Origin of the sequence: Undibacterium sp., assembly GCF_030683615.1 — a bacterium.
Classification (GTDB): domain Bacteria; phylum Pseudomonadota; class Gammaproteobacteria; order Burkholderiales; family Burkholderiaceae_D; genus Undibacterium; species Undibacterium umbellatum.
In genome coordinates this window covers 1-57,671 of the sequence record NZ_JAUXQE010000040.1, presented here as the reverse complement: position 1 = coordinate 57,671, position 57,671 = coordinate 1, and the positions used below count along the sequence as shown (strand labels likewise).

Sequence of the window (57,671 nt, the reverse complement as noted above, 5' to 3'; positions counted from 1 at the left end):
TTTGCCGCCTGGGTGGTTTATGGGCAGCAATCGCAATACAAGGTGCAAGAAAGAGGCTTGATATTTTCCGTTGTCGGCGGGTTATTCTTCGTCTACTTCTTGTACTTGCTTCAGAAATTCTCCATTTTTGATGCAAAAAGTGCTGGAGCATTCTTTGATAGGACCAAGGTGATAGATACCAGTTTTGCGGTCGTGGTTGCTGTGTGTCTGGCTGGGTTGGCAAGAACTTCTACGAGGAATTGGCTCAGGAGATTTCTTGAGCAAAAGCTACTCACAGGCATGGGAAAATTTTCTTATTCGCTTTACCTTGTTCATATCCCTATTTTTGCAACAGTCCACCACTACATCGAAGAAATGCATTTGCCTACAAATTTGCAGCACCTGCATTTCATTTTGCTCAGCGTCGCGGGAACTATCTTGTCGCTCGGGTTTGCGTGGGGATTTGCCAGAATTTTTGAAACTCGTTTATGGTTGAGGCCTATGTTGTGGTCGTCAGCATTGCGAGGAAAAAGTCTGACGCAAGGCTGAACTGGGGGGGCGATCAGTGCAGGACAATCGCACGTATGTCGAGCGTCAAAGAACCGATAATTAACTCCGGGTCATGTCTGCGAATATGCGGGGCTATTTGCATCTACACAGCTTATGGAGCTCAGCAGATCATGTGCATTCATGCGTGTGTGAACGGGTTGGGTTTAATGGGGTAGGTTGAAGCTAGAGTATCTGAAACGATGTCTTTAACTATTGCGATGAGCGTACAAACTTTAATGCGCTGTCTACATTGTCCGGACAATATTCATTCGAGCGAGGATGATTTCGTAGCCATTCGATGAAATGAACAAGGCAGGTGATCTGCTTTTGATTGCGGCTTGGAAGCCGCACTTTTGCATCATCTTGAAATTTCGGATCTGGTCTGAGACGGTAAATCATGGACTCGGTCTCAAGCGCGTTGTATTCAGCTTCCGGCTCGCCGGGCAAGAATGCGCAGAAACGACGGACAATGGTGTAGCTGGTCGGCGAAGCTTGCAGGGGATTCAAGGCAACAGCACATGGAGGCATGATTTTTTTGTGAGGCATGGGAATATAACCTCTACGCAAGGCAATCACAACATACGTGCAAATATGCTGCGCTATGCGCAGGCATGAGTTGGCGAGATCGTCGGGTAGGCTCTCAAAACCTATAGCCTCGAGAGCCTTGTGCGCAGATGTTTAAGCTTGGTATAGCTTGGATAATGCCTTATTTCGGCGTCTTGTTGTCAAACCACTTCAGGATGATTTGCGTGCGCTGAATCGATAAATCCCGGATTACCGGCATATGCAAGGCATCATCCATTGGTTTTGCGAGCACCGTGCGGATAGGCTCGGCATATTGAACCACCGTCGCATAGTCGTCCAGCTTGAAACGGCCCATGATAGGGTACAGCTTGGCATACTGCGGCAAAATGAACTGAATGCAATTATCCCAGGTCGGGTTTTCAGGGAAGGTCTGCTGGCTAAACAGCAGGATACTAATCAAATCGTCCGGATGCTGGGTATAGCTTTTTGCGATAGTCTGATCGGCAAAATTGTAGCGCACAAAGTAAATTTGCCCATCGACGTTTTGGCTGGCACGCGGAAAGCCAGGGTCAGTGCCGACGATTTTCAATTCGACCATGCCTTGCGCATCGGTCATCAAAGGCACAGCGCTGAAAGACAAGGCACTTTGCGGTATCGCGATGTTTTTCAATCCAGAAGTGCCGCCAGTACCCATGGTATTGCTAGTGTATTTCACGGAATCTTCCGGCGACATCAGCGTTGCCTGGAGGCCGATATTGGCCGCAGGTTGCCCAAACTTGGTGGCATATAAGCGAACCAGCGCCGTTTCGCCGTTAGCTCCCGACGTAATACCGGGGTTCATCCTGAAAACAAACTGATCGGCCCGCAAATTATAGCCATTGATATTTTCTGCCAGCCAGATAATTTGAAAAAATGTATTTTTTCCCACTAGACCCAAGGGCATCGTCAGTACCCCCTGTTCCGCCTGCTGCACAGTCAAGCCAGGTGGCAGTAAGGCAGGATTGACTTTCACCGTCAGAATGCCACCGCTCACTGTCATCAACTCTGCCATCTGGGTCGGGTCGTTTGGCAAAGCGGCGATAGCAACAGCATTGTTCAAACTAATGCCCGTCTCCTGACTTTGATCAAAATAGACCAAAAACAGATCGCCCAACGCATACAAGGCAACCCCGAAACCCTGCGCTGGGTCGTTATAACCGGGCTTATCGGTGGCGAGCGTGTTGCCCAGATTAACGGTGATCAATACTTCCTTGCTATCCTTGCTATCGCTCAGCACCTGCGTGCAGAACGGGGCAAAATTACATTGGGTATTGCTATTGGGCAGCGCAATCGGCGCCATCATGCGTGATGGCGTATAAAACACAGGGGTCGCCGTAGCCTGCGGCCCTATCGTGCCAGTTAACAAGCCGGTTGGAAACGTAGTATTGATGTTCGGCGGTGGCACTGGCGACGGTGGCGGTGCCAGGGTCGTTGCCAGGATAGTGGCGCGATAGGTATCGGCGTCGGCTTGCCCTAACAAAATAGTGAGCCGATTATTGACATACGATTCAGTCGGAACCTGGCCCAGCTTGGCAGGTAAGCCATTACTACCGAGGTTCATGAAATATCGGGTCATGGGCAGTAATTTGTCAACGATATTGGCGGGTACGCCTTTTTTCACCAATGCCTGCATGGTATCCGTATTGAACAAATAGATCACTGGCGCATTGTTATGCGCATTCACCACAAAATTGACGCTCAATTGTTGTGGTGATTGTTGCTGGAGCAGACTGAGAAATTTAGACTGTGGTTTTGCCGCAGTCGTCCAGCTCAAATTGGTCAAGCTTGATTGATATACTCCGCAACCACTGCCTGAGCTTCGTGGGCCGTTGATGGCCTGCGCCCAGACCGCGTTATACGAGCCAGCGACATAATCACCGCGGACAAAATCGCTGATCGATGCCGGGTTGGCGCTAATGCCAGCCACTTGCAAGCTCAGTCCCCATATTTCGCTGGTATTTTGCTGATCCGGGTCGAGGTCAACCAGCTTCGGTGCTGCCATCGCATACACGGCATTGACTGGTTGCCCAATCACTGGATCAACAGCGGGGTCGGTAGTTTCATCGCCGGGACCATAGACTACCTTGGTGACAAGACAGCTTTGAAAATCAAAAATTCCGGTGCCGTTCGGATTCCAGTAAAGCTGCAACTTTGCGATGTCATCATTCGCATCGGTATAGTTGTCCGGTGTGTTGTTCACCGTGCTTGGGTCAGCCAAAAAGCCACCGCTAAAGTGCAGTCTTGGATAGGTCAAATAGCTCATGTCAATTCCTCTATTTTTTGAAAACGGTTTTTATTTTTTAGGGCCACCGTTGGCGGCGCATATTGCGTTGCTTGGTAGCACGCCCGTGCTGCAACCTTTGGTTTTCAGATTCAGTAAATTGAAGATGTGAGAAAGCCCGGCTGGCGGCAACTGGACTTTGATTGCCTCACTCAGTGACTGGCCTTTACTCTTGCCATCCTGATTATGGCAACTGAAGCAATTGTAGGGATTTTGAATATTGGAGACACCATTTTGCACATAGGTTTCCATGCTATTGTTCGCGCCCGACAAGGACCCGACCTGCACCTGCATCGAGGGCGGCAAGGTCCCCCTGGCTGTCCATACATTGCCGACCAGTGAATAATTGGCCCACAATTTATTCGCGTCACCTGCAGGCAATGCCGCCAGCATTTTTTGCACTGATATATCCAATGCCTGCAAATTGGCGGAGCTTGGCTGTATGACAAACTTTTGGGTATCCGGGTCGCAAATATAGCCAGGCGGCGGAGTGGAGCTACAATTCAAATTGTTGGGCATGGTACCAATGGTCGGGTCGCCCCAAGGGTGCATGGTGCAAACCTGGGTGGCCTTACCTTCGGCATAATGATTGGGGGTGCAGTTGCCGCCAGTGCAGTTGGGATTATAAAAAGTCCAGTTTCCGCCCAGAGGGGGTTTGGCATCGGTCGTGGAACAATACGGAGCGTTATTACGGTGCTCAAAGGTACCCCAGATAAACTCTGGCTGGGTCGGTGTCTTGCTCACGATATGCATGCCCACCAGACCCAGATCCACATTTTCCATGCAGTTCTTGTCGGGTGACTTAACTGAACCCTTCGTGCTATAAAAGGTCTTGCCTGCCACTTCATCGGGCGTCAAAATTTTCCATGCGGTTTTCAATTGCATTGCGCCGGTGGGGAACTCCAGATTCGGGTACAAGCCTGGAATATCCACTACCTTGTAACCAGGCGGATCAACCAGATCTGGCGCAAGAGTCAAACTGCACTGCGCCTGGTACAAACCGCAACCGGTGATGAAGTCATAGCTCGGTTTATTCACCGATACGCCGTAAAAAACCCGGTTCAGCGATTTGTCGATCAATGGTTGCCCAACTCCCGCCTGCAAGGTCAGATTGGAAAAAACATAGTTCTGTTTTAAGCTCTGTTTTAAGGTGGATGGTCCTTTGCAATACGTCGGTTTGGGTACTTTTCCCCATGCGGTCGGAGTCTTGCCCGGATCAACAAAAATGCCATAACTAGGCATAAAGGTTTCAAATTGCAAAACCTTACTGCCTGTTGCTACCGGCTGCACCAAATACAGCATGGCCTGCCACATATACTGCTGGAAACTGCAATTATCAGTATTCTGCACGTCGCCCGGCAAGGACGGGTTGCTGACCCACGTGGAACTGGCATTGCAGCTTAAGGTACTGGTACTTGAAGCCGGGCTCTGTTGTGCCAGAGCGATTGAGGGAAGTGCAGTGATGATGCTGATGGCAGCAATTGCAATGACAGCAGCCGAGCTTATCGAGCTTATTAAGAAACGGCGCTGAGGGATGATTTTTTTCATAAACATTCCATTCTTTGTGATAAGGAAGCTTGTTGGCATTTCTGACGGAAGACATCCTCCCGCATAACCATTTGCGCAAATGCCGTATGTCCAAAAAAGGGCTTAGCGGCTTTGATGAAAAAATACGTCAAAAAAAAGTCGAAAAGAGCATCAAAAAAGTATCAAAAAAACATCTATAGACTGCATGTCCAATCTGATCTGAGGCGGTGCAATATGGCCTCAACCAACGGTCAAACTGCTACTTTTTGATAATTCAGGAAAAAAATAAATAATGTGGTACGCCATCACCAGCGTTGATGCAGATCGGGGCTTTGATAATGCCAATACCGTTCACAGGTTCACTGACATAGGACTGCGCCATCGAGTGGGCTGTAACAGTCCACTCGCCGCCGAGGGTGACCATGCTTTCAGATGGCCAACACTACTGGAATGGCAGATCGTACTTTGCGCACTATCGAGAAAAACAACTGTGCCGCCGCCGACAGTATTAACAATATCTGCTTCAATGACCAGGGAAGTGCTGGGCGCGCTTTGGACAACGCCGGGTAAGCTAGTATTGGACATGACTTCTCAAGTTTAATCGTGCGTCAGATAGGGCGCGCCTACGTTTAATTTCAATTTTCTTGAAGCAATTGCTGGAGCCTGAGGGATGGGAGGCTCCACTAATACCAAGATACAAATCCCACCAATACGATATTTGGCTGGACTCAATGACAAAGCTCAGGGATGTATAAGCTATGATGTAAAATACACCATTATTTATATTTAATCAATTAATAAATTGATATTTTAAAAAGCAAATTTTAAGCTGCGGGTTGCATGCTCTATTAAGCGTAGGGGGCTGGCGTGGCGGTGAATCGCCTGCATGGACGATGCCAAGCCGAGTGCCTGTCTATTTGATGATGACGCGGTCTGTTATGTCTAGATTAAGGCGGATATCAATGGAGTTGTGATTGTTGAAGTTCACAATAAACCGTCTTTGGCGCAAATATCCGTTAAGGAAAATTCTTGTCTCAGTATTCTTAGCCAAAAACCTCACTTTGCAAGGTCGACGGCAAAACAATCCTGAATGTGGTTCCGCTACCTATGACGCTTTCCACCTCTATCTTCCCATTCAATACCCCGCACACGATATTGTGTGCGATGTACAGGCCCAGGCCAGAGCTGCCTGCGCCTAGTTTGCTGGTGAAAAAAGGGTCGAAGATGCGGGGCAGGTTGTGACGTGGTATGCCTGTGCCGTCGTCTGTGATGCTGACTTCTGTGCTGCTGTCTGCCTTTGTCTCTGCCGTCGAATGCATGTGCCATGCAGTTCCTTAGCAGGCTTTGCGCGGCCGGCCTGGCATAGCAGGGCGGGTAGGCTGGTTATGTGCATGTGGTCGGCAATGTCGCACGTCAGTTGTATGGATTGTTGCCTCATGGGCGTGCTGAATGTCTGGCTGATTTCTGTGATCAGTTCTGCGACCGAAAACTCTTGCATGTCAGCGGTGGTGTGGTCAATGGCGATTTGTTTGAAGCTGCTGACCAGGTCGGCAGCGCGTTGCAGGATCAGGCTGGCTTCCCTGGCGTCGGCCATGTATTTTTCCAGGGTGCTGCGCTTCAGGCCTTTGGCATAGGTGGTGGAAAAGTCGCTGGTGCGTTCTGCCAGCCAATACACCCCTTGCGACTGCGATTCTATCAATAGAATGAGATGAGACAGTATGTCTGCCAGTGCTGCACCTTTGGCGATCATTTCCAGCGACTGATTTTGTCCCTTGTGCAGAGTTTCTGCCAGTTGAATTTTGTTGCCATCATTGCTGTTGACGATGGCAGTCGAGGTGCCCTCAAAAGGCTTTTTGAGTGTTTGCATGCATGCTGCCATAGTCTGGTTCATACATCCATTCCTGGTTAGGTGGTTTGGATCGCGATACTTTACTCTAAGCTGATTGTGTACTTATTGCAAATTTTTGGTGTCGGGGCAGGCTTTGTCAGCGATTTTTGCTGGATTGAAAAAGGGTGGCTTCCCTTGCGAGGCACATCCAGTAAAAAATGAGTAAAATGAAATCTATTACTGCGAAGTTTGAATGTCGCTTAGCAAGGAGAGCTGCCATGAGTATTGAACTAGATCACACGATAGTTCCTTCGCATGACAAGCTGGCTTCGGCAAAGCAGTTGGCTGATTTACTGAGCGTGCCCTGGGCGCCACCGGCTTTGGGGCCATTTGCGCCGGTGTTCGTGAATGAGGGCTTGACGCTGGATTTTATCCAGACTGATGAAGATTTCCCTGTCTATCACTTTTGCTTTCGGGTCAACCAGCAGCAGTTTGATGAAATACTGGGGCGTATCAGGGCTGCCGACATCCCTTATCGCAGTTCTGTGCGCGGGCCCATGGATATGCAAATCAATACCGATTATGGCGGGAATATGATTTACTGGAATGAGCCTGAAGGCCACCAGTGGGAAATGTTGACGGTGAGTTATGCGCGGCAGTCGGCTTAAGGTTTGATGGTTAATTTAATTGCAATGTAATCGTAGGTTAATTTTATTGTAGCTAAGCTTGCCCAGATTTTTCCGTGCAAACTTCCTGAATGCGTGGTAATCTCGCGCCCTTGCAGTCATATGCAGAATGTTGTTGGAGGGCTTGTGGTTGGCTTTCCGGGTTTGGTGCAGATTTTGGGGTGTGCGCAGTTAATGCGCGTTATTCACCCCATTGCAGACAGAATTATTGAGAAAAGCCACGTTTCAGCGTGGCTTTTTTATTGGTTATTGACGATATTTTTTGATCGTCTGCTAATTTCTGGACTACAATCCAGTGTCTACTAATTTTAGGGATTGTGCGCTGCTAAGTTCTTTGCGCGCTCCATGCAGTCCCGGCCGCCCGCATGAAGGGCGTTGCTACCAGGTTGGTGGCAACAAATTTAATACAATACTGGTGTGAGTAATGGCAAAGATGGTAACTGGTGTATCAGTTGCCTTGCTGCATGACATCAACTAAATAAAATAAACCCGTGTACTTTAATATTGCATGAATACTGCTGAGGCAAAGCGAGTCCTCGAAACAGCCTTGTTATGCGCGCCAGAGCCGCTAACAGTCAATACCATGAAAAAGCTGTTCCAGGATGCGGATGATCAAGGTGATGTGGTCGGCGCGGATACCATCAAACTGATGCTTGAAGGCTTGCGCCAGGACTGGTCTGACAAGGGCATAGAGCTGGTTGCTTTGTCGACAGGCTGGCGTTTTCAAAGCAAGCCAGAAATGCGCGCCTATATAGATAGGTTGAACCCGGAAAAACCACCAAAGTATTCAAGAGCAACGCTGGAGACCCTGGCGATTATTGCTTATCGTCAACCAGTAACACGCGGCGACATAGAAGAAATTCGTGGTGTGACCGTGGCGTCGCAGATGATCAAGACCCTGGAAGACCGTGGCTGGATAGAGAGTATAGGCCACCGGGATGTGCCGGGACGGCCATCATTGTTTGCTACGACCAAGCATTTTTTGGATGACCTGGGTTTGTCTTCGCTGGACCAGTTGCCGCCTCTGCAGCAGGTGAAGCGGGATGCCGAGGAAGAACTGGTTCCTGAACTGGCGGCGCTGGGGGGTGGCATGTTTGCTGCTGTTGAAGCAGAGGCATTGGCAGTGGAGCCTGTCGCCTATGGCGAGCCTGCTCCTGATGCTGAAATGCTGGTGGTTGCTGATGCGGAGCCAGCGATGCAAGATGTTCAGCAACTGCAGCAGCAACAGATAGAGGCTGTGCAAGATATGGAAGTTGAGTCTGAGCAAGGGTTGCAAGAGGAAGTCAGCGTTGCAATTGATGCTGCGACGAACGTGGAAGAGACTGCAGAAGTCGACACAGAAGTGCAGGCTGAAATTGCAAGCGACGAAAAAAATGTAGAAGTATCAGAAAAGATAACAAGAGAAGTAACTGAAGAAATAAGTGAAGAAGTAACTGAAGAAATAAGTGAGGTTGGGGGAGATTCTCAACCTGTCACGCAATTGAGTGATCAGGTAGCCGATACTGCGGCACCGGATAGTGTACCGGGCGCTGCAGCGAGTCAGTTGCCTCCAATAGAACTGAAGAATGAATCCAATGAATCCTGAAGATGTGAATGCTGACCAAGCTGATGGTGCGGGCGCAAATGACAATGGCCCTGCTGGTGGTGATGACGCAAAACCGGTAAAGCGCGCTGCGCGTGCCCCGCGTACTGGTGTAAGCCGATCCAAGCCTAAGCAAGAGAATGCAGAGCAATCAGCAGGGGCTACAGAAGCAGCAACGGCAACTGTAGCAGTGACAGCATTAGCCGTTGATGCTGAAGAAGCGCCAGTTAAAAAAGCACGTGCCCCGCGCGCGCCGCGTACTCCTAAAGAACCTGGGGCAGCGCCACGCGCCAGCCGTAGCAAGGCTAAGATTGCAGATGTTGTTGCGGATCAAGTAGTTGTTGTGCCGGAAACTCCTGTAGTTGTCGAGCCTGTGGTGCGCACTGAGCAAGTTGCTGAGCGCAGCGAACGCGCACCTCGCACAGAACGCCCGCCCCGCACAGAACGTGCGCCAAGGGTGGAGCGGACAGAGCGGGGCGAAAAAGCTGAACGCCCAGTCCGCGCTGACCGTGGTGAGCGTACTGATCGCGCAGAGCGCCCGGATCGTGGTGAGCGCACCGAACGTACTGAGCGTGGTGACCGCAATGAGCGTGGCCCACGTCAAAATGCTGGTCAGCCAGGTGCCAACAAATCCAATCGTCCGCAGCAACAAACTCGCGGTGGTCGTCCAGGTGCTGGCAATAATGCCGATGATGTGTTTTCCTTCGTCACTTCCGAGGCGTTTGACTCGGGTAGTGCGGAGGATGCCAAGGGCAAAGGCCGTGGCAAGCCAGTGCGTCGTGATCTGACTGCGGATGATGACGCGCCTAAATTGCATAAGGTATTGGCTGAAGCTGGCCTAGGTTCGCGCCGCGACATGGAAGAGCTGATTGTTGCTGGCCGAGTCTCCGTGAATGGCGAGCCAGCCCATATTGGCCAAAGAATTCTGCCGACTGACCAGGTGCGTATCAATGGCAAGCCCATTATGCGCAAAGTCAGTAAAAAACCACCACGCGTACTGATTTATCATAAGCCGGCTGGTGAAATCGTCAGTACCAATGATCCTGAAGGTCGTGCATCCGTATTTGAAAGCTTGCCAACCATGAAGGTTGGTAAATGGCTGGCGGTTGGCCGTCTCGATTACAACACCGAAGGTTTGTTGCTGTTCACCACATCCGGTGACCTGGCAAATCGCCTGATGCATCCTCGTTATGGCATCGAACGTGAATACGCCGTGCGTACCCTGGGTGAATTGGAAGAGGGTATGCGTCAGCGCCTGCTGGCTGGTGTTGAGCTGGAAGATGGCTTGGCGCAATTCTCCAAAATCACTGATGGTGGTGGTGAGGGTGTTAATAAGTGGTATCGCGTCATCATTGGCGAAGGTCGTAACCGTGAAGTGCGTCGCATGTTCGAAGCGGTCGGTTTGACAGTTTCACGTCTGATACGTACCCGTTATGGTGCCATGACCCTGCCTGCCAACCTCAAGCGCGGTCGCTGGGAAGAGTTGGAAGAGGATGCAGTCCGCGCCTTGTTGAAGCTGAGTGGTCTGGAAAAAGCCGGTGGCGATAAGCCTGCTGCGCCAGCCAAAGGCGGCAAGCCATTTGGCAATAAGGCGCCCGGCTTTGGTACTGGTCCAATTAGCCAGAGGCAAGTTGGCTTCCCTATGTCAAGTGGCCGTGCTGAGCGTGCTGAATATGGTGCGGGTCGTGGTGGCAATGCCAACGGCAACAATGCGTATGGCAACAAAACTGGTGGCAATTCAGGTAATGCGCGTAATGGTGCTGGCAATAATGCCAACAACGCTAACGGCAAAAAGCGCAGCCGTCAGCCAGATCCGCTGCAAACGGCACTGGGTTTTCCTGATGCTGGACAGCGTCGTGGCCCTACGTCCCGTGGTAGTGGTCAGGCCATAGGGCAGGGAATTGCAGCGCGCAGGCGCTCACGTGGTGCGTAATGTTTTTCGGTTGTTTTAAGCGTTTTGCAGTAGCGGGACGTGTTGAAATTACCTCGTTTTCCATTGCGACGAGGTAATTTATCGTTTATAATCTTGTAGTTAGCAGATTTTTCCTTTATTTGAATTTAAATCAGGGCGCTACAAAAAAAGATGGGCAGTTGCCCATTTTTTTTTGGTTTTAGCGATTGATATCGTGTTGAGAGAGTTGCGGCGCAGCGCTCAATAGCCCGAATCGCCAGGCCTGTAGCGGGTTTCGCCCGGTTTGCAAATTGTCAGTGTGTTTTTCGGAGAATAAGTTTGGCTTTGTTGGATTTGATAGAAAAGACCGTCAACGGTACCGGATATGATCTGGTGGACTTTGAACAGGCCGAGCGCGGCCTGTTCCGGGTTTATATTGATTATTTGCCGGAAGATTTAGAGCGCGGCAATATCACGGTGGAAGACTGCGAAAAAGTCAGTCACCAGTTATCGCATGTGCTGACGGTTGAAAACGTCAATTACAGCCGCCTTGAGACTTCTTCTCCTGGTCTCGACAGGCCACTCAAAAAAATCGCTGACTATGTGCGTTTTGCTGGTGAGAAAGCCAATGTGAAATTGCGCATGCCCATGCCGGGTACGCCAAATCGCAAAACTTTCGAAGGCATCTTGCACGAACCTGAAGGTGAAAATCTGAAGCTGGAATTTGAAGTAAAAGATGGGTCGGCCATGCTGGAGTTTACGCTCGCCGATGTGGATAAGGCACGCCTCGTGCCGCAAGTGGATTTTAGGAGTCGCAAAGCATGAGTCGTGATTTGTTGTTATTGGTGGATGTGCTGGCGCGCGAAAAGAACGTCGATGAAGAGGTTGTTTTCGGATCGCTGGAACATGCTTTGGCGCAAGCGACAAAAAAACGTTTTCCCGGTGAAGTCGATATTCGCGTAGAAATCGATCGCGACACTGGTGAATTCAGGTCTTTCCGCCGCTGGCACGTGGTGCCGGATGAAGCAGGTCTGCAATTGCCAGATCAGGAAATTCTGCATTTTGAAGCGGTAGAAGACGACCCTGAAATTCAGGTCGATGATTACATCGAAGAAGAAATTGAATCGGTCGATTTTGGCCGTCGTTTTGCGCAAGACACCAAGCAAGTTGTCTTGCAACGTATCCGTGATGCAGAGCGCGAACAAATTCTGGCTGACTTCCTGGAGCGTGGTGATTCCCTGGTAACAGGTACCATCAAGCGTATGGAACGTGGAGAAGCCGTGGTTGAGTCCGGCAAGATTGAAGCGCGTCTGCCACGTGACCAGATGATCCCTAAAGAGAATCTGCGTGTTGGTGACCGTGTCCGTGCCTACATTTTGCGCATAGACCGGAATGCCCGTGGCCCGCAAGTCATCTTGTCGCGTACTGCGCCAGAATTCATCATGAAGCTGTTCGAGCTGGAAGTGCCAGAAATCGAACAAGGTTCCCTGATCATCAAATCTGCTGCGCGTGACCCTGGTGTGCGTGCAAAGATCGCTGTGTTTACTGCGGACAAACGTATTGATCCTATCGGCACTTGTGTTGGTATGCGTGGTTCACGCGTACAGGCTGTAACTGGCGAGCTGGGTGGTGAGCGTGTTGATATCGTGCTGTGGTCTGAAGATCCGGCGCAATTTGTTATCGGCGCGCTGGCACCAGCCAATGTTTCATCCATCATGGTGGATGAAGAAAAACACGGCATGGACGTGGTTGTTGATGAAGAAAACCTGGCAATTGCTATCGGCCGCAGTGGACAAAACGTCCGCCTGGCAGCTGAATTGACAGGCTGGCAAATCAATATCATGACTGCTGAAGAGTCTGCGAATAAAGCCGAGCAAGAAACTGCCGGCATCCGCAGTCTGTTCATGGAAAAACTCGACGTTGACCAGGAAGTCGCTGACATCCTGGTGGACGAAGGTTTCTCCAGTTTGGAAGAAATCGCTTACGTACCTATCAGCGAAATGCTGGAAATCGAAGCCTTTGATGAAGATACCGTCAATGAGTTGCGTAACCGCGCTCGTGACGCTTTGTTGACAGAAGCAATTGCTTCTGAAGAAGGCCTCGAAGGTATGGAAGATGAATTAGTCAATCTCGAAGGTATGACCCGCGTGACGGCAGGTAAGCTGGGTTTGGCTGGTATCAAGACCCTGGCGGCTTTCGCTGGATTGGCTTATGACGAATTTGGTGCGATTTTGGCATTGCCTGCCGACCGTACCCGTCAATTAATTAAAGATGCATTTGAAGATGTGACCGATGATGAGATGAAACTCATCGACGCTAAATATGATGATCAGGCCAAGGCGCTGTTAGCCAAAGCCTGGAAACTCGTAGAAGCTAAGTAATTCACGGGTTTCAATCTCATAACGCGCACATAGAAAAAGAGGACTGAATGGCGAGTAACAATGTAGCCCAATTTGCCACCGAGCTAACGATGTCAGCAGATTTGCTGCTCACGCAATTGCGTGCAGCGGGCGTCAGTAAGAGCTCAACGTCAGATTCGCTGACGAAGGAAGACAAAGATAAGTTGTTGGAACATCTGCGTCGTTCCCACGGCGTTTCTGCGGACACCGAAAAGAAAAAAATAACCTTGACTCGTAAGGAAACAACCGAGATCAAGCAAGCCGATGCGACTGGGAAGTCTCGTACCATTCAGGTTGAAGTTCGTAAAAAACGTACTTTCGTCAAGCGTGATGATGCTCCTGCTGATGAAGCGCAGGCTCCAGCACCGGTAGTGGACGCAGCAGAACAGGCGCGCCTTGATGAAGAAGCGCGCCATGAAGCAGAGCTGATCGCACGTCAGGAGGCTGAGTTGCTCGAGAAGCAAGAACGTTTGGCCAAGCTGGAAGCGGAGAAAGAAGCTCAGGCAAAAGCCATGCGCGAAGCTGAATTGGCAGAAGCTGCTAAAGCTGAAGCTGAAAAAAGCAAGGCTGAGCAAGCTGCTGCTGCCGCCAAGGCACTCAATGCCAGCGCTAACGCCAGGCCTTCAGATGTCAAGCCCGCAGAGGTGAAGCCTGTGCAAGCTGCTCAAGCCGCTGCTGACGAAGACAAAAAACGTATTGATGCAGAAGAGGCGAAGAAAAAAGCGGTAGCCGACGCAAAAGAAGCGACCGATCGTGCTGCTGCTACTGAAAAAGCCAGAAAAGCTGTGGCTGATGAAGTTGCGCAAATCAAAGAAATGATGAACGCGGCACGTCGCCCAGCCAAAGCGCCCGAGCCTGCTCCTGTAGTAGCGCCAAAGGTTGCCGAAGGTACTTTGCACAAGCCTGCTGATAAAAAAGTGGCTGAGAAAAAGCCTGGAGCACCAGTAGAGAAAAAAGACGAGAAAAAACCAGCCGTTGGCGACAAGAAGGCAATTAAATCTGCCAATGTGTCCTCGACCTGGCAAGAAGACGCGGCCAAGAAGCGTGGCGGCGGTCTGAAAACACGTGGTGATACTTCAGGTGGCCGTGATGGCTGGAAGGGCGGCCCTAAAGGTCGTCGCAATAGTCATCATGATGACCGCGAAAGCAATTTCCAGGTGCCAGTTGAAGCCATCGTCAAAGATGTGTTTGTACCTGAAACCCTGACTGTAGCTGAGCTGGCGCACAAAATGGCGGTCAAGGCATCAGAAGTCATCAAGCATTTGATGAAGCTGGGTCAGATGTGCACCATCAACCAGGTACTTGATCAGGAAACAGCAATGATCCTGGTTGAAGAGATGGGTCATAAAGCCTTTGCTGCAAAACTGGATGATCCTGAAGCCATGCTGACGGACACGACAGAGCATGGTGAATATGAGTCCTTCCCGCGCGCACCTGTGGTTACTGTCATGGGTCACGTTGATCACGGTAAAACATCCTTGCTGGATTACATCCGTCGTGCCAAAGTCGCTTCTGGTGAAGCTGGTGGCATTACGCAGCATATCGGTGCTTATCACGTTGAAACACCACGTGGCATGATCACCTTCCTTGATACACCAGGCCATGAAGCGTTTACCGCGATGCGTGCCCGTGGTGCCAAGGCGACGGATATTGTTATTCTGGTGGTGGCAGCGGATGACGGCGTCATGCCGCAAACCAAAGAAGCGATTGCTCATGCGAAAGCAGCTGGTGTGCCTCTGGTAGTTGCTATCAATAAAATTGATAAGCCAGGTGCCAATGCAGACCGCGTGACACAAGAGTTGATCGCTGAAAGCGTTGTGCCTGAGGAATACGGTGGTGATTCACCATTCGTACAGGTATCTGCAAAGACTGGTTTGGGTATAGATGCCTTGCTTGAACACGTCTTGTTGCAAGCTGAAGTGCTGGAACTGAAAGCACCGAAAGATGCACCTGCCAAAGGTCTGGTTGTGGAAGCGCGCCTGGATAAAGGCCGCGGCACTGTTGCCACTATCCTGGTGCAGTCCGGTACCTTGAAACGTGGTGACGTGGTATTGGCTGGTTCAGCTTATGGCCGTGTCCGTGCGATGCTCGATGAAAATGGCGCGAATATCTCCGAGGCTGGCCCATCCATCCCCGTAGAAATCCAAGGTTTGACAGAAGTACCGTCCGCCGGTGAAGAAGTCATGGTCATGGCTGATGAACGCAAAGCGCGTGAAATCGCCTTGTTCCGTCAAGGTAAATTCCGTGACGTCAAACTGGCGAAACAGCAAGCTGCCAAGTTGGAAAACATGTTCGAAAACATGGGCGAAGGCGAAGTCAAAAACTTGCCTATCATCGTCAAGACCGACGTGCAAGGTTCGCAAGAAGCGCTGGTGCAATCTCTGGTCAAATTGTCGACAAACGAAGTGCGTGTACAAGTCGTACATGCAGCAGTTGGCGGTATTTCCGAGTCCGACGTCAACTTGGCTGTCGCTTCCAAAGCGGTCATCATCGGATTCAACACCCGTGCTGATGCGTCTGCCCGTAAATTGGCAGAGTCTAACGGCGTTGATATCCGCTACTACAACATCATTTACGATGCGGTAGATGAAGTCAAAGCAGCTTTGTCCGGCATGTTAGCTCCAGAGAAGCGCGAACAGATCATTGGTATGGTCGAGATTCGCCAGGTCTTCGTGGTCAGCAAAGTTGGCGCGATTGCCGGCTGTCTGGTTACCGACGGCGTGGTCAGACGTACATCCTCTGTCCGTTTGCTGCGCAACAACGTGGTTACTTGGACAGGCGAGCTGGATTCGCTCAAGCGTTACAAAGACGATGCCAAAGAAGTCAAGGCCGGTCTGGAATGCGGTCTTTCACTGAAAGGCTACAACGAGATTCAGGTTGGCGATCAGCTTGAAATATTTGAAGTACAAGAGATAGCACGTACTCTGTAACTCAAGATAACCCCGGACTAGTTCCGGGGTTGTGGTTTATGGAGATGTAAGAAAATTATGGCAAAACATAGCAAAAATATCCCTGGTCGTGGCCTGCGTGTAGCAGACCAGATTCAACGTGACCTGGCAGAAATCATCTGGTCTGAATTAAAAGACCCGCGTGTAGGCATGATCACTTTGACTGAAGTACAGTTGACCCCTGATTACGCCCATGCAAAAGTGTATTTCACCACCTTGGTGGATGACCCAGTCGCCGTCAAAAACACTATAGAAGCTTTAGTCAAAGCATCTGGCTTCCTGCGCAATCAACTGGGGCTGCGTTTGCATATCCATACCTTGCCGCAACTGCATTTCGTACATGATACTTCCACTATGCGTGGCATCGCCATGTCGAGACTGATAGATGAAGCCAATGCCACCCGCGCCAAAGACGACGGCGAAGAGTAAATCTTGAACGATACATTGCGCAGCCTGGCAACAGGCTGCTGACAACATGACGACTCCGCAGATTAAACGAAAGCGTGTGCCTGTGCACGGCGTATTGCTATTGGATAAGCCCGTGGGTTTTTCCAGTAATGATGCCCTGATCAAGGCCAAGCGTTTTCTGAATGCCGCCAAAGCCGGGCATACCGGTACGCTCGATCCATTCGCCACTGGCCTGCTGCCTCTGTGCTTTGGTGAAGCCACCAAGTTTTCCCAGGATTTGCTGGAAGCTGACAAGACCTATACCACGGTCGTACACCTCGGTATTACAACGACGACGGGTGACACCGAAGGTGAAGTGCTGGAAGAAAAACCAGTTGATGTCAGTCTGGTGCAAATCCAGCATGCTTTAAGGCAATTTACTGGCCCGATACAGCAAGTGCCACCCATGTATTCTGCGCTAAAGCGTGATGGCAAGCCTCTGTATGAATATGCGCGTGCGGGTATCACACTGGAACGTGAAGCACGCAGCGTCATCATTCATGAGCTGGAATTGCTGGCGTATGAAGCGCCTTTTTTGAGTCTGAAAGTCAAATGCAGCAAGGGTACGTATGTGCGCGTGCTGGGTGAGGATATAGGCGCAATGTTGGGTTGTGGTGCGCATTTGAAAGAATTGCGCCGCATCGGCGTAGGTCATCTGGTTTTGGAGAAATCCATTACCCTGGAGTATCTCGAAAGTCTGCCAGAGCCAGATCGACTAGCATTGCTGGACCCCGTTGATGCTTTATTGTCCAGTTTTGGCCCCGTATACCTGACCGATGAACTGTCACGCCGCTTCCTGCATGGTCAGCGTCTGCCATTAAATAAAGAAGATTTAGCCATTGAAACTGGGCGAGTTCGCGTCTATCGTGAATCAGACGGGCAGTTGCTGGGTTCGGCCCAGTTGCAGGAATACGGCATACTTGCGCCCGAGCGCCTGATTGCCACTGAACATTAATTGTGTCATCGCGCGGTAGCAACTCCTTGAAATAATAGGAGTTTTTCTACTTTTGCGCTGCAACATGTTATAATCGCAGGTTATCCGATTTACCTCATAGATTTACCCAATAAGAACGCTATCATGTCTACTTCAAAACGCGCTATTCGTAACATCGCCATTATCGCTCACGTCGATCACGGCAAAACCACTCTGGTTGACCAGTTATTGCGTCAGTCCGGTACTTTCCGCGACAACCAGCAGGTTGATGCCCGTGTTATGGATTCGAATGATATCGAAAAAGAGCGCGGCATCACTATTTTGTCCAAAAACTGTGCTGTTGAATACAAGGGCACACATATCAACATCGTCGATACCCCAGGCCATGCTGATTTTGGCGGTGAAGTAGAACGTGTCTTGTCCATGGTGGACAGCGTTTTGTTGCTGGTAGATGCACAAGAAGGCCCTATGCCACAAACGCGTTTCGTTACGCGTAAAGCGTTGGCTTTGGGTTTGAAGCCTATCGTTGTCGTCAACAAGATCGACCGTGAAAACGCTGATCCACAAAAAGCTGTTAACGCAACTTTTGAACTGTTCGACAAACTCGGCGCAACTGACGAGCAACTCGATTTCCCAATCGTCTACGCATCCGGCTTCAAAGGCTATGCAGGTCTTGAAGATACAGTACGTGATGGCAATATGGAGCCATTGTTTGACGCTATCCTGGAACACGTTCCTGCGCGTGAAGATGATCCTGATGGTCCTTTGCAATTGCAAATCACTTCCCTGGAGTACTCTTCCTACGTTGGTAAAATCGGCGTTGGCCGTATCCTGCGTGGCCGCGTCAAGGCATTGCAAGATGTTGTCTGGATGAATGGTCCTGAAGACAAGCCAACCAAGGCACGTATCAATCAGGTATTGACATTCAAAGGCCTGGACCGCGTTCTGGTTGATGAAGCATTGGCTGGTGACATCGTCCTGATCAACGGTATTGAAGAAATCGGTATCGGCTCTACTATCTGCGCACCAGACACGCCTGATGGCTTGCCTATGCTGAAAATTGATGAGCCTACACTGACCATGAATTTCATGGTTAACAGCTCACCATTAGCTGGCCGCGAAGGTAAATTCGTGACGACACGTCAAATCCGTGACCGTCTGGAACGTGAATTGAAATCCAACATGGCTTTGCGCGTAGTGCAGGCTGAAGGTGATGATTCTACGTACGAAGTTTCTGGTCGTGGTGAGTTGCATCTGACTATCCTGATCGAAAACATGCGCCGTGAAGGCTTTGAACTGGCAGTGTCACGTCCACGCGTGGTCTTCAAAATGGTTGGCGACGTACGTCATGAGCCATATGAAAACCTGACAGTTGACGTAGAAGAAGTCAACCAGGGTGGTGTCATGGAAGAGCTGGGTCGTCGTCGTGGCGATCTGCAAAACATGGAACCGGACGGCAAAGGTCGTGTACGTCTGGAATACCGTATTCCTGCACGTGGCCTGATCGGCTTCCAGGGTGAATTCATGACATTGACACGCGGTACAGGTTTGATGAGCCACGTGTTTGATGAATATGCACCGGTTGATAATTCCAAAGGTGAACTCGGTGGCCGTCGTAATGGCGTACTGATCTCGCAAGATGACGGCGCAGCAGTTGCCTACGCTATCTGGAAATTGCAAGACCGTGGCCGCATGTTCGTCAGCCACAATGACCCAGTGTATGAAGGCATGATCATCGGTATCCATTCCCGTGACAATGACCTGGTTGTGAACCCGATCAAGGGCAAGCAATTGACCAACGTTCGCTCTTCCGGTACGGATGAAGCGGTACGCCTGGTGCCACCTATCCAGTTGAGCCTGGAATACGCGGTTGAGTTTATTGACGATGATGAATTGGTCGAAGTAACACCGAAGAGCATTCGTCTGCGCAAGCGCTACCTGAAAGAGCATGAACGTAAAAAAGCATCACGCGACTAAGGTGATCTGTTCTGACTAATGCGGTAGCTAGTATTTAGTACTGCCGCATGAAGATCAACCCGTTTTGCTCTAGCCAGTTTGGCCAGGGTCAAACGGGTTTTTTTATTTGGATCCATATGCAAAATAAAATGTCTCACCGCAAAGCGGTGATACTGATGATTTGTGCTGCTACTTTGTGGAGTATTGCGGGCGTCTTTACCCGTCACCTCGAAGTTGCGCGTGATTTTGAAGTTACTTTCTGGCGCAGTTTTTTTGCTGCTGTTTTTATTGCGGGCGTCATGGCCAGGCAATACAAATGGGCTTTCATCCCGCGCCTTAAATTGCTCGGCAAGATAGGCTTTTTGTCTGGCTGCATGTGGGCCACCATGTATAGCTGCTTCATGATCGCACTGACCATGACGACAGTCGCCAATACATCCATCATGGAGAGTCTGTCGCCTTTGTTCACGGCATTGTTGGCCTGGCTCGTCTTGCACCAGCGTATACCGGCGCGCACCTGGTGGGCGATTGCAGCGGCCTGCATAGGCATGGGCTGGATGTTTGTTGGTAGCATTTCTGAAGTAGATGAGCGCGGTTTGATTGGTATGTTGATCGCCTTTGGTATACCACTGGCGGCATCGACAAATGTTATTATTCTCAAAAAAGGTGGTCATGCAGTCGATCTGGTTCCCGCAGTGTTTTTGGGTGGAGCCATCTCTGCGCTGATGATGCTGCCATTTGCCTGGCCTTTTCAAGCCTCGCTGCATGATATTGGCATACTGGCGATACTCGGTTTCTTTCAATTGGGTTTGCCCTGCATGCTCATGGTGAGGGCATCGAATAGCCTGACCGCGCCTGAGATTGCCTTGCTGTCTCTGCTTGAAGTTTTGCTTGCGCCGATCTGGGCATGGCTGGGTGCAGGGGAAGTGCCAGCTACTGCCAGTATCTATGGGGGCATCGTGGTACTGGTTGCGCTGGTGTTCAATGAGTTGACCGCCATGCGTGGCAAGGATGCATGATTACGCCAAATTGATGCAGATCAACTAATGGCTGGGTAAATTTTGTCTGAAAGCCTGGATGGCACTAAAATCGCGAACATTTTTCTTTTCGGATTTTCTTGTCATGTTCAAAGCCCCAGAACTTCTCTTGCCAGCCGGTTCGCTGGAAAAAATGCATGCCGCTTTCGACTTTGGTGCCGACGCGGTGTATGCAGGCCAGCCACGCTATAGCCTGCGCGCACGCAACAATGAATTCTCTACCCTTGATGTATTGCAGCATGGCATAGACGGTGCCCATGCGCGCGGCAAATTGTTCTTCGTCGCCAGCAATATTTTTCCTCACAACAGCAAGCTCAAAACCTATCTGCGCGACATGGAGCCGGTCATCAATATGAAGCCGGATGCCCTTATCATGGCAGACCCCGGTCTGATCATGATGGTGCGTGAAAAGTGGCCGGAAGTGCCCGTGCATCTGTCCGTACAAGCCAATGCCGTGAATTGGGCAGACGTGAAGTTCTGGAAAAAGATGGGCTTGACCCGCGTCATCCTGTCGCGAGAATTATCGCTCGATGAAATAGAGGAAATTCGCCAGCAATGCCCGGATATGGAGCTGGAAGTTTTTGTTCATGGAGCCTTGTGCATCGCCTATTCTGGTCGTTGCCTCTTATCCGGTTACTTCAATCATCGCGATCCCAATCAGGGGACCTGCACGAATTCCTGTCGCTGGGATTATAAGGTCGAGAATGCTACCGAAAATGAAACCGGTGACCTGGCGCGCATTCCGGTTGAGAGTATCCAGTTCAATTATCAGCAGGCGCTGGAAGAGGCTAATCAATCTTTTTCGGCGATGGGCGACATGCCGCGCCATCCACTTGCTGATCGTCCCTATCTGATAGAAGAGAGTGGCAAGCCTGGTCAGTTCATGCCTATACTTGAAGATGAGCATGGCACCTACATCATGAACTCCAAAGATTTGCGCGCTGTTGAGCATGTTGAGCGTCTGGCGAAAATCGGTATTGATTCCTTAAAGGTCGAAGGCCGTACCAAGTCCTTGTATTATGTTGCTCGCACCGCCCAAACTTATAGACGCGCAATTGATGACGCGGTGGCTGGTCGCCCATTCGATACCGATTTGCTGGGGCAATTGAATGGCCTCGCCAATCGTGGTTATACCGATGGTTTTTATCAGCGCCACCATACGCAAGAACATCAAAATTATATGGAAGGCGTATCAAAGGCGCACCGCAGCCAGTATGTGGGGCAGGTCTTGCAGGTGGTTGATGGCTGGGCTGAAGTCGAAGTAAAAAACCGCTTTGCCGTTGGTGATGAGATAGAAATTATTTCACCGAATGGCAATGAAATGATCAAGCTGGCTGAGATGCGTAATGCCGACAATCAACCTCTGAACATCATAGGCGGGGCAGGGCACAAGGTGCGTATCCCGCTGGATGCCAGACATGAAAAAGCCCTGATTGCGAGGATGTTGTAATCAGAGGGTTGACGCTTCCTTCCTGGCGTGTATCCTTGAATCAAAAGGTATATCAACGTTCGGCAGGGGGGGCATGACTATGAAAATGCGTCTACAGAATTTCTTATTGACCTGCTCTTTGGTCATGATGTCGGCTATTGCATTAGCAGCAGAGCCTTTACCCATATTCGATGCCCATATGCATTACAACATCGAAGCACGCAACACCTGGTCGCCGCAGCGTGTTATTGCCTTGTGGCGTAAGCTTGGTATACGCGCGGTATTGGCGACCAGTCGCCCTAATGATGGTACGCTGGATCTGATTGCGCAAAATGCACCGGACATCAAGATCGTCCCTTTCCTGCGTCCCTACAGAGTACAGCCTGACAGGCATGACTGGTTTGCCAATTCAGAGATAGAGCGCTTCGTTGAAAATGAACTGCAGCGCGGCATCTATCGCGGCATAGGGGAATTTCATATCTTTGGCAAGGATGCTGATGCACCCTATATGGCGAAAATTGCCAGGCTTGCCAAGGCACGTGATTTATGGCTGCATGCACATTCCGATGAAGATGCAATAGAACGTATTTTGCATCACGCACCCGGCGTCAAGCTGATCTGGGCACATACCGGCATGAGCACCTCGCTCGATAAAGTCGAGGCCATGTTTGTGCAATACCCTAATCTGGTCGGTGAATTATCTTTTCGCTCCGATCTTGAGCAAAACGGTAGCCTGAATCCTCAATGGAAGCGCCTGTTTTTGCGCTACCCTGACAGGTTCGTGCTAGGCACCGATACCTGGGTTACTTCGCGTTGGGATGATGTGCCGCAGTTGATAGGCTTTTATCGCCGCATGCTAAGTGAGTTGCCAGCAGATATTGCAGAGCGCATTGCGTATAAGAATGGACTGACCATGTTTGGTCTGCAATAATCCAGGCTCTTTCACCCGCTCCGCGATGGCATGGATTTTTTTGATCAAATTGCAGAAGTCTTTTCTTTGGTGCGTAGTAGTCAGCAACTGCAATGGCTGGGCGTAGCCATTATCTATGGCACCATGAGCATCATCACCCTGGTCATGTATGGTCTGGATAAGGCGGCAGCACGCAAACGTGAGTCAAGAATTTCAGAGCGTAGCTTATTATTGTGTGGGCTTGCGTGTGGCTGGCCGGGTGGTATGCTGGCACAAAGATTATTTCGCCATAAAACCGTCAAACCCTCTTTCCGGATGGCATTTGCCGGCACAGTCATTTTCAATTGTCTTGTCCTTATCATGCTTTTCTTGTAACTCCCAATTTCGTTGAACTTACTGACGTCATATTATTAAAGTATTAATATTTATATTTATTTTTGTTCCATGAAGACAGTCAAGACTATTCTTGTAATAGATCCGTATTTTTGAGGAAGCTAAGCATGAAAATAGAATCTCAAAAAACCTATGTTGCGCTGGCCGCCGATGGCATGGCGACCGTGTTGGCAGGTGGGCCTGCGTTTTGGAGCTTGCCGGAATCGGAAATTGATGCTTTTGGCAAGCACTGGCTGATCAGCGAATTCAGTTGTGACGCAGACTGGCCCAACTGGGAAATGCATCCACATGCAGATGAATTCGTCTATTTGCTATCTGGGCTGGCTGACTTCCACATAGAGCTTGACGATGTAGTCCAGAATATCCAAGTTAAGGCAGGGGAGGCCGTGCTCGTGCCCAAAGGGCGATGGCACACAGCGAAAGTGTTTGCGCCCTGCCGTATGTTGTTCATGACACGGGGCGAAGGCACGCAGCACAAATTGGTGATCAAGGAGTAATTTCCTGGACATTCACTTATTTGCAGTGTGCAGGATTGTGTTACCTGCTGTCGTGGATTTGACGACTCATGCGTCATTCAAAGGCGATTTCCCAATGGCAAGGTACAATACGGTATTGAAAATTGCCGTGTTGTTTTATTGTGAATACAAAAGCGCTACCACCACGCCGCATCTCTGTGGCCCCGATGCTCGATTGGACAGACAGGCATTGCCGCCAGTTCCATCGTCATATCACTCGCCACTCCTGGCTATACACCGAAATGGTGACGACTGGCTCACTCTTGCATGGAGATGTGCAGCGCCATCTGGAATTTAATCCTGGTGAGCATCCCGTTGCCCTGCAACTGGGTGGTAGTGAACTGGCTGATCTGGCGCATGCGGCCAAGCTGGGCGAGCAATGGGGTTATGATGAAATCAACCTGAATTGTGGTTGTCCGTCTGAACGTGTGCAAAAAGGTGCATTCGGTGCTTGCCTGATGGCAGAGCCTCAACTGGTTGCTGATAGCGTCAAGGCGATGAAGGATGTGGTCTCCATTGATGTCACTGTCAAGCACCGTATAGGTATCAATGAAGTGGATTCTTATGAATTCATGCGTGACTTTGTCGGCACTGTCGCTGACGCAGGCTGCAAGACCTTCATCGTGCATGCGCGCAATGCCATCCTTAAAGGCTTGTCGCCCCGTGAGAACCGAGAAATACCGCCACTCAAATACGATTATGCCTATCGCCTGAAGGGAGAATTTCCAGAATTGGAAATCATCCTCAATGGCGGTATCAAAACCCTGGAAGACATGGATGCACATTTGTTGCATGTCGATGGTGTCATGATAGGGCGTGAGGCTTATCACAACCCGTATTTCATGGCCAGTTTTGATGAGCGCTATTATGGCGATGCAAGTCCAGTCAAGACCAGGGAAGAAATTCTCGAGCACATGATTCCCTATATTCACAGGCAGCTGGAATTGTATGGCAATGGTGGTAAAGGCCTGCGTTTGAATACCGTCGTACGCCATATGCTGGGACTGATGATGGGCCTGGTTGGTGCGCGTGTGTTTCGCCAGATACTGTCAGACAGCAAGAAACTCGCATCTGGTCAGCCTGAACTGTTACTGGAAGCTGCCAGGGCCATGCAAAGCGTTACTGCATTTGACAGGAGTAAGGAAGAGCAAATGATCGTGGCGGCCTAGCCAAATAAAAGCCTGGGTTACGCAGCCAGGTCTTAAACTCAATACATGAGCTAATTTGTAAGTGAAAAGCGAGTATTCGTAAGAATTTGTAATACATAGTGGTGTGGTGTCCGTGCAGGAATATATTGCTGATGTTTCATTGCACGCTCCTTCAACTCACTACCTCAAGTGAGATTTCGCCTACGCCTTTAAAGCGTAGGCTTTTTTATGTCTGCTTATATTTGGCAAGAGGGGAGGGGCTTTTAATGCTCGCAAATGCCCTTGAGTAGGCTTTTCCCAAGAATGCTATTGCCTTCAAGCCAAATTTCTCGTATAATGCGTAGCTCTCTTGCACTGCAATACGCAGGAAAAATGCAGTGGTGGCCGTAGCTCAGTTGGTAGAGTCCAGGATTGTGATTCCTGTTGTCGTGGGTTCGAACCCCATCGGTCACCCCAGAAATTCAAACAAAAAGCCCGCTTCTAGCGGGCTTTTTGTTTGCGCTCATATTTGCTTTGTATCTTGTTCATGCTCCCAGTTTGTCAAAACAATAATAAATGTTGTTAAAAAGGTTATTTGTCGTAGGTATTATGCTATTTTTCTTGCTAATACTTGCAGAGCGGAGGGGCTTATGAGTGTGATACTTGAGCAGATCGCCAGAGCAGAGCAAAAGGCCAGTGACTTTGATCTGGATGCAGATATCCTATATAGATGTGACAAGACTCCCGCCCAATTATCGACAGTCAAGCAGCAGGTAGAGCGCAAACAATTTCTGCGTGAAAGTATGGGGGATGCTGGAAAGGTCGATGCTTTTTTTGAGCGTATCTTGCTAGTTAATGAATTGCAGGATGTTAATTATCTGGCGCGCGGTGTGGTCGCTGCCAGATCGGTGGCCAGAATCGCGATTCACGGCCTTGGTGGAAGTCAAATCGGTTGGGGTACAGGTTTTCTGATCGGTCCCGGTGTCTCGCTGACCAATCATCATGTGTTGCCAGATGCGCCAAGTTGCAAGAGCTCCAAAGCGCATTTCAATTATGAGTTGAATGAAGCTGGTGAGCAAACTGGCCCTCAGATATTCAAGTCGCATTCCCACCGATTATTTCAAACCAGTGTAGACCTGGACTTCACTGTGGTCGCGGTGGATGAAAAAGCCAGTAACGCTGAGGTGCATTTATCGTCTTACGCCTATCTTCCCTTGATTGAGGCGACAGGCAAGATGAGTGATGGTGAATGGCTGACCATTATCCAGGACCCTAATGGTGGTCTCAAACAGTTGTGTGTGCGAGAAAACAAGTTGATCAAACGTACCGAGAATGAACTCTTGTACAGCACAGACATCTTGGGATGATCTTCAGGCTCCCCTGTTTTCAACAATGACTGGTATGTCGTTGCACTCCACCATAGCGGTATTCCCTTGAAACTTAATGACAAGGTGCAGACCATAGATGGCCGTGATTTTGATCCTAGCCGCGATGCCGAGGACCGCATTAAATGGGTGGCAAATGAGGGTATACGCGTGTCGCGCGTCATCAATCGTAGTGGAAAGCAAATTTGTCGACATTGTGAGGTTAAATTTGTCGACAAATTATGATTGGAAAGAAAATTTTTCTGGAAATTCTCAGCGTATTTCCCAATTTTTCGCAATGGCGTCATCCAAAACTACAAACGATGATTTGTCCGTAACCGAGTAATCGCGACTCGTGCCATGAGGCTCAACAGAGGTCTATTAGCAATCAATGACGGGCATGATGCATATAACTCCCGACAGTTGCTGCTGCGATAAGGAGCATCCAGAAATTGTGCGTTAAGAAATTAGTCGCTTGAAAAAGGCGACCTCTAATAGTTAACAATTGCGCGAGTGTTGACCAAACTGTTATTTATTCATCGTATGCAGTCATTTGCGCATAATCCAGTCGCCGCCAATGTATCTGGGCCTTGTTATTAATCTTGTAGTCGATCTTTTGTTCGCCTTGGTGATGCTGTAGACCGTTCATTAGTAAATCAAACCGCTCAGGATGGCTGTGAAGTCCGCCTTCGCGTCCAATATTGGTACTGCGACTGACTAATGGAGCCAGTACAAAAAGCTTATCCTGGAGATTCATCACTTCGGACAGACTCAAAGTCCAGTCATATTGATGCGGATAACGGTGTTCATCATTCCACCATGCGGGCTCAATGAAATTCTTCCACTGAAAAGCGTTGATGACCATGCCCCATGGCGAGAAGAACTGGCTGATACCCAGGTCCGCAACTGGCTCGGTGCGAATGCTCGTAACAAACAAATTGAGCAGCATGATACGCACATCAAACAATTGATCTGTCTCTATGGTTTGCTGGTACCACAAAGCCAGCTCAGCAACGTCAGGCGACAACACAATATCATCTTCGAGATAAATATTGACCTGGCTACCCAGGTCAAATGCATACTGCATGGTGTAAAAGGGGTTGCCTCTGATACCAAGCTGCTGAGGGTTGCTTAAAATTGTGCGAGGCATGAAGTCTATAGCCTCGCACAGTTGCGCACATTCTGGACAACCCGGCTCCAGTCCAATGAACAAATGCCATTGTTCGATACCACGTACTTGCCGCAAATGTTCCAGTGTTTGACGTAAGTAATGCGGCCGGTCGGTCACTGTCAAGGTAACCGTCCATTGAGCCGCTTGATCAGCCATGCACCTTCATGTTTAAACGCGGAACCGCATAGCCTGAAAAATGTATTTCTATACCAGTGGCTTTTGAGAAGTCGACACCAGGATTGAATTTCGCTGGCAGCGTAATACCAAAGCTTGCGTAAGGGCTCAAGGCAATGCGCTTTTGGTTGCCACCGGTGCCGTCACCACCCAGTGAGCCGCCAGCGATGGTAACCGGCTGCCCGTTTTGCAGGGTGTATTCATACACACTCAGTACTTGATTATGCGTGTAGTTGGTGGCTGCACCATGCGGGTCTATCAAGACCACACGCCCCTGGTGCAGAAATTGTACATACACATTACCACCTGCCGGCGCAGTGACGCCTTGAATGTAAATTTTGAAATTAGTAAGCAATACATTAGACCAGCCAAGGAAACTGCTTTCATCCAGGGTAATTTGAAAGTTGAACAAGCCATTTTGTTGGAAGCTGGCGAACTGTTCGGGCCGGGTTGTTGAATCCAGCAGGATTTCGATATTATTCAATGGCTGACTAGGCTGACTGTAATTATTGATGCTATTGATAATCTGCGCCTTGAGATTATTATGAAAAATACCTAGCCCAACGAATGAGTTGTCGCTGATGGTGAAAGGATTATCCTGTTGACTCCAGTAATCATAGGCGCGATTTTCCTGATAAAGGTATTTCAGGCACAGCCTTTTGTAGTCCTGATATTGAGTGAACAGAAAATTGCGATAACTAATCAATCCCGGCACGTTTTCTTTGGCTATCTGGGCTTTAATCCGGTTCACTTCTGCTTGTTTTTGGTTTATCAAGCCAGTAAGCGCAATATATTGAATGCAGTCGTTGGTGTATTCAAGTAATTTGCTGTTGCGGCTTTGTGCTATACCTATATAGTCATGCACCTGTTTTTTATAGTTCTGCGCTTCAGGCATATCCAGATAGGGTTGCAAGCTTTTATCAAAATCGTTTTGTTCTGCAATCAGCTTACTGGAATCATCCACGTCGCTGCCACCGGTACTGATTTGCTCCCATATCTTGCTGATGCTGGCCGGATCAGCCTTGCTCGGCACAGGATTAGTCACCAGGTTGCCATTTTCAATGCCGATGCCAATGTCAGCAAAATCTTTGACTGCGGTGCTGACCGTGCGTGCGGTAGGGTCGCTAAAGGCGGAGTAGACATCGACACCGACAGTGAGGATGGTTTTAAGAAGTGCTAAAAAGCTGGCGAAGGAGCAGGATTGCCCTTTGGCTTCTACTGCTTTTTTAAAGCTGTCATCAGCAGCGGTCAATACATTGTGTTGAGCAACCAGGGCGTCGGTCAATTGAATGATGGTGACACCGGTAGCATTGATTTTCGTGTAATAGTCCTTTTGTGCCTGTACATAGTTAGTGATGGCGGTCTGTGCATTGGCAATGGCGTCGTTCATGCCATCAAATTCATGACTTTGACCGTTCAGATAAGCGGTGTACTGATTATAGGTACTTTCTACTTGCCCACCTGTACTCAACATGCCATCCAGCATTTGCGTATATAGATCCAGCGTTACTATCGGTACGTAATTGATGGGGTTGCTAAAATAATCCAGCCCTTGGCCGATTTGTTTTTGCAAGATCTTGCAACGTTGATTCAATCCGGCCAACTCGGTATTCAAGCCAGCATCGCCACTATCACCACTGGTCAGTTGCTCCAGCCATTGATAATAATTCAGTGCCTGGGCCAGGTTGTTACCAAGATAGGCAACTTCCGCGTAATCAAGGGCTAACTGGACCAGGTTCACGGTAGTCAAATCTGGTATGAACAATTTAGTGATAATGGGTTGCTGACTGAGGTCAGTCGCGGCATCCTTGCCCTTTACAGCAGGTGCTGCTGCCTTGCCATCCGTGCCAGCGGTGCCATCTTGCGCTCCGCCTTGACGGTCATCACTTAATTCCCACACTTTTGTATTGAAGTGCCCACCTTGTTCATGCTCAACGGCAATGCGACCACCGATGCCCGCAACACCAAAGCCACCACATTTACCCGGATTGCTCGCCGCACCTGGATTGCCGCCCGTATTGGCGACAGTTACTTGACCAGTCGCCAGTGCAGTCATAGTGTGCACAGTCACAAGGCCGCCATCGCCACCATTCCCACTGGCACCAGCATTGCCACCGTTACCAGCGCGGCCGCCATCGCCACCAGCGGTGGCTTGCGTGACCGACCAGCCATCAGGATGCTGTGGATCATGTTGCACGCGGTTAATGATGGCGTCGTTGCCATTGTCGCCCGTCAAACCATCACCACCTGCCTGGCCATTCTGCCCTTGTTGACCATTGCCGCCTTTGGCGCTCAAACTCAATTGACCGTTGATACTCGATGCAATAATGGTGATATTGCCAGCACTGTCGCCTTTACTTGCAATTGCACACGATGCGACGCCACCACTGGCACCATCTACACCACCTTTATCTGACGCACTGCCGCTGGCAGCCTTGGGGGGATTAATCGGCACGACAGGCTGATCATAACTTTTGCCGCTGCTGTCAAATGCGGCGCCTGATGCGCAATTGATTTGACGGGCTGTAATAACAATATTTTTACCCGGAAGGCTGAAAGTTTGACCAGGCACGGTCAGTGTGTCTACATATAAATGCAGATCAGTCGTGGGATCGAGGTCTGCGGGGTCAAGAGTATATTCAACGGCAAGTATTGTACTGACGCCATTAAGTGTTTGTTTTTGTACTGCGAAGAATGGAGGTGTATTCATGGCATTAAATATACTCAATTGGTTAAGATGCAGAGGTATTGATTCTATTGTAAATTTTCAAATTGGCGCGCTTTTTATGATTATTGAATACGAAAATTTATAATTTTTGCACGCCATGAGATTTTTTTATTATTTTTCTCATTGGCGTCGTTGAACGAGGTCGGCCGGCAGGGTTCGTCGGACTTGTTCAAGCTTATCTGAAGGTCACAAAATACTGCGTGCCCGCGCTTCGAAGGTCTTTTTCATTGCAACTGGCAAGGCATTCACGTCAATGGTGGGCCAGGTGCTTGTGTCTATGAGTTGTAAATCATCGCGGCGTCGGCTCCGAGATAAATTTAAGAATTGAATTCTGGAGCGAGGATGAAACTTGATGTCCACCGGATATGATCATCTGCAGCATGCGCTCCCAGCTGCAAATCCAGGTCCTGGCTGCGGCAAACTCAGCTGACGGTACGCAGAGCATTTCGAGTTCTGTAGCGCCGGGTCTGATGGTGCGTGGTTGATCTTCCACATCAAGGACCAATAACACTTCGTGGTCTCTATAGCGAACCCAAAAATCTACTAACCTTTTGTTGTCACCGGATTGAAGATAGAAGGGGCGTTCTCAAAATGTCTCAACCAATGGGTCTGCCTCCAAGCAAATCCACTGCCGGTAAAAATTTTCTCCAAAGCACTGCAGCCGACGTCCCAACTTCGGACTAAACGATTCGACTATCCGGCCTCCGCGGGGTCGAATTGTTGAAATGGCAGCTTGAAACGTGGTGAAATCTTCATGATTTCAACAAGTTATGCCAATTTTGATGAATTCAAAGCTGCGAGTAGACAGATTTATTTGCCGATGCTACGAGTCGACAAATTTGCTTTTCGCTACGTCAATGAATTGAAGCAGGTGCAAGGCGATCATCCCTTGCTGCAAGCTGTATTACATGCCTCCATCCCCGAGGCGCGCATCCCTGCGCTGGATGGGGTGGCAAAGTTCTCTGCTCATACAGTCGGGCAGGCTCCTGCAGGTCTTTCTGCTTTTCTCCCCCCAACGGATTGAGGTGAACAAAATGAATCAAGCGCATGTGGCCAGATCAATTTCTGTGACTTTGTACATAGACCCGGATGGTCAGGTGAGGCTGGGCCAGCAGGTCCTTGCTGCCGAGTCAGCCAGCTTTCAGGAGGCCACAAAAACCGCCCCCAGGCCAGCAGCATTTGATGTGCCTTTTGATGCAAGTTATGCAGACTGCAAGGGATATGACAAGGGCTTTCTGGGGCAGGGCAAGCTGAGGGTTAATTTCCCCAAGTTGTCGGCTGATCTGGAAAGCAAGGTCTCGCGATTGCTCAAACCTGTGGATGGCAATGAGTATCTGCTGCACTATCATAATTTTAGTGTCGTTATGCATGCGCAAAGACGATTCGCGATCTATAGTGCTGCCAATGTTCGTCATTCTCAACGCTTTCTGATGAGTCGGCCTGGCGATGTGTGGCGAGTTGATCCGAGAATCCCCATTGAGCATCAGGTCAGCAATTTTTACTATAAAAATAATCAGTTTGACCGTGGTCATCTTACCCGCAGAGTGGACCTTGAATTTGGAGGCAGCATGGAAGTGGCGCTGCAATCAGCCGCCGATACTTGTCACTGGTTCAATTGCGTGCCTCAACATGCAAAGTTCAACCAGGGTAAGCAATTGTGGCAAGGGTTGGAGGCTTATGTTCTGGAGTCTGGCCTGAGAAGCGCATCTGGATGTGCAAATCTTTACCGGGCCGATTTTTGAAGAGGATGACCCTGTCTACAAACCTTTCCCAAAAATTCAATATCCAGTGCGTTTCTGGAAAGTAATTGCTACGGCTTATATGCTCGATCAAAGCGAAGTCATAGCGCAATTTGGCATTGAGGCGACGGCGCCATTTGGTGCCTATAAAACTTTTCAAGTGAAAGTCGCAGAAGTCGAGCGTCTCTCGGGTTTGCAATTCACTTCTGGTGGCGGTGTAGATCCGGTGCAGCCATTATCCGCTTGCGATCTATTGAAAAAGAAAAAGCGTAGCACCGCACGGCTTTCTATTGCGGCGCAAGAAAGCGCAGGCTTTGATGTGCCAGAAGGCGATGTCGTCTTGAATGAGCTTGACGACGTGTATCTTGATGAGTGAGCGTGCTGGTTCATCATTTGCTGAGTCAGTGTTGACTAGTGATTGGTAGCGCTGGCTTAGTTTTATTTCTTAAAAACACTTTCTTTGGGGGGCTTGTGTGCGCAAGCGCGCATAGATTTTTTGTATGACGTGATAGGCTAGCGGTCCGCTGCCCGGCTTTGTCTGTGTGACAAAATCTCTGGTGGATTTTTAAGGCAAAAAACGTTAATGCACACATCCCCCAGTCCTATGCAAAATAACCTGCTTGCGGCCTTGCCTGCTGCAGAATTTGCGTCACTGTCGGTCGGTCTGGAGCTTATCTCCATGGCTGTTGGTGATGTATTGTATGAGGCAGGCGTGCGCCAGCAGTTTGTGTATTTTCCCACTTCAGCCGTAGTTTCTCAGCTGTATGTGCTGGAAGATGGTGTTTCGGCCGAAATTGCCGCGGTTGGTCATGAGGGCGTTGTCGGTATTTCTCTTTTCATGGGAGGCGATACCACGCCAAATCGTGCAGTGGTGCAAAGTGCTGGTTTTGCCTATCGCCTCAAAGGCCAATTGTTGAAAGTGGAGTTCGATCGTGCAGGTCCCTTGCTGCGCGTATTGTTACGCTATACCCAGGCATTGATTACGCAGATGACGCAGACTGCCATTTGCAATCTGCATCACACGGTGGAGCAGCAATTGTGCCGTTGGCTGTTGCTGAGCCTGGATAGATTATCTTCAGACGCCGTGAATATCACGCAGCAGCGCATTGCCAATGTACTGGGCGTGCGCCGTGAAAGGGTGACCGAGGCGGCAGGCAACTTGCAGCGTGCTGGTCTGATCTGTTATAGCCGTGGCGCGATCGTCGTGCTGGATAGACCTGGTCTGGAAAAAGTGGTCTGTGAATGCTATGTCGTCATACAAAAAGAATTTACCAGATTATTGTCTTCGATTCCCTTTCAGTAAGCTTGACCAGCTTTAAGCGTACCGCCAATCTTCACTACAACCGCGCATACCCCGCAAAAACCAGGTGAGTGTACTTGTTTAATAAGTAAGTTGAGCTAGATGAGGGCTATATGAGCGATGGCGCACATACTCCAGCTTTATACCTGCTACTCTGTGTATAGATAATCCAGTCTATACAATCCATGTCACTCCAAACAGAGATGGCAGCTCAGAGCATCATTCATGACCATCCCTCATAATCCTATTCAAAATCACTTACTTGCAGCTTTGCCGAAAGCGGAGTTTGATCGTCTTGCCGCGCATCTTGAATTGGTGGAGATGCCCTTGGGTCAGGCCTTGTACGAGGCTGGCGGCATTTTGAACTACGTCTATTTCCCAACCACTTCCATCGTGTCCTTGCTGTATGTCCTTGAAAACGGTGCTTCTGCTGAAATAGCCATCGTTGGCCATGAAGGCATACTCGGCATTTCCTTGTTCATGGGTGGTGAAACCACGCCCAGCCGCGCTGTTGTGCAGTGTGCTGGTCATGGTTATCGCCTCAAGGCTCAATTGTTGAAAGAAGAGTTTAATCGTGCGGGGCCTTTTTTGCGTCTCTTGCTGCGCTACACCCAGGCGCTGATTACGCAAATGACGCAAACTGCTGTCTGCAACCGCCATCACTCCATAGAGCAACAACTTTGTCGCTGGTTGCTTTTGAGCCTGGATCGGCTCCCCTCAGATTCTGTTTCTATGACCCAGGAGTTGATTGCCAATATGCTGGGTGTCAGACGCGAGGGTGTGACAGCTGCAGCTGGCAATATACAGAGACTGGGATTGATACGGTACAGTCGCGGGCGCATCGATGTAGTTGATCGTCCCGGGCTGGAAAAAGTGGTTTGCGAGTGTTATGCCGTCGTTAAACTGGAATTTGATCGCCTGCTTGCTGACATTCCACATGGAGACCCTCTGCATGTGTTGGGGGAGTCAGACCGGCGTGCAGCTGTAGTGCGTCCTGTCGCAAAGCAAAATGGCTCGGACAGAAGAAATTAATGCAATTCAAGCTGGTATAATCAGGTGCGTTTGGCGGCGTAACAAAAATTGATGTCATTGATGGCTGTATGTACGCTAGCGTACGTAATTCTTTTTCTAAAGCTGCCATAGTGCAGCTTCCAGTGTGGTCAGGACGTTTGCCGATGCAAATTAAATATATGAGCAGGCCAAGAGTCGCTGTTTTTTTTGCGCAATATTTTTCTATATGTGCGATATCGAACAGACAATAAAAGTGTGAGTGTCTTAGTGTTATTGTCTGGGGCATGCCGATCAGGTTTTTCCGATTGCGTTGTGTGCCTTATCCTTCCTCTTAACTATTTTGCAGGAAATCGATATGGACAATCATATAAACCCGAATCAAAATCATTTGCTAGCGGCCTTGCTGGATACGGAATTTGATCGTCTGGCACCTCATCTGGAGCTTGTTTCCATGTTGCTTGGTGATGTCTTGTATGAGTCGGGCGGTAAGTTGCAGTATGTGTATTTTCCGGTGACATCCATTGTTTCCCTGCATTATTTGCTGGAAAACGGTGGTTCTTCAGAAATTGCGGGTGTTGGGAATGAGGGCTTGGTAGGGATTTCCTTGTTTATGGGGGGCGATACCACACCCAGTCGCGCTATTGTCCAGACTGGCGGCTATGGCTATCGCCTTAAGGCACAGGTCCTTTTGGAAGAATTTAACCGTGCCGGACCAGTGCTGCGCTTGTTGTTGCGATACACGCAGGCGCTGATCACGCAAATGTCACAAACAGCAGTGTGTAATCGACACCATTCCGTCGAACAGCAACTGTGTCGCTGGCTATTGCTGACCCTGGATCGCATGTCAGGCAATGACCTGACTATCACGCAGGAATTGATTGCGAATATGCTGGGAGTGAGGCGCGAAGGTGTGACTGAGGCTGCAGGTAAATTACAAAACTATGGCTTTATCAGCTACCGTCGTGGGCATATTACCGTCGTTGACAGGGTAGGGCTGGAGGAGCATGTATGCGAATGCTATGGGGTAGTTAAAAAAGAGTTTGCCCGCTTGCTGTCAGATGTTTTGCAGCGCCAGGGTAATGCTATACCTGCTGCGCCCGCTACTATTGTTAGAAAAACCGGATATATGCAGGGGAACATAAGTCTGTAAATATTACTCTGAATTTTGAAGTTTATTGAAGGATTGCTGTGAACAAAAATATATGAAGGCAATCTCGGTAGAGCGTCTCACCTTGATCGGCTTTGGCATCACCTTACTGGCCTTGTTGATGATAGGCGGTATTGCCTGGAATATTGCCGTGCCTTTCGATTCAGTCAAGTCGATAGAGCATACCCGCCAAATAATTGAAGACCTCAGCGAATTGAGTGTCAAGCTGTCAGAGGCGGAGAATGGGCAGAAGGCATATTTTCTTACGAAAGAAGATAGCTATATTAGTCAGCGTAATGACAGCCTCACTGACTTGGCAAAGCTTATTCAGCATTTGCATGGATTGACGCGGGATAATGCTCAACAGCAGGCGCGCATGTTGCAGTTGCAAAAAGCCGTCGACGAGAGAGTGGCTATCATGCATGAAGGCCAAAAACAATTTGAAGCGCGTGGCTTTGCAGCGACTCGTGCCCTGTTTAATGCGGGTTTGCTCGTCTCCTCCAGGGTGCAAACTATTTTGACTGACGCGATTATTGATGAGCAGGTTCTGCTCGATGAACGTAAATTGAAGGCAGCGTTTCGCATCAAACTGGTGGTCGGTAGCGTTGGTTTTCTGTTGGTGTTTTTGTTGCTTTGGGCTTTGCAGATACGTCGTGCCACGCTCGGCCGCATGGCTGGCGAGCAAACTTCACTCAAGGTGCGTGAGGTCTTGCTCAAGATGGGGGCCTTGCAGGATGCCATCTTTAATAGCCCGAATTTTTCGATTATTGCCACTGATGCGCAGGGCTTGATTCAAATTTTTAATGTCGGTGCCGAGCATATGTTGGGCTATGACGCTGCTGACGTCGTCAACCTGATCAGTCCCGCTGATATTTCCGATGCTGACGAACTGGCTGCCAGGGCAGTTGCGCTAAGCGCAGAATTCAATACCCCCGTCGCCCTGGGTTTCGATGCCTTAATCTTCAAGGCCATGCGCAGTCTGGAAGATATTCATGAACTGACCTATATCTGTCGTGATGGTAGTCGTCTGCAGGCCATTGTGTCAGTCACTGCCCTACGGGATGCGCAGGGTGTTGTCATAGGTGGCCTCTTGATAGGTACAGATAATACCGCACGCAAGCAGGTGGAGGCCGAGCAAGCCTTGCTGGATCAGCGTTTGCGTGATCAGCAGTTTTATACACGGTCTTTGATTGAGGCCAATATTGATGCACTGATCACGACAGACTTGAATGGTGTTATCAGCGATGTCAATCATCAGATGGAAGCGATTACTGGGTGCACGCGCGATGAACTCATAGGCGCTCCATTCAAAAATTATTTTACCGAACCCGCCGCAGCAGAACTGGCGATGAAGCGTGCGCTACAAACTGGCAAGGTCACAAATTGTGAACTGACAGCGATAGCGAAAGATGGCAAAGAAACCGAAATTTCCTACAATGCCAGCACCATCTACGACCGTGAGCGCAGATTGCAAGGCGTATTTGCATCTGCCAGGGATGTCACTGAATATAAATTGTTCGAGCAAAGGCTGCAGAGTAGTAATGTTGAGCTGGAGCTGGCCAAGGCGGTTGCCGAAAAAGCCAATTTGGCCAAGTCAGAATTTTTATCCAGCATGAGTCATGAACTGCGTACGCCACTCAATGCAGTGCTGGGTTTTGCGCAGTTGATGGCATCAGATAATCCGCCGCCGTCGGATAACCAGAAATTATCAATAGACCAGATATTGCAGGCTGGCTGGTATCTATTGCGCCTAATAAATGAAATTCTTGATCTGGCGATGATCGAGTCGGGCAAGGTGACAATTTCAAAAGAGTCGATCCTGCTGAGCGATGTCTTGCTGGACTGCCACGCCATGATAGAACCGCAAGCTCAGACGCGCGGCATTAAGATGATTTTCCCGACCATAGACTTGTCGCTGTATGTATTTGCTGACCGCACCAGACTCAAGCAAGTCATGGTGAATTTATTGTCAAACGCGATTAAGTACAATCAGCATGAAGGTTCTGTTACAGTCGAATATGCCATGCATGGTGAGAGCCGCATTCGTATCTGTGTCAAGGATGCAGGTAAAGGCTTATCGCCAGACCAGGTAGCGCAACTGTTTCAACCCTTTAATCGCCTGGGGCAAGATGCAGGCAATGAAGAAGGAACCGGTATTGGTCTGGTGGTGACCAAGCAATTGATTGAGCTCATGGGCGGCTCAATTGGAGTGGAAAGCGATGTAGGTGTTGGTAGTGTATTCTGGATAGAGTTAGCCCTGGCTTCAGCACCAGCTTTGCATGAGGAAGGAGCGGACGAATTTGTGGTCGAGGCAGGTGATGAGCGGCAAGCAGCGCATGCATCATCACAACGCAGCTTATTATATGTGGAAGACAATCCTGCCAACCTCGCTTTGGTCGAGCAATTGATTGCCCGCCGCAGCGATCTCAAGCTGTTGACAGCAGTGGATGCTCATCTGGGTATCAGCACGGCACAGGTATGCAAGCCGGATGTGATTTTGATGGATATTAATTTACCTGGTCTTAGTGGTTTTGGTGCGCTCAAGATTTTGGCGAATGATCCGCTGACGGCGCATATACCTGTCATGGCCTTGTCTGCAAATGCCATGCCGCGCGATATAGAGAAAGGCATGGACGCTGGCTTTTTCCGTTATCTGACCAAGCCCATCAAGGTAAATGAATTTATGGATGCACTAGACCTGGCGCTGCATCATGCCAAGGAACATGGCCTGGTTCGCACGAAGGGCGACATTGACTGTAATTAAGTAAAGAACGAAGTTGAGTTGGGATGACGATGTTGTGACGTGGAATGTTGATGCGGGAACGATTTTGAAAGAATGAAATGCTTGAAGCAGTCGAAATTCTCAAGGCCAGCATCCTGATCGTCGACGATCAAAAAGCTAACGTGATGTTACTGGAGCAAATGCTGCGGAATATCGGCTATACCTCCATCACCACAACTATGGATGCACGTACCGTGTGTGCACTGCATATAGAGCATAACTATGATTTGATATTGCTGGATCTGCAAATGCCGGGCATGGATGGTTTTGAAGTCATGGAAGAATTGAAGAACATCGCCGCTGATGCCTATTTGCCGGTTTTGGTGATTACTGCCCAGCCAGGGCACAAGTTGCGGGCCTTGCAGGCGGGCGCCAAGGATTTTGTCAGTAAGCCCTTTGATTTGCTGGAAGTGCAAACACGCATACGCAATATGCTTGAGGTACGCTTACTCTATCAAAAACTGGATAGCTATAATAAGCTTCTTGAACAGACGGTAATCGAGCGCACAGCTGAGTTACGCGCCAGCGAAGCACGCTTTAAAAGCTTTACTGAACTCTCATCTGACTGGTATTGGGAGCAGGATCAGTTTGGCAATTTCACCAGTGTCTCCGGGCCGGTATTCGAAATGCTTGGCATACAGGCAGAAGACATGCTGGGAGCGGCACCCAAGGGTATGGATGGCTGGGATGTCGATGAACGTGAACGGCTGGATGACAATATCGCCAATCGACGGCCATTTCTGGACTTTATTTACCGTCGCTGCAAGCCAGATGGCACGATACAGTACTTGCAAGTGAGTGGTGAGCCTTTCTTTGATACTGCCAGCCGCTTTGCTGGATACCGTGGCGTAGGGATGGATGTCACCCATCGGCGACCATAAAATCAATAGCATTCATCTGCATTTTGTACATGAATAAACCGACTTCCAGTGCATCAGCCGCCTCTAAAGAAACGTCCCTGTTGCAAAAACTGGGGCCTGGCCTGATCACTGGAGCAGCTGACGATGACCCCAGTGGAATTGCCACTTATTCTCAAGCAGGTGCGCAATTCGGTTTTAACATGTTGTGGACGGTTTTGTTTACTTACCCCTTGATGGTGGGTATACAAATCGTGAGTGCCCGCATAGGCAGGGTCAGTGGACATGGATTGGCCACCAATATACGTCGTCATTATCCTGGCTGGTTATTGTATGCAGTAGTCGGTCTTTTGCTGATTGCCAATACCATTAATATTGCTGCCGATATTTCTGCCATGGGCGAAGCATTGAAATTACTGATAGGCGGCAAGGCGCATCTGTATGCCATTGGTTTTGGCGTATTGTCTTTGCTCCTACAGGTTTTCATCCCTTATCGGCGTTATGTGCGTTTACTGAAATGGCTGACACTGGCTTTGTTGGCGTATGTCGCTACCGTATTTGTTGTGCATATGCCCTGGTCAGAGGTGTTGATGAGGGCGGTTATGCCACATCTATCGTTAAAAAAAGAATACATCACCACAGTAGTGGCAGTGTTTGGCACCACCATTAGCCCCTATCTGTTTTTCTGGCAAGCCTCGCAAGAAGTGGAAGATATGCGCGCTGATCATCGGGCGCGTCCTTTGATCCATGCGCCTGAACAGGCGCCAGCCAATTTGAAGCGTATCAAGCTTGATACCTATATAGGAATGGCATTCTCCAATCTGGTGGCATTCTTCATCATATTAACAACTGCCGTCACCCTGCATTCGCATGGTGTTACGGATATCCAGACCTCTGCCCAGGCGGCAAAGGCATTGCGACCTATTGCAGGCGACTTCGCCTTCATGTTGTTCAGTGCCGGTATTATTGGCACTGGTTTGCTGGCCATACCTGTACTGGCTGGTTCATCGGCATATGCCATGGCCGGTGCTTTTAAGTGGAAAAGCAGTCTGGAAGAGACTCCTACGCATGCCAGACAGTTCTACGCCATCGTTGTACTGTCTACCGTTATCGGCATCGCATTGGGATTTACTGCGATTGATCCCATCAAGGCACTGTACTGGAGTGCGGTCATCAATGGCGTGATTTCTGTGCCCATCATGGTAGTCATGATGTTGATGGCAGCTCGTGCTGATATCATGGGTGTATTCGTGATTGCAGCCAGGTTGAAGATATTGGGCTGGTTTGCCACCGCAATGATGGCAGTTGCTGTGGCATCGATGTTTGCAACGTTTTTTTATTGATAGCTGTTCCAGCGTATGAGTCGCTCGTCCGACGCTTCCTTGACGAGATGCCTGGCTTTTTTTTCAGGGTTTCTTTTTCTGCATGTTTGCCGCACACCCGGGTCATATTTTGCCATACGCGCCGCCATGATTTCGTGATGTCTGTCATGTTCTGATCGCTTGAAAGGAGTATCTCTTCTTTAGTCAGGATTGTATTAATTTCTTACTATTTTTTTTGCGTGAACTCTGTGCTGCAGGGCTTTTGGAAATATAATCACGCACCTGCAAAATATCCCTGATGCTTTTGGGATGACCGCACTATTTATTCATACACTCAGAAATAACATGCCGCATTTCTCTTCCCGAATTACTTCTTTGTTCGCTCGCAGTAAGCCAGTTCTGGATCGTCTGGTCGTGCCAGTATTGTTTGCTTTTGGTTTGTCAGCCTGCAATACGTCCCCGCAGCAAGTGACTCCATCGGTAGCGACTGCCATACCAGTGACAAAGACACTGAAACCTTTGCGCATTGGTTTAGCGCTTGGAGGTGGTGCAGCCCGTGGTTTTGCCCATATTGGTGTCATCAAGGCGCTGGAATCACAAGGTATTAATCCTGATATCGTGGTTGGTACCAGTGCGGGCAGTGTTGTGGGTGCCATGTACGCCGCTGGTAATAATGGTTTTGCCATGCAAAAAATGGCACTTGATATGGATGAGGCAACCATCTCTGACTGGTCCTTGCCCTTGTTTTCAAAATCCAGTGGTGTATTGAAGGGTGATGCTTTGCAAGCCTATGTCAATCGCCTGGTGGTGCAGGCCCCTATTGAGAAGCTGCGCAAACCTTTTGGCGCTGTCGCGACCGATTTGGCAACCGGTCATGCGGTACTGTTTCAGCGCGGTAATACTGGTGCGGCAGTACGCGCCTCTTCTGCTGTGCCAGGAGTATTCCAGCCTGTGAAAATCAATGATCGTCTGTACGTCGATGGTGGTCTGGTGTCGCCAGTGCCAGTGCGTTTTGCTCGTGATATGGGGGCTGATCTGATTATTGCAGTCAACATCTCTTCGCCACCAGAAGCGCAAGTTTCAAATGCCACTCTGGATATTTTGCTGCAAACTGTTGCCATCATGGGGCAAAGCATTAATCAGTTTGAATTGAAGCAGGCGGAGATAGTTATTCGTCCAGAGTTGCCAGGAATGAAGGGAAATGATTTCAATGGCCGTAACCTGGCCATACTGGCAGGTGAAAAAGCGGCAATGGCGATGATGCCTGAGATTAAGCAAAAGATTAAAGCAATGCAGGAGCGTTGAGAACGGGTTTGCTGGATCTGGATGGATGAAAAAATAAAGGCAGAGCATGGATTGCTCTGCCTTTTTTATGCTGGTGTTATTGATTTATGCTGGAAATAATTAGATTTTTTTTATACCATTTATCAGATTTATTGAATATTTGGCTTAATCATCATTAATGCGTCGTGCGCCATTGAAGCGTTTTTTCCAGTAAGCGATGTCCATGCTTTCTACCCTGACCTGGCCACCTGCTGAGGGTGAGTGTATGAACTTGTTGTCACCCAGATAAATGCCTACGTGAGAAAAGCCACGTTTGAGTGTGTTATAAAATACCAGGTCGCCGGGCTGTAAATCTTTTTGTTCTACGTGTTCGCCTACTTTACTGATTTCTGCTGAGGTGCGTGGTAAGTTTGTACCGACGACGTCCTTGAATACATAACGTACAAAGCCACTGCAATCGAGTCCATTTTCCGGCGAATTGCCACCGCGCTTGTAGTGTATGCCCATCAAATCCATGGCCTTGACCGTCAGGTCAGACGCGCGTTGCTTGATTTCTTGGAGTTTGGTGTAGGCAGTTGAGGATTCGGGGAAGGGATTGTCTGCGCTCCAGGCTGGGTTGGTGGCTGCGGCGAGCAGCATAGTCGAGATAAGCACTAACTTGGCTTTCCTTGATAGTCTGGAAACGTTTATTAGCATCTTTGCACCTGGTTGGAAAAACCGCTCAACTTTAAGCGAACTCGGAAAAAATGTAAACCATTAGCGAAAATTACCCCTTAGCAAGAAATGTCATTTAAATGGGAATATAGCTGTCAATTGGTTAAAACTGTTTGTATACCTAAGCGCAATTGCTTGGCGTACAATCCCGCTGACTTTAATGGAGAGGCATTTATGCAAACAAAACCTGTGTTGACTTTAGAAGATGTTAAAAAAATTGCTGCGGCAGCAGAGGCGGAAGCCAAGGCCAATAACTGGCCTGTCGTGATTGCCGTGGTTGACGATGGTGGTCATTTGATGTGGTTGCAGCGCCTTGATGGCGTGGCGCCTATTTCTGCCCATATTGCACCAGCCAAGGCAACTACTGCAGCACTGGGCAAGCGCGAATCCAAGATCTATGAAGATATTATCAATAATGGTCGTTATTCCTTTCTGAGTGCGCCTTTCATTGAAGGTATGCTCGAAGGTGGTGTGCCTATTATTGTCGAAGGCCAATGCGTTGGGGCAGTTGGCGTTTCAGGTGTTAAATCGTCTGAAGATGCGCAAATCGCAAAAGCAGGTATAGCGGCACTGGGCTTGTAATTATTGCCAGAGGGCGTATTGGATGCATGTTTTTGAAGATGAAATCGAAAACATGATTGGCGAACGTTCGTACTACTTTTGAATTTGCTATGAATGACGGCCCATCAGGCATTTCGTATTTGCCTGATGGGCCGTTTCGCGCTATAATTCGAGGGTTTAACTAATCCGAAATCTCGCCGTAGCGCCTACCCAATTTCACATCGCTCCATCATCTTTCCAGGCCACGCGGCATTTTTTGCGCGGCCAGGGAAACGACAGCTTGGGGCGTCGCAGCGGCGGTAACAATACAGGAGTTGCCCTTGCTGCCCATTCCGCAGTCCCTTCTTCGTTCCGGCCAGGACACCGCTATACTTGCTCTCGCCGATGGAAGCATTTTCACTGGATATTCGATTGGCGCTGCCGGTCAGACCATAGGTGAAGTTGTCTTCAATACCTCAATGACCGGTTACCAGGAAATTCTGACTGATCCCAGTTATAGTTCCCAAATAGTTACCTTGACGTATCCGCATATTGGTAATACCGGCGTCAATGCCGAAGACGTGGAGTCTGATAAAATCCATGCAGCTGGTTTGATTATTAAAGACCTGCCTTTGCTGGTATCGAATTTCCGCTCTGAACAAACCCTCTCTGATTACCTCAAATCCCAAAACATCGTCGCTATTGCTGGTATTGATACTCGCAAGCTGACACGTATTTTGCGTGAAAAAGGTGCGCAGGGCGGTGCTATCCTGGTAGGTGCTGATGCTGAAAAAGCCATTGCACTGGCCAGGTCTTTCCCTGGCCTGTCTGGCATGGATCTGGCAAAGGTCGTATCTGTCAAGCAGGCTTACAACTGGACTGAGGCTGAGTGGGTATTGGGCCAGGGTTATGGTCAGTTGCAAAACCCGAAATTCCATGTCGTCGCTTTCGACTTTGGTGTTAAGCGTAATATTCTGCGCATGTTGGCAGAGCGCGGCTGCAAGGTCACGGTATTGCCTGCGCAATCCAGCGCTGCCGATGTGCTGGCACTGAATCCAGATGGCGTGTTTTTGTCGAATGGTCCTGGAGACCCTGAGCCTTGCGATTATGCGATTGCTGCTGCCAAAGAGTTGATAGAGAAGGGCGTTCCTACCTTCGGTATCTGCCTTGGTCATCAAATCATGGCGCTGGCATCCGGTGCCAAAACCCTCAAGATGAAATTCGGCCACCACGGTGCCAACCATCCTGTGCAGGATCTGGATACCAAGCAGATATTGATCACTTCCCAAAATCACGGTTTCGCAGTCGATGCTACAACTTTGCCAGCCAACTGCCGCGTTACCCACGTGTCTTTGTTTGATGGCTCGCTACAAGGTTTTGCTCGTACTGATAAACCAGCTTTCTGCTTCCAGGGTCACCCTGAAGCCTCACCAGGTCCGCATGATATTGCCTACCTGTTTGACCGCTTCACCGCGATGATGGCCAAGGCAAAGACAGGAGAATAAGAGAATGCCAAAACGTAACGACATAAAAAGTATTTTGATTATCGGCGCTGGCCCCATCATCATTGGCCAGGCTTGTGAATTCGATTATTCCGGCGCACAGGCTTGCAAGGCTTTGCGTGAAGAAGGCTACCGCGTGATTCTGGTCAACAGCAATCCGGCAACCATCATGACTGATCCGGAAATGGCCGATGTAACTTACATCGAACCTATCACTTGGCAAGTTGTCGAGCGCATCATCGATAAAGAAAAACCGGATGCGATTCTGCCGACCATGGGTGGTCAGACTGCATTGAATTGCGCGCTTGATTTGCACCGTCATGGCGTGCTGACCAAATACAATTGCGAACTCATCGGTGCTTCACCAGAAGCCATCGACAAGGCCGAAGACCGTTTGAAATTCAAGAACGCCATGACCAAGATTGGTCTGGGTTCTGCACGTTCCGGCGTTGCCCATACTATGGATGAAGCCTGGGTTGTGCAAAAGGATGTTGGCTTCCCCGTCATTATCCGCCCATCGTTCACCATGGGTGGTACAGGCGGCGGTATTGCCTACAATCCAGAAGAATTCGAGACGATTTGCAAACGCGGTCTGGAGGCATCTCCTACCAATGAATTGCTGATTGAAGAGTCGCTGATAGGCTGGAAAGAATATGAGATGGAAGTTGTGCGCGACAAGGCAGACAACTGCATCATCGTTTGCTCCATCGAAAATCTGGATCCTATGGGGGTGCATACCGGTGACTCCATTACTGTCGCACCTGCACAGACATTGACCGATAAAGAATACCAGATCATGCGTAATGCCTCTTTGGCAGTGCTGCGTGAAATTGGTGTGGATACTGGTGGTTCCAACGTACAGTTTTCCATCAACCCTGCTGATGGCCGCATGATCGTCATCGAGATGAATCCGCGTGTGTCGCGTTCATCTGCGCTGGCATCGAAGGCGACTGGTTTCCCTATCGCCAAGATCGCTGCCAAGCTGGCAGTTGGTTTCACGCTGGATGAATTGCGTAATGAAATTACTGGCGGTGCTACACCTGCTTCTTTCGAGCCTTCCATCGATTACGTCGTTACCAAGATCCCGCGTTTCGCATTTGAAAAATTCCCGCAGGCAGATAACCGCCTGACGACACAGATGAAATCTGTTGGTGAAGTGATGGCGATAGGTCGCACCTTCCAGGAATCTTTCCAGAAAGCCCTGCGTGGCCTCGAAGTTGGCGTCGATGGCATGAATGAAAAAACTCAGGACCGTGAGACCCTGGAAAAAGAACTCGGTGAGCCTGGTCCTGACCGTATCTGGTATGTTGGCGATGCGTTCGCTCAAGGCTTTACGCTGGAAGAGGTGCATCAACTGACGCACATCGACCCTTGGTTCCTGGTGCAGATCAAGGACATCGTCGATATCGAATTGTGGCTGGACGAACAGTCACTCGACAGCGTCGATAAAGCCCTGATGCTGCAACTGAAGCAAAAAGGTTTCTCTGACCGTCGCCTGGCAAAACTGTTGAAAACGACAGACACTGCCATTCGTGAAAAGCGCAAGGCATTGAATGTACGCCCAGTCTACAAACGCGTAGATACCTGCGCCGGTGAATTCGCCACGAATACAGCTTACATGTATTCGACCTATGAAGAAGAGTGCGAATCGAACCCGACCGACAAGAAAAAAATCATGGTATTGGGCGGTGGCCCTAACCGTATCGGCCAGGGTATTGAGTTCGATTATTGCTGCGTACACGCGGCATTTGCAATGCGCGAAGATGGTTATGAAACCATCATGGTCAACTGCAATCCAGAAACCGTTTCTACCGACTACGATACATCCGACCGTCTGTATTTTGAACCACTGACGCTGGAAGATGTGCTGGAGATCGTCGACAAAGAAAAACCAGTTGGCGTCATCGTGCAATACGGTGGCCAGACGCCTTTGAAATTGGCGCTTGATCTGGAAGCCAATGGCGTACCTATCGTCGGTACCTCGCCAGATATGATCGATGCTGCAGAAGACCGCGAACGCTTCCAGAAAATGCTGCAAGACCTGGGCCTGCGTCAACCGCCTAACCGTACTGCGCGCACTGAAGCTGATGCGTTGGCATTGGCGCAAGAGATTGGTTATCCGCTCGTGGTGCGCCCATCTTATGTACTTGGTGGTCGTGCAATGGAAATCGTGCATGAGCAACGTGATCTTGAGCGTTACATGCGCGAAGCCGTCAAGGTGTCGCATGATTCTCCAGTCTTGCTGGATCGCTTCCTGAATGATGCGATTGAAGTAGATGTTGATTGCCTGTCTGATGGCGAACGTACCTTCATCGGCGGCGTCATGGAGCATATTGAGCAGGCTGGTGTTCACTCCGGTGACTCTGCATGTTCCTTGCCACCTTATTCCCTGTCGCAAGAAACCATTGCTGAACTTAAGCGCCAGACTGCGCTGATGGCTAAAGGCTTGAATGTTGTTGGTCTGATGAACGTGCAGTTTGCGATTCAGCAGCAAGAAGGCAAAGATGTTGTGTTCGTGCTGGAAGTGAACCCGCGTGCCTCACGTACCGTGCCTTATGTCTCCAAAGCTACTGGCTTGCAACTGGCGAAGATTGCGGCCCGCTGCATGGTTGGCCAGTCTCTCGATTCACAAGGTATAGGTGCAGAAGTCGTGCCGCCTTATTTCAGCGTCAAGGAAGCGGTATTCCCGTTCGTGAAGTTCCCCGGTGTTGATACCATTCTTGGCCCAGAGATGAAATCAACAGGTGAAGTCATGGGCGTGGGCAAAACCTTTGGTGAAGCCTTCGTGAAATCGCAACTGGGCGCAGGCGTAAAATTGCCAACTTCTGGCAAGGTTTTCCTGAGTATCAAGAACAGCGACAAACCACGTGGCGTGAAAGTTGCCCGTGATCTGGTTGAAATGGGTTTCTCCATCGTTGCTACGCGAGGTACAGCAGCGGCGATTGCGGCGGAGGGCATACCGGTTTCCGTTGTCAATAAAGTGGTTGAGGGTCGTCCACACGTTGTTGATATGATCAAGAACAATGAAATTGCCATGGTCATCAATACTGTCGAAGAAAAGCGCAATGCCATTACTGACTCGCGCGCCATTCGTACCTCGGCTTTGATTGCACGTGCAACAACATTCACGACCATCGCCGGTGCCGAAGCTGCGGTTGAGGGTATGCATCATTTGAATGAATTGCACGTTTATGATTTACAAGGACTGCATAAGACCTTAAACTGATAGAAATAACAGTGCCTTTGGCTACAAGGTCAGAGGTGCTTGAACTTCGATACAGAGTTCACAAATGGCATCGGTAATGCTGGTGTCTGATGTGGCCTCTGTATTTTTACTTTTATGAGTGTGAATGATATGAGTACAGTACCTGTCACCAAGTTTGGCGCAGAATTGCTTAAGAAAGAATTGCATCTTTTAAAGACCAAAGAGCGCCCGGATGTCATCAATGCGATTGCTGAGGCGCGTGCGCAGGGCGACTTGTCTGAAAATGCCGAGTATGATGCCGCCAAGGAGCGCCAGGCTTTCATTGAGGGCCGTATCGCTGAGCTCGAAGGCAAACTTGGTTCTGCGCAGATTATCGATCCTAGCGAACTCGATGCTGAGGGGCGCGTCGTATTTGGCTCCACAGTCCACCTGGAAGACCTGGAAACTTCACAAAAAGTCAGTTACCAGATTGTTGGTGAAGATGAGGCAGACTTGAAATTAAGTAAAGTGTCCATCACTTCACCTATCGCACGTGCCTTGATAGGCAAGTATGCTGGCGACGTGGTTGGTGTGCAGGCACCGGCAGGTGTGCGTGAGTATGAAGTGCTGGATGTGTTGTACGTTTGATTATTTTTATATCTGCTAAGCCGATATAAAAAAGCATGAAAGATAGTTACCCGGCCTGGTTTGGCCGGGTTGAGTACTGATCAGATATCAGAGGTATTCAGGGTCAGCTGTTGGCAAGCGATGATTTTTTTGCGCTGCTTTGACGTGGTTTTGCACGTTTGATATTGCCGCCTTGAGTCACGCGTTCGTTACCTTTGACCATGACTTTGGATACGGTTGGTTTTTTCGTGCCACTTGGGCTAGGCTTGACGATAGTGACTTCGCGCATGCCTTTACCTTTTTTAACTAACTTGGTTTCTTTCGTACCTTCCAGTTTTGGACGGTAAACCACCAAAAGTTTTCCAATATGTTGTACTGGGGCTGCGTTCAGCTCGGCACAGATGGTATCGTACATACCTATACGTGCTTCTCTATCATCGCCAAATACGCGTACCTTGATCAAGCCGTGGGCATTCAGGCCAGCATCAATTTCTTTGATCACAGCAGGAGTCAAGCCGGCTTCGCCGATTAATACGATAGGTTTCAGTGCATGGGCTTCGGAGCGGAGTTCGCTTCTTTCAGCGGGCGTAAGTTTTAACATAGTAATTCCTTTAAAAGCAGTATTTTACGCGAATGGCAAAGAATAAATTCAATCAAAATTGGGTTCACGACCATATTAATGATCCTTATGTGAAACTTGCACAAAAGGAAGGCTATCGTGCGCGCGCCGTTTACAAGCTAAAAGAAATAGATGAATCAGAAAAATTGATACGCCCAGGCCAAATTATTGTTGATTTGGGGGCAACACCTGGTAGCTGGTCACAGTATGTAAGAAATAAACTGGCAGGTAAAGAAGGTGGCGGCATCATGGGTGAAATTTTTGCCCTCGACCTTTTGCCCATGGATCCTATCGCTGACGTGCAATTCATACAAGGCGATTTTCGTGAGGATGAAGTGCTGGATCAATTGGAATCCAAATTGTTGGGACGTAAAGTCGACTTGGTTTTATCCGATATGGCCCCAAATCTGTCTGGTAATTCAACCGTTGACTCAGCGCGTGTCGAATATATTATCGAATTGGCAGTCACTTTTTCCAAGGCACACTTGAAGCCAGGTGGCGCTTTGCTGGTTAAATGCTTTCACGGACCCAGCTATAACAACATTTTCACACTATTCAAAGATGAGTTCAAAACAGTGGTCAACAAGAAGCCTAAAGCCAGTAAGGACAAGTCTTCTGAGATATTTTTGCTTGGCAGAGGCTTGAAAAACCCCGAATAATTGCATTTGCCTCTTGATAATCATCAATATCGCCAACATATGCTGGCTAGCAAGCTCTACCCAATGGGGGTAGAATGAACGTTTACAGTATCAAATGGCGCATCCTGCGTTCAAGGAGTTCTCGTGAATAATATGTTTTCAAAAGCTGCTATATGGGTGGTAGTTGCCCTGGTGCTTTTTACACTTTTTAGGCAGTTTGATGGAAAAGGCATCGGTGCGGGCGTTACGCCCATTCCGTATTCCGAGTTCCTGGATGAGGTTAAATCCAAACGCATCAAGGATGCCACCATCGATGAAGCCAATCGCTCCATCGTGGCGACCAATTCTGAGGGTAAAAAAGTCAAGGTGCAAATTACCGGGCTTGACCGGGGCCTGATCCGTGATCTGGTGGATAATAACGTCAAGTTTGATGTCAAGCAGCCAGAAGAGCAATCCTTCCTGTCGCAAGTCTTCATTTCCTGGTTCCCGATGCTGTTACTGATCGGTGTCTGGGTCTTCTTTATGCGCCAGATGCAAGGCGGCGGTAAGGGTGGGGCATTCTCCTTTGGTAAATCCAAGGCCAGGATGCTGGATGATACCAATAACAACGTCACATTTGCCGATGTTGCAGGTTGCGACGAAGCCAAGGAAGAAGTCAGTGAAATCGTTGATTTCCTGCGTGACCCGACCAAATTTCAAAAGTTGGGTGGCCGTATTCCTCGCGGTGTATTGATGGTTGGCCCTCCGGGGACTGGTAAAACTTTGATTGCCCGCGCCATCGCTGGTGAAGCAAAAGTGCCTTTCTTCACGATCTCTGGTTCTGATTTCGTTGAAATGTTTGTTGGCGTGGGTGCTTCCCGCGTTCGCGACATGTTTGAAAACGCCAAAAAACATGCACCTTGTATCATCTTTATTGATGAGATTGATGCGGTTGGCCGCCATCGTGGTGCCGGTATGGGTGGTGGTAATGATGAGCGCGAACAGACACTGAACCAGATGCTTGTTGAAATGGATGGTTTTGAGGCCAATTCTGGCGTCATCGTGATTGCTGCAACTAACCGTGCTGACGTACTTGATAAAGCCTTGCTGCGCCCAGGCCGTTTTGACCGTCAGGTTTCTGTGGGTTTGCCGGATATCCGTGGCCGTGAGCAAATCCTTAATGTCCATATGCGCAAAGTGCCTATTTCTGCTGACGTCAAGGCTGATATTCTTGCCCGTGGTACGCCAGGTTTCTCAGGTGCTGACTTGGCCAACTTGGTCAATGAGGCAGCCTTGTTTGCTGCAAGACGCAATAAACGCCTGGTTGAAATGATGGATTTTGAAGATGCCAAAGACAAAATCTACATGGGTCCAGAGCGTCGTTCCATGGTCATGCGTGAAGATGAGCGCAGGAATACGGCTTACCATGAGTCCGGTCATGCTGTGATCGCCAAGCTCATGCCCAAGGCTGATCCTGTCCATAAAGTCACCATCATGCCACGGGGTTTTGCCTTGGGCCTGACCTGGCAATTGCCTGAGCATGATCAGATCAGTGGTTACAAAGACAAAATGCTGGAAGAAATTTCCATTCTGTTTGGCGGTCGTATTGCTGAAGAAATTTTTGTTGGCCAAATGTCTACGGGTGCTTCCAATGACTTTTCCCGTGCAACCAAGCTGGCACGCTCTATGGTGACGCGTTTTGGTATGTCTGACAGTATGGGTGTGATGGTCTATGAAGACAGTCAGAGTGAAGGTTATTTTGGCGGTCCATCCAAAACCATTTCCGAGGCAACCCAGCAAAAAGTGGATGCAGAAATCCGCAGTATTCTGGATGCACAATATGCACTGTCGCGCAAACTTCTTGAAGAAAACCGTGACAAGGTAGAAGCCATGACCAAGGCCTTGCTGGATTGGGAAACTATCGATGCAGACCAGGTCAATGACATCATGAACGGTATAGATCCACGTCCGCCAAAACAAGGTCAGACCTCTAGTCGTACGCCGACTGATAAGCCGTCTGGTGGCGTGTCTCCTAGTGCAACAGCACCAGCCTGAGTCGCTGTACAAAAAACACACAATTAATTTTTGAATTTCTTGTACAAGGGTGGGGATTATTCCTCACCCTTAGTCTTTTTAAAAAATGAAATATTTCCAATGTGGCCGTTTTCGCTATCCCTTGAGCGGAGCGCAATCCAGAACCCTGGTCATGGGTGTCCTCAACATCACACCCGATTCTTTTTCTGATGGTGGCAAATACCTGCACCTCGAAAGCGCCATCGCCCGGGCTGAACAGATGATAGAAGATGGTGTTGATATCATCGATATCGGTGGCGAATCCAGTCGTCCCGGCTCTGCTCCTTTATCGCTGGATGAAGAGCTGGGCCGCGTCATGCCCGTCATCTATGCTTTGCGTGATTGTGGCAAGCCCCTGTCCATCGATACCTACAAACCGCAAGTCATGCGCGAAGCCTTGCTTGCCGGGGTAGATATGATCAATGATATCCAGGGGTTTCGCTCGCCAGACGCTATCGCCGCAATACAAAATGCGGACGCTGCCCTGTGTGCCATGCATATGCAAAACACACCGGTGGACATGCAAATCAGCCCTGAATATGCTGACGTCAATCAAGAAGTGAAAATGTTTTTGCGTCAGCGCCTGGCTGCTTTTGAGCAGGCAGGCATAGAAACCGAGCGCATTTGCCTTGACCCCGGTTTTGGTTTTGGCAAAACCCTGGAGCATAATGTGGCATTGTTCCAGCACTTGCCTGAATTGCAGCAAGAGCTGGGTTTGCCCGTGCTGGTGGGGGTATCACGCAAATCCATGATAGGTGGTTTGACGGGCAGGGCTGCACCAGAACGCCTGGCAGGCAGCATCGCCGCAGCGCTGGCAGCAAAGCAAATGGGCGCAAACATAATCCGTGTGCACGACGTCGCAGAAACTGTCGATGCATACAAAGTCTGGGATGCATTGTCCCGTTGATCAGCAGGAAGAATATGAGTAGAAAATATTTTGGTACAGATGGCATACGCGGTAAGGTTGGCGTTGCTCCGATCACCCCTGATTTTGTCATGCGCCTGGGATTTGCCGCAGGCAAAGTGCTGGCGCAAGCGAATGTTGTTGGCGATGCACGGCCTACCGTCTTGATAGGTAAAGACACGCGCATTTCCGGCTATTTGCTGGAAGCTTCGCTGGAGGCCGGCTTTGCCGCCGCTGGCGTTGATGTCATGTTGTCTGGTCCCGCACCCACACCTGCAGTGGCCTACCTGACACGCGCATTGCGTCTGTCTGCAGGCGTCGTGATTTCTGCCTCACACAACCCATTCGATGATAATGGCATCAAGTTTTTCTCGGCAAATGGCAATAAACTGCCGGATGAAGTAGAACTGGCGATAGAAGCTGAACTTGAGCGCCCCATGCAATGCGTCAGCTCTGAGAAGTTGGGCAAGGCACGCCGCTTGAGTGACGCAAATGGTCGCTACATAGAATTTTGTAAGAGCACTTTCCCAGCTGAACTGGATTTGCGTGGCCTGAAAATCGTCGTCGATTGCGCCCATGGTGCTGCTTACGATATTGCCCCCCATGTCTTCCATGAATTGGGTGCCGACGTCATCGCCATCGGCAATCAGCCAAATGGCTTAAACATCAATGACCAGGTCGGGGCCACCGCGCCGGACGCGCTGGCCCTGGCTGTGCGCGCCAATCATGCTGATCTGGGTATTGCCCTTGATGGTGATGCCGACCGCCTGCTCATGGTCGACAAGCACGGCAAGATATATAACGGTGATCAACTGCTTTACCTGATGGTGCTTGACCGCATGGCTATAGGCAAGGTCGATGGTGTGGTGGGTACGCTCATGACCAATATGGCAGTTGAGTTGGCATTCAAGAAGCTGGGCGTGGGCTTTGCACGCGCCAAAGTCGGCGACCGTTATGTGCTGGAGCAAATGTATGAGCGCGGCTGGTTGCTGGGTGGTGAAGGTTCAGGCCACCTCCTGTGCCTGGACAAGCATACGACAGGTGACGGCATAGTCTCAGCACTGCAGGTATTGTCAGCCTTGAGGCGAAATGGCAAGAGTCTGGACGCCTGCTTTGACGACTTGCAACTATTCCCGCAGACCTTATTGAATATCAAAGTGCCTGCCGGATTCGACTGGCAAAAGAATGAAAAACTCGTCGCCGAAAAACAAAAGGTGGAAGCCGAACTGGCAGACAAGGGCCGGGTGCTGATACGCGCCTCTGGCACTGAGCCGCTAGTGCGCGTGATGGTGGAGGCCGAAGATGCAGAACTGGCCTCCACCAGCGCCCGCCGCCTGGCAGATTGCATTCCGCCTGCAATCTAAGTTAATTCGCTGCCAGATGCTTTTCATTCTTGAATCTAGCGACGATACCATGTACTATTCAGCCTTCAGTTTTTGGGCCGCCAAACATCAGTTTTGCCGGCCCTGAACAAGACTGTCCATAGCTCAGTTGGATAGAGCACGAGCCTTCTAAGCTCGGGGTCGCACGTTCGATTCGTGCTGGACAGGCCAATAGATTCAAAGACTTAGCCCAGATTACAATTCTGGGCTTTTTCGTTTTTGTTCAAGCTGCCTTAGTATCAGTTAATTTTTTGTAACCCGGTGCTAATACCGCATTTTTTACGCCATCAAGCGCACTCAAGTTGGCAAGCTTTAGTCTGCAATTGCTATATTCAGCTTGATTGTCAGCTGAGCAATCAACCTGCCATTGACGCAATACATAACCCGCAACTGCCGCACGTAACCGGACTTCTACCTTTCCCTGGTTCATGCCGTAGTCACGCATGATGGACTCTGGATACAGGTGTGAGGGGTGCGGTCGCAACTCAATATCGATCATGCGCTGCCATTGTTCATCAGCGGCCAATCGCTCATGTTCTTGCGTGATTTGGTTTTGGCTGCCTTGCTTGATTGTGGCGATATCATCCATGCGTGTCAGCACTAGGTCCCTGAATTCCTGTTTGCTTCTGTCGTAGGCGCGTACATGCCAGCGCAGGCCTGAATCGACCAGGGCCAGAGGGACTATTTCTCTTAGTAAAGGGCCGGTCTTCATGGAGTGATAAATCAGGCTGAGTGGATATTGTCCTTGTATGGCGCGGGTGACTGTTGCCAGGTCTGCGAGCTTGGGCTGGTTCAGCCGTGCTGGCACATCGTGTTGCAGCAGGGCTTCGCCTATGCTGCGCTCACCGTCGCCAAAACCTGAGCAAAGTGCGGACAAGACTCTGTCTGCCTTGTGCTGGAACAGTGGCTGGAAGCTGTCGCGGTAATGATACATCTTGCCTTCGTAGCTGACATTGCCTGGTGCAAGTTCTCTATATAGTACGAGGTCGCGTGTGCCTGCGGCAGAGGCGATGTCAAAACGGTCCATGACATCCTTGCGTGTTACTTTACCCAGAAACCAAAGGCGGAATTCGATGAAGGCCAGGCGTTCACGCTGGGCGGCTGGCAATTCAGTCAATGAATTTGTGTGCATGGAAAATAATAATCTTAGTTTGATAAAACATTGTAACATCGAATCATTTTGATGCTATATTTTCAAAGCGATCAAATTGATTTGATGTGATTACTTGTAAATCACATGTCATGAGATAACAGCAAAGGATAGTAATGAGTCTGATACAGCAACTGCCGTCAGGGCCGCTCGACATCATTGGCGATGTTCATGGAGAGTATGAGGCGCTCTGCAATTTGCTACAGCATCTTGGCTATGATGCTGAGGGCAATCATCAAGATGGGCGCACTCTGGTTTTTGTCGGTGATTTTTGTGATCGTGGGCCGGATAGTCCTGCAGTATTGGTTCTGGTTGAGCGGCTGGTCAGGAGTGGCAAGGCCAGAGCGGTATTGGGCAATCATGAGATGAATCTTCTGCGTGGTAGTGCCAAAGATGGTTCGGGCTGGTTTTTTGACGAGAGGCAGGCTTGGGATGCGCCCAAGTACGCGCCATTCCAGCGTCTGGCAGCTGAAAAAAAGGAAGAACTTATTGCATTTTTGTTATCTTTACCGATAGGTCTGGAGCGTGAAGATTTACGGGTAGTGCATGCGGCCTGGGTGGAGGAACATATTCAAGCCATACGCCCTTTACCTGTCGGTAGCGTGATAGAACATGATAGTCAATGGAATGAAGCAACGCATATGCGGGCTGTGGAATTAAAAGCCGCGATGCGGGAAGAGTTGGCGAAGCACCCGCCAGGGCTGGAAGATCCGCATCATCAACCACCCTTCATGTCTGCCCATGCCAGTCATGATGCAATGATGCAAATGCATAATCCTTTGAGGGTGTTGACTTCAGGTGTCGAGCGCGAATGGCATACTTCTTTTTATTCTGGTGGTAAGTGGCGCTTTGTCGGTCGCATGCCATGGTGGAATGAGTATGATGCTCATATTCCGGTAGTCGTGGGCCATTATTGGCGTCGCTACGATTCTTTTGATCGCTCTCAGGTCGGCAAGGGTGATGCGGACTTGTTTGAAGATACCAAGCCCTGGTCATGGCATGGCAAACATGGCAATGTGTATTGCGTAGACTTCTCTGTAGGTGGTCGTTGGGCTGCAAGAAAGAATCCACAATTCCCTGTATCCAATTACAAACTGGCTGCGCTGCGTTGGCCAGAACGTAGCTTGCAATTTGATGATGGCCATATGATGTTAACTGACTCGTTTCTAGAGGCTAAAGCTTCGCAACCAGAGAAGTAATTTCACGGCAGTAAACTGCCGAGTGCAGCTCTATTTAATTCGGCAATGTCATGTTCATGGATTGTGTTGCCGTGTCAAGTTGATGTTGCTTTTCGTCATGCTGGTGACATTTGCGCTATGTATGTTTCAGGCTATACTCTGAACAGGCATCGCCTTTTGTTGAGCTGAGAATTTCATCCTGGTTCTCAGAGGCAGGCATAGTGAAAATACCATTACTCATGGTTTTTTGAAGCAAGGTTATTCTGAAAATTTTCGTAAAAAAACAAAAATTCGGTAGGGACAGGTTGCATGTCTTTCGGTATCTTCCCTAGTCTCACTGATTTCCACTCTTCTTCCTTTTCGGATGCGCAGGAAAATATATGAATCAATTGTCGCGGTTGAAGATTAGTGCTCGGCTGGCCTTGGGGTTTGGTCTGGTTATCCTGTTTGCTTGTGGTCTGCTCATTCTTGGTTTATTTAGGCTAAGTCAGTTGCAGGCTTCCACGGACTATATTTTCAATACCAAGGTCGCAAGTCTGGATGCTGCTACCGATATGCGTGAGCAGGGTCGTGCTTTGGCTCTGGTATTGCGAAAAATGACGGCACCCAGCGATATGGCCGAGGCCGAACGTGAAACCAAGAAAATGGCTAAGATTCTGGAGGGCTATGACGCTTCCGAAGTCGCCGCAAAAAAACTGATTGATGACAAAGAGGGGAAAGATACACTGCAAAATTCTGTCGATCTAAAACGGCAAGTGCTGACGATAGCCAACAAGGTCAAGGGTCTGGTTGGCGAAGGTAATTATTTTGATGCAGCTTCGGTGTTGCAAACCGAATTTAATGCGCCAAATGAAAAATGGATGCTGGCCCTGAGTGAACTGGCGCAGCAACAACACAAGGCCATGAAGGCTGCATATGATGAATCCTTGACCAATTATAAGAATGCCAGAATGGGCATGCTGCTAATTGGGATTTTGACTATCGTCATCGGCTCACTGGCAGCATGGCTGATCGCCCGCACCATTGCGGGGCCTATCAAACGCGCAGCCATCATCGCAGATCAAATTGCCAATGGGGACTTGAGCAGGTCAGTGGACGCCAGCGGCACAGATGAAATTGGTGATTTGCTGCATTCCCTGAAAATGATGCAGGAAAACCTCTTGAGTACCATATCCAAGATAAAGACGGGTACTGAAACCATCACGGTAGCATCGCAAGAGATTGCTTCTGGCAATGCTGATCTGTCCAGTCGGACGGAATCGCAGGCCAGTTCACTGGAAGAAACCGCCAGCTCGATGGAAGAGCTGACCAGTACAGTCA

Annotated in this window: 49 protein-coding genes and 2 tRNA genes (1 of these 51 running past the window's edge); 40 read left to right on the top strand and 11 right to left on the bottom strand. The window is 49.4% G+C overall.

Annotated features, from left to right (window positions below; translation table 11 throughout):
* Positions 1 to 528, top strand: partial view of an acyltransferase gene (locus Q8K39_RS22475; protein ID WP_305263407.1) — the 3' portion only. 708 nt of this gene lie to the left of the window's left edge; 528 of the gene's 1,236 nt are visible here — the last part of the coding sequence; its start codon lies off the left edge, out of view; it ends in the stop codon at positions 526 to 528.
* Between the two features lie 210 nt (positions 529 to 738).
* On the opposite strand, the gene Q8K39_RS22470 is transcribed toward Q8K39_RS22475, so the two are convergent.
* From Q8K39_RS22470 to Q8K39_RS22450, 6 genes are all read right to left on the bottom strand, one after another.
* Complete coding sequence (locus Q8K39_RS22470) at positions 739 to 1,074, bottom strand: hypothetical protein (protein WP_305263406.1); 336 nt, start codon at positions 1,072 to 1,074, stop codon at positions 739 to 741.
* A gap of 160 nt (positions 1,075 to 1,234) precedes the next feature.
* On the bottom strand, positions 1,235 to 3,355 hold the full coding sequence (locus tag Q8K39_RS22465; protein ID WP_305263405.1) for a hypothetical protein: 2,121 nt from the start codon (positions 3,353 to 3,355) through the stop codon (positions 1,235 to 1,237).
* 30 nt (positions 3,356 to 3,385) lie between these two features.
* Positions 3,386 to 4,921: a hypothetical protein gene (locus tag Q8K39_RS22460; protein WP_305263404.1), complete on the bottom strand. Its 1,536-nt coding sequence runs from the start codon at positions 4,919 to 4,921 to the stop codon at positions 3,386 to 3,388.
* 330 nt (positions 4,922 to 5,251) lie between these two features.
* Positions 5,252 to 5,485, bottom strand: a complete 234-nt coding sequence (locus Q8K39_RS22455) for a hypothetical protein (protein WP_305263403.1) — start codon at positions 5,483 to 5,485, stop codon at positions 5,252 to 5,254.
* Positions 5,486 to 5,943: 458 nt separating this feature from the next.
* Complete coding sequence (locus tag Q8K39_RS25025) at positions 5,944 to 6,135, bottom strand: ATP-binding protein (protein WP_370868668.1); 192 nt, start codon at positions 6,133 to 6,135, stop codon at positions 5,944 to 5,946.
* Positions 6,096 to 6,767, bottom strand: a complete 672-nt coding sequence (locus tag Q8K39_RS22450) for a hypothetical protein (protein WP_305263402.1) — start codon at positions 6,765 to 6,767, stop codon at positions 6,096 to 6,098. Before Q8K39_RS22450 ends, Q8K39_RS25025 begins: the two co-directional genes overlap by 40 nt.
* A gap of 239 nt (positions 6,768 to 7,006) precedes the next feature.
* Between Q8K39_RS22450 and Q8K39_RS22445 the strand changes: the two genes are divergently transcribed.
* The 18 genes from Q8K39_RS22445 (at position 7,007) to Q8K39_RS22360 (ending at position 26,592) form a co-directional block, all read left to right on the top strand.
* Entirely contained in the window at positions 7,007 to 7,396 is a 390-nt protein-coding gene (locus Q8K39_RS22445; RefSeq protein WP_305263401.1) for a VOC family protein, read from the top strand.
* 526 nt (positions 7,397 to 7,922) lie between these two features.
* The gene (gene scpB, locus Q8K39_RS22440; RefSeq protein ID WP_305263400.1) at positions 7,923 to 8,999 is read left to right on the top strand and encodes an SMC-Scp complex subunit ScpB; all 1,077 of its coding nucleotides are present in this window, start codon (positions 7,923 to 7,925) and stop codon (positions 8,997 to 8,999) included.
* Positions 8,980 to 10,929, top strand: a complete 1,950-nt coding sequence (locus tag Q8K39_RS22435) for a pseudouridine synthase (protein WP_370868667.1) — start codon at positions 8,980 to 8,982, stop codon at positions 10,927 to 10,929. Before scpB ends, Q8K39_RS22435 begins: the two co-directional genes overlap by 20 nt.
* A 297-nt stretch (positions 10,930 to 11,226) precedes the next feature.
* Positions 11,227 to 11,712, top strand: coding sequence for a ribosome maturation factor RimP (gene rimP, locus Q8K39_RS22430; RefSeq protein ID WP_186951745.1), 486 nt, complete (start codon positions 11,227 to 11,229; stop codon positions 11,710 to 11,712).
* Positions 11,709 to 13,268 carry a transcription termination factor NusA gene (nusA, locus tag Q8K39_RS22425; RefSeq protein WP_186951744.1) on the top strand — a complete coding sequence of 520 codons (1,560 nt, stop codon included), beginning with the start codon at positions 11,709 to 11,711 and terminating at the stop codon, positions 13,266 to 13,268. The genes rimP and nusA overlap by 4 nt, the downstream gene beginning before the upstream one ends.
* Positions 13,269 to 13,315: 47 nt before the next feature.
* Positions 13,316 to 16,216 (top strand): translation initiation factor IF-2, encoded by a 2,901-nt coding sequence (infB, locus tag Q8K39_RS22420; RefSeq protein ID WP_186951743.1) that lies wholly within the window; start codon positions 13,316 to 13,318, stop codon positions 16,214 to 16,216.
* A gap of 57 nt (positions 16,217 to 16,273) precedes the next feature.
* Entirely contained in the window at positions 16,274 to 16,663 is a 390-nt protein-coding gene (rbfA, locus tag Q8K39_RS22415; RefSeq protein ID WP_305263399.1) for a 30S ribosome-binding factor RbfA, read from the top strand.
* A 46-nt stretch (positions 16,664 to 16,709) separates the two neighbouring features.
* Complete coding sequence (gene truB, locus Q8K39_RS22410) at positions 16,710 to 17,636, top strand: tRNA pseudouridine(55) synthase TruB (RefSeq protein ID WP_305263398.1); 927 nt, start codon at positions 16,710 to 16,712, stop codon at positions 17,634 to 17,636.
* A gap of 123 nt (positions 17,637 to 17,759) precedes the next feature.
* Entirely contained in the window at positions 17,760 to 19,592 is a 1,833-nt protein-coding gene (gene typA, locus Q8K39_RS22405; protein WP_186951740.1) for a translational GTPase TypA, read from the top strand.
* A gap of 128 nt (positions 19,593 to 19,720) precedes the next feature.
* Entirely contained in the window at positions 19,721 to 20,590 is an 870-nt protein-coding gene (locus Q8K39_RS22400) for a DMT family transporter (RefSeq protein WP_305263397.1), read from the top strand.
* Positions 20,591 to 20,693: 103 nt separating this feature from the next.
* On the top strand, positions 20,694 to 22,058 hold the full coding sequence (yegQ, locus tag Q8K39_RS22395; RefSeq protein ID WP_305263396.1) for a tRNA 5-hydroxyuridine modification protein YegQ: 1,365 nt from the start codon (positions 20,694 to 20,696) through the stop codon (positions 22,056 to 22,058).
* Between the two features lie 73 nt (positions 22,059 to 22,131).
* Complete coding sequence (locus Q8K39_RS22390) at positions 22,132 to 22,968, top strand: amidohydrolase family protein (protein ID WP_305263395.1); 837 nt, start codon at positions 22,132 to 22,134, stop codon at positions 22,966 to 22,968.
* 30 nt (positions 22,969 to 22,998) lie between these two features.
* On the top strand, positions 22,999 to 23,322 hold the full coding sequence (locus Q8K39_RS22385) for a DUF1294 domain-containing protein (RefSeq protein ID WP_305263394.1): 324 nt from the start codon (positions 22,999 to 23,001) through the stop codon (positions 23,320 to 23,322).
* A 125-nt stretch (positions 23,323 to 23,447) separates the two neighbouring features.
* Entirely contained in the window at positions 23,448 to 23,837 is a 390-nt protein-coding gene (locus Q8K39_RS22380) for a cupin domain-containing protein (protein WP_186951736.1), read from the top strand.
* Between the two features lie 140 nt (positions 23,838 to 23,977).
* Positions 23,978 to 25,024, top strand: a complete 1,047-nt coding sequence (gene dusA, locus Q8K39_RS22375; RefSeq protein WP_305263393.1) for a tRNA dihydrouridine(20/20a) synthase DusA — start codon at positions 23,978 to 23,980, stop codon at positions 25,022 to 25,024.
* Between the two features lie 359 nt (positions 25,025 to 25,383).
* Positions 25,384 to 25,459 (top strand) — tRNA-His (locus Q8K39_RS22370).
* A 173-nt stretch (positions 25,460 to 25,632) separates the two neighbouring features.
* A complete protein-coding gene (locus Q8K39_RS22365; protein ID WP_305263392.1) occupies positions 25,633 to 26,349 on the top strand; it encodes a serine protease in 717 nt (238 codons plus the stop codon).
* Between the two features lie 66 nt (positions 26,350 to 26,415).
* A complete protein-coding gene (locus tag Q8K39_RS22360) occupies positions 26,416 to 26,592 on the top strand; it encodes a hypothetical protein (protein WP_305263391.1) in 177 nt (58 codons plus the stop codon).
* A 286-nt stretch (positions 26,593 to 26,878) separates the two neighbouring features.
* Here the strand turns inward: Q8K39_RS22360 and Q8K39_RS22355 are convergent, their stop codons facing one another.
* A complete protein-coding gene (locus Q8K39_RS22355; protein WP_186951733.1) occupies positions 26,879 to 27,673 on the bottom strand; it encodes a hypothetical protein in 795 nt (264 codons plus the stop codon).
* Complete coding sequence (locus Q8K39_RS22350; RefSeq protein ID WP_305263390.1) at positions 27,666 to 30,401, bottom strand: hypothetical protein; 2,736 nt, start codon at positions 30,399 to 30,401, stop codon at positions 27,666 to 27,668. The genes Q8K39_RS22355 and Q8K39_RS22350 overlap by 8 nt, the downstream gene beginning before the upstream one ends.
* 772 nt (positions 30,402 to 31,173) lie before the next feature.
* Here Q8K39_RS22350 and Q8K39_RS22345 point away from each other — a divergent pair.
* The 10 genes from Q8K39_RS22345 to Q8K39_RS22300 all read left to right on the top strand — a co-directional run bounded on the left by Q8K39_RS22345 (position 31,174) and on the right by Q8K39_RS22300 (position 41,882).
* A complete protein-coding gene (locus tag Q8K39_RS22345; protein ID WP_305263389.1) occupies positions 31,174 to 31,443 on the top strand; it encodes a hypothetical protein in 270 nt (89 codons plus the stop codon).
* 10 nt (positions 31,444 to 31,453) lie between these two features.
* Positions 31,454 to 32,161, top strand: a complete 708-nt coding sequence (locus Q8K39_RS22340) for a DNA/RNA non-specific endonuclease (protein WP_305263388.1) — start codon at positions 31,454 to 31,456, stop codon at positions 32,159 to 32,161.
* Complete coding sequence (locus Q8K39_RS22335) at positions 32,133 to 32,534, top strand: DNA/RNA non-specific endonuclease (RefSeq protein WP_305263387.1); 402 nt, start codon at positions 32,133 to 32,135, stop codon at positions 32,532 to 32,534. Before Q8K39_RS22340 ends, Q8K39_RS22335 begins: the two co-directional genes overlap by 29 nt.
* A gap of 207 nt (positions 32,535 to 32,741) precedes the next feature.
* Positions 32,742 to 33,461, top strand: a complete 720-nt coding sequence (locus tag Q8K39_RS22330) for a Crp/Fnr family transcriptional regulator (RefSeq protein ID WP_186951730.1) — start codon at positions 32,742 to 32,744, stop codon at positions 33,459 to 33,461.
* 222 nt (positions 33,462 to 33,683) lie between these two features.
* The gene (locus Q8K39_RS22325) at positions 33,684 to 34,490 is read left to right on the top strand and encodes a Crp/Fnr family transcriptional regulator (RefSeq protein ID WP_305263386.1); all 807 of its coding nucleotides are present in this window, start codon (positions 33,684 to 33,686) and stop codon (positions 34,488 to 34,490) included.
* Between the two features lie 334 nt (positions 34,491 to 34,824).
* Positions 34,825 to 35,619, top strand: coding sequence for a Crp/Fnr family transcriptional regulator (locus tag Q8K39_RS22320; protein ID WP_305263385.1), 795 nt, complete (start codon positions 34,825 to 34,827; stop codon positions 35,617 to 35,619).
* Between the two features lie 52 nt (positions 35,620 to 35,671).
* Positions 35,672 to 38,380 carry a PAS domain S-box protein gene (locus Q8K39_RS22315; RefSeq protein ID WP_305263384.1) on the top strand — a complete coding sequence of 903 codons (2,709 nt, stop codon included), beginning with the start codon at positions 35,672 to 35,674 and terminating at the stop codon, positions 38,378 to 38,380.
* Positions 38,381 to 38,457: 77 nt separating this feature from the next.
* Positions 38,458 to 39,279 carry a response regulator gene (locus Q8K39_RS22310; RefSeq protein ID WP_305263383.1) on the top strand — a complete coding sequence of 274 codons (822 nt, stop codon included), beginning with the start codon at positions 38,458 to 38,460 and terminating at the stop codon, positions 39,277 to 39,279.
* A gap of 29 nt (positions 39,280 to 39,308) precedes the next feature.
* Positions 39,309 to 40,598 (top strand): NRAMP family divalent metal transporter, encoded by a 1,290-nt coding sequence (locus tag Q8K39_RS22305; protein ID WP_305263382.1) that lies wholly within the window; start codon positions 39,309 to 39,311, stop codon positions 40,596 to 40,598.
* Positions 40,599 to 40,922: 324 nt separating this feature from the next.
* Positions 40,923 to 41,882, top strand: coding sequence for a patatin-like phospholipase family protein (locus Q8K39_RS22300; RefSeq protein WP_305263381.1), 960 nt, complete (start codon positions 40,923 to 40,925; stop codon positions 41,880 to 41,882).
* A 144-nt stretch (positions 41,883 to 42,026) separates the two neighbouring features.
* Here the strand turns inward: Q8K39_RS22300 and Q8K39_RS22295 are convergent, their stop codons facing one another.
* On the bottom strand, positions 42,027 to 42,500 hold the full coding sequence (locus tag Q8K39_RS22295) for a C40 family peptidase (RefSeq protein WP_305263434.1): 474 nt from the start codon (positions 42,498 to 42,500) through the stop codon (positions 42,027 to 42,029).
* Between the two features lie 249 nt (positions 42,501 to 42,749).
* On the opposite strand from Q8K39_RS22295, the gene Q8K39_RS22290 reads away from it, so the two are divergent.
* The 4 genes from Q8K39_RS22290 (at position 42,750) to greA (ending at position 48,449) form a co-directional block, all read left to right on the top strand.
* Positions 42,750 to 43,157: a heme-binding protein gene (locus tag Q8K39_RS22290; RefSeq protein WP_186951722.1), complete on the top strand. Its 408-nt coding sequence runs from the start codon at positions 42,750 to 42,752 to the stop codon at positions 43,155 to 43,157.
* Positions 43,158 to 43,465: 308 nt separating this feature from the next.
* Positions 43,466 to 44,620 (top strand): glutamine-hydrolyzing carbamoyl-phosphate synthase small subunit, encoded by a 1,155-nt coding sequence (gene carA / locus Q8K39_RS22285; RefSeq protein WP_305263433.1) that lies wholly within the window; start codon positions 43,466 to 43,468, stop codon positions 44,618 to 44,620.
* A gap of 4 nt (positions 44,621 to 44,624) precedes the next feature.
* On the top strand, positions 44,625 to 47,843 hold the full coding sequence (gene carB / locus Q8K39_RS22280) for a carbamoyl-phosphate synthase large subunit (protein WP_305263380.1): 3,219 nt from the start codon (positions 44,625 to 44,627) through the stop codon (positions 47,841 to 47,843).
* A gap of 129 nt (positions 47,844 to 47,972) precedes the next feature.
* Positions 47,973 to 48,449, top strand: coding sequence for a transcription elongation factor GreA (gene greA, locus Q8K39_RS22275; RefSeq protein ID WP_305263379.1), 477 nt, complete (start codon positions 47,973 to 47,975; stop codon positions 48,447 to 48,449).
* A 103-nt stretch (positions 48,450 to 48,552) separates the two neighbouring features.
* Here the strand turns inward: greA and Q8K39_RS22270 are convergent, their stop codons facing one another.
* The gene (locus Q8K39_RS22270) at positions 48,553 to 49,029 is read right to left on the bottom strand and encodes a YhbY family RNA-binding protein (RefSeq protein WP_110253841.1); all 477 of its coding nucleotides are present in this window, start codon (positions 49,027 to 49,029) and stop codon (positions 48,553 to 48,555) included.
* A 32-nt stretch (positions 49,030 to 49,061) separates the two neighbouring features.
* Between Q8K39_RS22270 and Q8K39_RS22265 the strand changes: the two genes are divergently transcribed.
* The 5 genes from Q8K39_RS22265 to Q8K39_RS22245 all read left to right on the top strand — a co-directional run bounded on the left by Q8K39_RS22265 (position 49,062) and on the right by Q8K39_RS22245 (position 54,194).
* Positions 49,062 to 49,706 carry an RlmE family RNA methyltransferase gene (locus tag Q8K39_RS22265; RefSeq protein ID WP_305263378.1) on the top strand — a complete coding sequence of 215 codons (645 nt, stop codon included), beginning with the start codon at positions 49,062 to 49,064 and terminating at the stop codon, positions 49,704 to 49,706.
* A 123-nt stretch (positions 49,707 to 49,829) separates the two neighbouring features.
* Positions 49,830 to 51,719 carry an ATP-dependent zinc metalloprotease FtsH gene (ftsH, locus tag Q8K39_RS22260; RefSeq protein ID WP_305263377.1) on the top strand — a complete coding sequence of 630 codons (1,890 nt, stop codon included), beginning with the start codon at positions 49,830 to 49,832 and terminating at the stop codon, positions 51,717 to 51,719.
* 85 nt (positions 51,720 to 51,804) lie between these two features.
* Positions 51,805 to 52,644, top strand: coding sequence for a dihydropteroate synthase (gene folP / locus Q8K39_RS22255; RefSeq protein WP_305263376.1), 840 nt, complete (start codon positions 51,805 to 51,807; stop codon positions 52,642 to 52,644).
* A gap of 14 nt (positions 52,645 to 52,658) precedes the next feature.
* On the top strand, positions 52,659 to 54,005 hold the full coding sequence (glmM, locus tag Q8K39_RS22250; protein WP_305263375.1) for a phosphoglucosamine mutase: 1,347 nt from the start codon (positions 52,659 to 52,661) through the stop codon (positions 54,003 to 54,005).
* A gap of 112 nt (positions 54,006 to 54,117) precedes the next feature.
* A tRNA-Arg gene (locus Q8K39_RS22245) sits at positions 54,118 to 54,194 on the top strand.
* Positions 54,195 to 54,246: 52 nt separating this feature from the next.
* On the opposite strand, the gene Q8K39_RS22240 is transcribed toward Q8K39_RS22245, so the two are convergent.
* Positions 54,247 to 55,155, bottom strand: a complete 909-nt coding sequence (locus Q8K39_RS22240) for a WYL domain-containing protein (protein ID WP_305263374.1) — start codon at positions 55,153 to 55,155, stop codon at positions 54,247 to 54,249.
* Between the two features lie 134 nt (positions 55,156 to 55,289).
* Between Q8K39_RS22240 and Q8K39_RS22235 the strand changes: the two genes are divergently transcribed.
* Both Q8K39_RS22235 and Q8K39_RS22230 read left to right on the top strand, forming a co-directional pair.
* Positions 55,290 to 56,372 (top strand): metallophosphoesterase, encoded by a 1,083-nt coding sequence (locus Q8K39_RS22235; protein WP_305263373.1) that lies wholly within the window; start codon positions 55,290 to 55,292, stop codon positions 56,370 to 56,372.
* A gap of 359 nt (positions 56,373 to 56,731) precedes the next feature.
* Positions 56,732 to 57,671 (top strand): MCP four helix bundle domain-containing protein (locus tag Q8K39_RS22230; RefSeq protein WP_305263372.1); only part of this gene is annotated, 940 nt, incomplete at its 3' end.

Coding starts and splice junctions, on each gene's coding strand:
- Q8K39_RS22470 (WP_305263406.1), bottom strand. CDS start 1,074: ATGCCTCACAAAAAAATCATGCCTCCATGTGCTGTTGCCTTGAATCCC.
- Q8K39_RS22465 (WP_305263405.1), bottom strand. CDS start 3,355: ATGAGCTATTTGACCTATCCAAGACTGCACTTTAGCGGTGGCTTTTTG.
- Q8K39_RS22460 (WP_305263404.1), bottom strand. CDS start 4,921: ATGAAAAAAATCATCCCTCAGCGCCGTTTCTTAATAAGCTCGATAAGC.
- Q8K39_RS22455 (WP_305263403.1), bottom strand. CDS start 5,485: ATGTCCAATACTAGCTTACCCGGCGTTGTCCAAAGCGCGCCCAGCACT.
- Q8K39_RS22450 (WP_305263402.1), bottom strand. CDS start 6,767: ATGCAAACACTCAAAAAGCCTTTTGAGGGCACCTCGACTGCCATCGTC.
- Q8K39_RS22445 (WP_305263401.1), top strand. CDS start 7,007: ATGAGTATTGAACTAGATCACACGATAGTTCCTTCGCATGACAAGCTG.
- scpB (WP_305263400.1), top strand. CDS start 7,923: ATGAATACTGCTGAGGCAAAGCGAGTCCTCGAAACAGCCTTGTTATGC.
- Q8K39_RS22435 (WP_370868667.1), top strand. CDS start 8,980: ATGAATCCAATGAATCCTGAAGATGTGAATGCTGACCAAGCTGATGGT.
- nusA (WP_186951744.1), top strand. CDS start 11,709: ATGAGTCGTGATTTGTTGTTATTGGTGGATGTGCTGGCGCGCGAAAAG.
- infB (WP_186951743.1), top strand. CDS start 13,316: ATGGCGAGTAACAATGTAGCCCAATTTGCCACCGAGCTAACGATGTCA.
- rbfA (WP_305263399.1), top strand. CDS start 16,274: ATGGCAAAACATAGCAAAAATATCCCTGGTCGTGGCCTGCGTGTAGCA.
- truB (WP_305263398.1), top strand. CDS start 16,710: ATGACGACTCCGCAGATTAAACGAAAGCGTGTGCCTGTGCACGGCGTA.
- typA (WP_186951740.1), top strand. CDS start 17,760: ATGTCTACTTCAAAACGCGCTATTCGTAACATCGCCATTATCGCTCAC.
- Q8K39_RS22400 (WP_305263397.1), top strand. CDS start 19,721: ATGTCTCACCGCAAAGCGGTGATACTGATGATTTGTGCTGCTACTTTG.
- yegQ (WP_305263396.1), top strand. CDS start 20,694: ATGTTCAAAGCCCCAGAACTTCTCTTGCCAGCCGGTTCGCTGGAAAAA.
- Q8K39_RS22390 (WP_305263395.1), top strand. CDS start 22,132: ATGACTATGAAAATGCGTCTACAGAATTTCTTATTGACCTGCTCTTTG.
- Q8K39_RS22385 (WP_305263394.1), top strand. CDS start 22,999: ATGGATTTTTTTGATCAAATTGCAGAAGTCTTTTCTTTGGTGCGTAGT.
- Q8K39_RS22380 (WP_186951736.1), top strand. CDS start 23,448: ATGAAAATAGAATCTCAAAAAACCTATGTTGCGCTGGCCGCCGATGGC.
- Q8K39_RS22365 (WP_305263392.1), top strand. CDS start 25,633: ATGAGTGTGATACTTGAGCAGATCGCCAGAGCAGAGCAAAAGGCCAGT.
- Q8K39_RS22355 (WP_186951733.1), bottom strand. CDS start 27,673: ATGGCTGATCAAGCGGCTCAATGGACGGTTACCTTGACAGTGACCGAC.
- Q8K39_RS22350 (WP_305263390.1), bottom strand. CDS start 30,401: ATGAATACACCTCCATTCTTCGCAGTACAAAAACAAACACTTAATGGC.
- Q8K39_RS22345 (WP_305263389.1), top strand. CDS start 31,174: ATGATTTCAACAAGTTATGCCAATTTTGATGAATTCAAAGCTGCGAGT.
- Q8K39_RS22340 (WP_305263388.1), top strand. CDS start 31,454: ATGAATCAAGCGCATGTGGCCAGATCAATTTCTGTGACTTTGTACATA.
- Q8K39_RS22330 (WP_186951730.1), top strand. CDS start 32,742: ATGCACACATCCCCCAGTCCTATGCAAAATAACCTGCTTGCGGCCTTG.
- Q8K39_RS22325 (WP_305263386.1), top strand. CDS start 33,684: ATGACCATCCCTCATAATCCTATTCAAAATCACTTACTTGCAGCTTTG.
- Q8K39_RS22320 (WP_305263385.1), top strand. CDS start 34,825: ATGGACAATCATATAAACCCGAATCAAAATCATTTGCTAGCGGCCTTG.
- Q8K39_RS22315 (WP_305263384.1), top strand. CDS start 35,672: ATGAAGGCAATCTCGGTAGAGCGTCTCACCTTGATCGGCTTTGGCATC.
- Q8K39_RS22310 (WP_305263383.1), top strand. CDS start 38,458: ATGCTTGAAGCAGTCGAAATTCTCAAGGCCAGCATCCTGATCGTCGAC.
- Q8K39_RS22305 (WP_305263382.1), top strand. CDS start 39,309: ATGAATAAACCGACTTCCAGTGCATCAGCCGCCTCTAAAGAAACGTCC.
- Q8K39_RS22300 (WP_305263381.1), top strand. CDS start 40,923: ATGCCGCATTTCTCTTCCCGAATTACTTCTTTGTTCGCTCGCAGTAAG.
- Q8K39_RS22295 (WP_305263434.1), bottom strand. CDS start 42,500: ATGCTGCTCGCCGCAGCCACCAACCCAGCCTGGAGCGCAGACAATCCC.
- Q8K39_RS22290 (WP_186951722.1), top strand. CDS start 42,750: ATGCAAACAAAACCTGTGTTGACTTTAGAAGATGTTAAAAAAATTGCT.
- carB (WP_305263380.1), top strand. CDS start 44,625: ATGCCAAAACGTAACGACATAAAAAGTATTTTGATTATCGGCGCTGGC.
- greA (WP_305263379.1), top strand. CDS start 47,973: ATGAGTACAGTACCTGTCACCAAGTTTGGCGCAGAATTGCTTAAGAAA.
- Q8K39_RS22270 (WP_110253841.1), bottom strand. CDS start 49,029: ATGTTAAAACTTACGCCCGCTGAAAGAAGCGAACTCCGCTCCGAAGCC.
- Q8K39_RS22265 (WP_305263378.1), top strand. CDS start 49,062: ATGGCAAAGAATAAATTCAATCAAAATTGGGTTCACGACCATATTAAT.
- folP (WP_305263376.1), top strand. CDS start 51,805: ATGAAATATTTCCAATGTGGCCGTTTTCGCTATCCCTTGAGCGGAGCG.
- glmM (WP_305263375.1), top strand. CDS start 52,659: ATGAGTAGAAAATATTTTGGTACAGATGGCATACGCGGTAAGGTTGGC.
- Q8K39_RS22240 (WP_305263374.1), bottom strand. CDS start 55,155: ATGCACACAAATTCATTGACTGAATTGCCAGCCGCCCAGCGTGAACGC.
- Q8K39_RS22235 (WP_305263373.1), top strand. CDS start 55,290: ATGAGTCTGATACAGCAACTGCCGTCAGGGCCGCTCGACATCATTGGC.